This is a genomic window from Micromonospora sp. C28SCA-DRY-2 (genome assembly GCF_030519475.1).
GTDB lineage: Bacteria > Actinomycetota > Actinomycetes > Mycobacteriales > Micromonosporaceae > Micromonospora.
This window is the reverse complement of sequence record NZ_JAUMKD010000006.1, coordinates 1-57,080: the sequence shown is the minus strand read 5'-3', so window position 1 is coordinate 57,080 and position 57,080 is coordinate 1. Positions and strand designations below refer to the sequence as shown.

51 protein-coding genes and 1 pseudogene (1 of these 52 running past the window's edge) are annotated in these 57,080 nt (G+C 74.7%); 25 read left to right on the top strand and 27 right to left on the bottom strand.

What is annotated here, in order from left to right; translation table 11 throughout:
- The 4 genes from Q3W71_RS23150 to Q3W71_RS23135 all read left to right on the top strand — a co-directional run.
- Positions 1–71, top strand: partial view of a GAF domain-containing sensor histidine kinase gene (locus Q3W71_RS23150; protein WP_302921524.1) — the 3' portion only. It extends 1,624 nt beyond the left edge of the window; 71 of the gene's 1,695 nt are visible here — the last part of the coding sequence; its start codon lies beyond the left edge, outside the window; it ends in the stop codon at positions 69–71.
- Between the two features lie 7 nt (positions 72–78).
- Positions 79–747, top strand: a complete 669-nt coding sequence (locus tag Q3W71_RS23145; protein WP_007072219.1) for a response regulator transcription factor — start codon at positions 79–81, stop codon at positions 745–747.
- 184 nt (positions 748–931) lie between these two features.
- Complete coding sequence (locus tag Q3W71_RS23140; RefSeq protein ID WP_302921521.1) at positions 932–1,741, top strand: SAM-dependent methyltransferase; 810 nt, start codon at positions 932–934, stop codon at positions 1,739–1,741.
- A 1-nt stretch (position 1,742) separates the two neighbouring features.
- Positions 1,743–3,497: a bifunctional diguanylate cyclase/phosphodiesterase gene (locus tag Q3W71_RS23135; RefSeq protein WP_302921781.1), complete on the top strand. Its 1,755-nt coding sequence runs from the start codon at positions 1,743–1,745 to the stop codon at positions 3,495–3,497.
- A 239-nt stretch (positions 3,498–3,736) separates the two neighbouring features.
- Here Q3W71_RS23135 and Q3W71_RS23130 read toward each other — a convergent pair whose 3' ends face one another.
- The 10 genes from Q3W71_RS23130 to Q3W71_RS23085 all read right to left on the bottom strand — a co-directional run bounded on the left by Q3W71_RS23130 (position 3,737) and on the right by Q3W71_RS23085 (position 14,288).
- A complete protein-coding gene (locus Q3W71_RS23130) occupies positions 3,737–4,861 on the bottom strand; it encodes a glycosyltransferase family 4 protein (RefSeq protein ID WP_302921520.1) in 1,125 nt (374 codons plus the stop codon).
- On the bottom strand, positions 4,858–6,117 hold the full coding sequence (locus Q3W71_RS23125) for a M48 family metallopeptidase (RefSeq protein ID WP_302921519.1): 1,260 nt from the start codon (positions 6,115–6,117) through the stop codon (positions 4,858–4,860). The genes Q3W71_RS23130 and Q3W71_RS23125 overlap by 4 nt, the downstream gene beginning before the upstream one ends.
- A 250-nt stretch (positions 6,118–6,367) precedes the next feature.
- On the bottom strand, positions 6,368–8,539 hold the full coding sequence (locus Q3W71_RS23120; RefSeq protein WP_302921518.1) for an MMPL family transporter: 2,172 nt from the start codon (positions 8,537–8,539) through the stop codon (positions 6,368–6,370).
- Positions 8,540–8,666: 127 nt separating this feature from the next.
- On the bottom strand, positions 8,667–9,506 hold the full coding sequence (locus tag Q3W71_RS23115) for an ABC transporter permease (protein ID WP_302921517.1): 840 nt from the start codon (positions 9,504–9,506) through the stop codon (positions 8,667–8,669).
- Positions 9,503–10,462 (bottom strand): ATP-binding cassette domain-containing protein, encoded by a 960-nt coding sequence (locus Q3W71_RS23110; RefSeq protein ID WP_302921515.1) that lies wholly within the window; start codon positions 10,460–10,462, stop codon positions 9,503–9,505. Before Q3W71_RS23110 ends, Q3W71_RS23115 begins: the two co-directional genes overlap by 4 nt.
- A gap of 29 nt (positions 10,463–10,491) precedes the next feature.
- Positions 10,492–11,331 carry a DUF4097 family beta strand repeat-containing protein gene (locus tag Q3W71_RS23105; RefSeq protein ID WP_302921514.1) on the bottom strand — a complete coding sequence of 280 codons (840 nt, stop codon included), beginning with the start codon at positions 11,329–11,331 and terminating at the stop codon, positions 10,492–10,494.
- Positions 11,332–11,406: 75 nt separating this feature from the next.
- Positions 11,407–11,940, bottom strand: a complete 534-nt coding sequence (locus tag Q3W71_RS23100; RefSeq protein WP_302921513.1) for a ribbon-helix-helix protein, CopG family — start codon at positions 11,938–11,940, stop codon at positions 11,407–11,409.
- A gap of 29 nt (positions 11,941–11,969) precedes the next feature.
- Positions 11,970–12,161: a hypothetical protein gene (locus Q3W71_RS23095; RefSeq protein ID WP_302921512.1), complete on the bottom strand. Its 192-nt coding sequence runs from the start codon at positions 12,159–12,161 to the stop codon at positions 11,970–11,972.
- Positions 12,162–12,490: 329 nt separating this feature from the next.
- A complete protein-coding gene (locus tag Q3W71_RS23090; RefSeq protein WP_302921511.1) occupies positions 12,491–12,703 on the bottom strand; it encodes a hypothetical protein in 213 nt (70 codons plus the stop codon).
- Positions 12,704–12,848: 145 nt separating this feature from the next.
- On the bottom strand, positions 12,849–14,288 hold the full coding sequence (locus Q3W71_RS23085; RefSeq protein ID WP_302921510.1) for an NYN domain-containing protein: 1,440 nt from the start codon (positions 14,286–14,288) through the stop codon (positions 12,849–12,851).
- Positions 14,289–14,415: 127 nt separating this feature from the next.
- Between Q3W71_RS23085 and Q3W71_RS23080 the strand changes: the two genes are divergently transcribed.
- The 5 genes from Q3W71_RS23080 to Q3W71_RS23060 all read left to right on the top strand — a co-directional run bounded on the left by Q3W71_RS23080 (position 14,416) and on the right by Q3W71_RS23060 (position 20,111).
- Positions 14,416–16,170: a DEDD exonuclease domain-containing protein gene (locus Q3W71_RS23080; RefSeq protein ID WP_302921509.1), complete on the top strand. Its 1,755-nt coding sequence runs from the start codon at positions 14,416–14,418 to the stop codon at positions 16,168–16,170.
- Between the two features lie 130 nt (positions 16,171–16,300).
- Entirely contained in the window at positions 16,301–18,094 is a 1,794-nt protein-coding gene (locus tag Q3W71_RS23075; RefSeq protein WP_302921780.1) for a bifunctional (p)ppGpp synthetase/guanosine-3',5'-bis(diphosphate) 3'-pyrophosphohydrolase, read from the top strand.
- Positions 18,095–18,147: 53 nt separating this feature from the next.
- Positions 18,148–18,690, top strand: a complete 543-nt coding sequence (locus Q3W71_RS23070; protein WP_302921507.1) for an NUDIX hydrolase — start codon at positions 18,148–18,150, stop codon at positions 18,688–18,690.
- A gap of 154 nt (positions 18,691–18,844) precedes the next feature.
- Complete coding sequence (locus Q3W71_RS23065) at positions 18,845–19,711, top strand: sugar phosphate nucleotidyltransferase (protein WP_302921506.1); 867 nt, start codon at positions 18,845–18,847, stop codon at positions 19,709–19,711.
- Between the two features lie 112 nt (positions 19,712–19,823).
- The gene (locus Q3W71_RS23060) at positions 19,824–20,111 is read left to right on the top strand and encodes an Lrp/AsnC family transcriptional regulator (protein ID WP_088992685.1); all 288 of its coding nucleotides are present in this window, start codon (positions 19,824–19,826) and stop codon (positions 20,109–20,111) included.
- A 60-nt stretch (positions 20,112–20,171) separates the two neighbouring features.
- On the opposite strand, the gene Q3W71_RS23055 is transcribed toward Q3W71_RS23060, so the two are convergent.
- The 5 genes from Q3W71_RS23055 to Q3W71_RS23035 form a co-directional block, all read right to left on the bottom strand.
- Positions 20,172–20,843: a DUF4142 domain-containing protein gene (locus Q3W71_RS23055; RefSeq protein WP_302921505.1), complete on the bottom strand. Its 672-nt coding sequence runs from the start codon at positions 20,841–20,843 to the stop codon at positions 20,172–20,174.
- A 198-nt stretch (positions 20,844–21,041) separates the two neighbouring features.
- A complete protein-coding gene (locus tag Q3W71_RS23050; protein ID WP_302921504.1) occupies positions 21,042–22,676 on the bottom strand; it encodes a cytochrome b N-terminal domain-containing protein in 1,635 nt (544 codons plus the stop codon).
- A complete protein-coding gene (locus tag Q3W71_RS23045) occupies positions 22,673–23,761 on the bottom strand; it encodes a ubiquinol-cytochrome c reductase iron-sulfur subunit (RefSeq protein ID WP_302921503.1) in 1,089 nt (362 codons plus the stop codon). The genes Q3W71_RS23050 and Q3W71_RS23045 overlap by 4 nt, the downstream gene beginning before the upstream one ends.
- A 67-nt stretch (positions 23,762–23,828) precedes the next feature.
- Complete coding sequence (locus tag Q3W71_RS23040; protein ID WP_302921502.1) at positions 23,829–24,665, bottom strand: cytochrome c; 837 nt, start codon at positions 24,663–24,665, stop codon at positions 23,829–23,831.
- A gap of 74 nt (positions 24,666–24,739) precedes the next feature.
- Positions 24,740–25,339: a heme-copper oxidase subunit III gene (locus Q3W71_RS23035; RefSeq protein ID WP_088992680.1), complete on the bottom strand. Its 600-nt coding sequence runs from the start codon at positions 25,337–25,339 to the stop codon at positions 24,740–24,742.
- A 108-nt stretch (positions 25,340–25,447) separates the two neighbouring features.
- Here Q3W71_RS23035 and Q3W71_RS23030 point away from each other — a divergent pair, with 108 nt between their 5' ends.
- From Q3W71_RS23030 to Q3W71_RS23015, 4 genes are all read left to right on the top strand, one after another.
- Positions 25,448–26,392, top strand: a complete 945-nt coding sequence (locus Q3W71_RS23030; protein ID WP_302921501.1) for a cytochrome c oxidase assembly protein — start codon at positions 25,448–25,450, stop codon at positions 26,390–26,392.
- A gap of 106 nt (positions 26,393–26,498) precedes the next feature.
- Positions 26,499–26,894: a hypothetical protein gene (locus Q3W71_RS23025; RefSeq protein ID WP_302921500.1), complete on the top strand. Its 396-nt coding sequence runs from the start codon at positions 26,499–26,501 to the stop codon at positions 26,892–26,894.
- A gap of 90 nt (positions 26,895–26,984) precedes the next feature.
- Entirely contained in the window at positions 26,985–28,031 is a 1,047-nt protein-coding gene (gene trpD / locus Q3W71_RS23020) for an anthranilate phosphoribosyltransferase (protein WP_302921499.1), read from the top strand.
- Positions 28,032–28,273: 242 nt separating this feature from the next.
- On the top strand, positions 28,274–28,480 hold the full coding sequence (locus Q3W71_RS23015; protein WP_302921498.1) for a hypothetical protein: 207 nt from the start codon (positions 28,274–28,276) through the stop codon (positions 28,478–28,480).
- A 215-nt stretch (positions 28,481–28,695) separates the two neighbouring features.
- Here Q3W71_RS23015 and Q3W71_RS23010 read toward each other — a convergent pair whose 3' ends face one another.
- Positions 28,696–29,121, bottom strand: a complete 426-nt coding sequence (locus tag Q3W71_RS23010; protein WP_302921497.1) for a cytochrome c oxidase subunit 4 — start codon at positions 29,119–29,121, stop codon at positions 28,696–28,698.
- 10 nt (positions 29,122–29,131) lie between these two features.
- Positions 29,132–30,103, bottom strand: a complete 972-nt coding sequence (coxB, locus tag Q3W71_RS23005) for a cytochrome c oxidase subunit II (protein ID WP_302921496.1) — start codon at positions 30,101–30,103, stop codon at positions 29,132–29,134.
- 195 nt (positions 30,104–30,298) lie between these two features.
- On the opposite strand from coxB, the gene Q3W71_RS23000 reads away from it, so the two are divergent.
- Both Q3W71_RS23000 and Q3W71_RS22995 read left to right on the top strand, forming a co-directional pair.
- Positions 30,299–31,450, top strand: coding sequence for a cysteine desulfurase family protein (locus Q3W71_RS23000; protein ID WP_302921495.1), 1,152 nt, complete (start codon positions 30,299–30,301; stop codon positions 31,448–31,450).
- Positions 31,447–31,680, top strand: a complete 234-nt coding sequence (locus tag Q3W71_RS22995) for a sulfurtransferase TusA family protein (RefSeq protein ID WP_302921494.1) — start codon at positions 31,447–31,449, stop codon at positions 31,678–31,680. Before Q3W71_RS23000 ends, Q3W71_RS22995 begins: the two co-directional genes overlap by 4 nt.
- A gap of 75 nt (positions 31,681–31,755) precedes the next feature.
- Here Q3W71_RS22995 and Q3W71_RS22990 read toward each other — a convergent pair whose 3' ends face one another.
- From Q3W71_RS22990 to Q3W71_RS22980, 3 genes are all read right to left on the bottom strand, one after another.
- Complete coding sequence (locus Q3W71_RS22990; RefSeq protein ID WP_302921493.1) at positions 31,756–32,733, bottom strand: carbohydrate kinase family protein; 978 nt, start codon at positions 32,731–32,733, stop codon at positions 31,756–31,758.
- Between the two features lie 320 nt (positions 32,734–33,053).
- A complete protein-coding gene (gene erpA / locus Q3W71_RS22985; protein ID WP_088992670.1) occupies positions 33,054–33,422 on the bottom strand; it encodes an iron-sulfur cluster insertion protein ErpA in 369 nt (122 codons plus the stop codon).
- Between the two features lie 208 nt (positions 33,423–33,630).
- Entirely contained in the window at positions 33,631–34,770 is a 1,140-nt protein-coding gene (locus Q3W71_RS22980; RefSeq protein ID WP_302921491.1) for a glycerate kinase, read from the bottom strand.
- Between the two features lie 68 nt (positions 34,771–34,838).
- Between Q3W71_RS22980 and nadA the strand changes: the two genes are divergently transcribed.
- The 3 genes from nadA to Q3W71_RS22965 all read left to right on the top strand — a co-directional run bounded on the left by nadA (position 34,839) and on the right by Q3W71_RS22965 (position 38,275).
- The gene (gene nadA, locus Q3W71_RS22975; protein ID WP_302921490.1) at positions 34,839–36,050 is read left to right on the top strand and encodes a quinolinate synthase NadA; all 1,212 of its coding nucleotides are present in this window, start codon (positions 34,839–34,841) and stop codon (positions 36,048–36,050) included.
- Positions 36,051–36,246: 196 nt separating this feature from the next.
- On the top strand, positions 36,247–37,602 hold the full coding sequence (gene murA, locus Q3W71_RS22970) for a UDP-N-acetylglucosamine 1-carboxyvinyltransferase (RefSeq protein WP_088992669.1): 1,356 nt from the start codon (positions 36,247–36,249) through the stop codon (positions 37,600–37,602).
- 73 nt (positions 37,603–37,675) lie between these two features.
- On the top strand, positions 37,676–38,275 hold the full coding sequence (locus tag Q3W71_RS22965; protein WP_302921489.1) for a DUF3043 domain-containing protein: 600 nt from the start codon (positions 37,676–37,678) through the stop codon (positions 38,273–38,275).
- A gap of 294 nt (positions 38,276–38,569) precedes the next feature.
- On the opposite strand, the gene Q3W71_RS22960 is transcribed toward Q3W71_RS22965, so the two are convergent.
- Complete coding sequence (locus Q3W71_RS22960) at positions 38,570–38,878, bottom strand: AzlD domain-containing protein (protein WP_302921488.1); 309 nt, start codon at positions 38,876–38,878, stop codon at positions 38,570–38,572.
- On the bottom strand, positions 38,872–39,783 hold the full coding sequence (locus Q3W71_RS22955) for an AzlC family ABC transporter permease (protein ID WP_302921486.1): 912 nt from the start codon (positions 39,781–39,783) through the stop codon (positions 38,872–38,874). Before Q3W71_RS22955 ends, Q3W71_RS22960 begins: the two co-directional genes overlap by 7 nt.
- A gap of 65 nt (positions 39,784–39,848) precedes the next feature.
- On the opposite strand from Q3W71_RS22955, the gene Q3W71_RS22950 reads away from it, so the two are divergent.
- Entirely contained in the window at positions 39,849–40,409 is a 561-nt protein-coding gene (locus Q3W71_RS22950; RefSeq protein WP_302921485.1) for a helix-turn-helix domain-containing protein, read from the top strand.
- Here the strand turns inward: Q3W71_RS22950 and Q3W71_RS22945 are convergent.
- The 3 genes from Q3W71_RS22945 to Q3W71_RS22935 are packed head-to-tail and all read right to left on the bottom strand — an operon-like array spanning position 40,355 to position 43,048.
- Positions 40,355–41,365 (bottom strand): ATP-binding cassette domain-containing protein, encoded by a 1,011-nt coding sequence (locus tag Q3W71_RS22945; protein ID WP_302921484.1) that lies wholly within the window; start codon positions 41,363–41,365, stop codon positions 40,355–40,357. The two genes, Q3W71_RS22950 and Q3W71_RS22945, sit on opposite strands and share 55 nt — an antisense overlap.
- A complete protein-coding gene (locus Q3W71_RS22940) occupies positions 41,362–42,204 on the bottom strand; it encodes an ABC transporter permease (RefSeq protein WP_302921483.1) in 843 nt (280 codons plus the stop codon). Before Q3W71_RS22940 ends, Q3W71_RS22945 begins: the two co-directional genes overlap by 4 nt.
- The gene (locus Q3W71_RS22935; protein WP_302921482.1) at positions 42,197–43,048 is read right to left on the bottom strand and encodes an ABC-2 family transporter protein; all 852 of its coding nucleotides are present in this window, start codon (positions 43,046–43,048) and stop codon (positions 42,197–42,199) included. The genes Q3W71_RS22940 and Q3W71_RS22935 overlap by 8 nt, the downstream gene beginning before the upstream one ends.
- Positions 43,049–43,229: 181 nt before the next feature.
- Between Q3W71_RS22935 and Q3W71_RS22930 the strand changes: the two genes are divergently transcribed.
- Entirely contained in the window at positions 43,230–48,587 is a 5,358-nt protein-coding gene (locus Q3W71_RS22930; protein ID WP_302921480.1) for a WG repeat-containing protein, read from the top strand.
- A 97-nt stretch (positions 48,588–48,684) separates the two neighbouring features.
- Positions 48,685–49,683, top strand: coding sequence for an aldo/keto reductase family protein (locus tag Q3W71_RS22925; protein WP_302921479.1), 999 nt, complete (start codon positions 48,685–48,687; stop codon positions 49,681–49,683).
- 140 nt (positions 49,684–49,823) lie between these two features.
- Here the strand turns inward: Q3W71_RS22925 and Q3W71_RS22920 are convergent, their stop codons facing one another.
- The gene (locus Q3W71_RS22920) at positions 49,824–50,615 is read right to left on the bottom strand and encodes a site-2 protease family protein (protein ID WP_302921478.1); all 792 of its coding nucleotides are present in this window, start codon (positions 50,613–50,615) and stop codon (positions 49,824–49,826) included.
- Positions 50,615–50,815: a hypothetical protein gene (locus tag Q3W71_RS22915; RefSeq protein ID WP_088992660.1), complete on the bottom strand. Its 201-nt coding sequence runs from the start codon at positions 50,813–50,815 to the stop codon at positions 50,615–50,617. The genes Q3W71_RS22920 and Q3W71_RS22915 overlap by 1 nt, the downstream gene beginning before the upstream one ends.
- A 145-nt stretch (positions 50,816–50,960) precedes the next feature.
- Between Q3W71_RS22915 and Q3W71_RS22910 the strand changes: the two are divergent.
- The 4 genes and pseudogenes from Q3W71_RS22910 to Q3W71_RS22895 all read left to right on the top strand — a co-directional run.
- Positions 50,961–51,770, top strand: a pseudogene (locus Q3W71_RS22910) (serine/threonine-protein kinase); the annotation flags it as partial.
- Between the two features lie 1,363 nt (positions 51,771–53,133).
- Complete coding sequence (locus Q3W71_RS22905; protein ID WP_302921477.1) at positions 53,134–55,020, top strand: bifunctional adenosylcobinamide kinase/adenosylcobinamide-phosphate guanylyltransferase; 1,887 nt, start codon at positions 53,134–53,136, stop codon at positions 55,018–55,020.
- Positions 55,010–55,783, top strand: a complete 774-nt coding sequence (locus Q3W71_RS22900) for an adenosylcobinamide-GDP ribazoletransferase (RefSeq protein WP_302921476.1) — start codon at positions 55,010–55,012, stop codon at positions 55,781–55,783. The genes Q3W71_RS22905 and Q3W71_RS22900 overlap by 11 nt, the downstream gene beginning before the upstream one ends.
- A 67-nt stretch (positions 55,784–55,850) precedes the next feature.
- Positions 55,851–57,080: DUF2314 domain-containing protein (locus Q3W71_RS22895; protein ID WP_302921474.1), on the top strand; the 1,230-nt coding region annotated here is incomplete at its 3' end.

The following is a 57,080-nucleotide window of genomic DNA, read 5'->3' as shown; positions in this document are numbered from 1 at the left end:
CGGTGGTGGTCGGTTCCTCGCCCCGGCGCGATAACGTGCGCGGTAGCGCAGCGGCAGCAGAAGGGGAGTAACCCGAGGATGACCACAAGTCCGACACCGGCCACCCGTACCAAGGTCCTCCTTGTCGACGATCACGATCTGATCCGGAAGGGCCTCCGGCACGCGTTCGAGCGTGACCGGCAGTTCGAGGTCGTCGGGGAGGCCGCCACCGCGGCGGAGGGGGTACGACAGGCCGGTGCGCTGCAGCCGGACGTGGTGATCATGGACTTGCGCCTGCCCGACGGAAGCGGTCTGGAGGCCACCCGGGCGCTGCGCAAGTCCAGCGCCTCGATGGGCATCGTGGTGCTCACCATGTACGCCGGTGACGACCAGCTCTTCGGCGCGCTGGAGGCCGGCGCGAGCGCCTTCGTGCCGAAGACCGCCCCGGCCGACGAGGTGGTCGCGGCCGCCCGCCACGCCGCCTCCTCCCCCAGCGCCTTCACCGCCGCCGACCTCGCCGAGGCGATGAAGCGCCGGCTCGCCCCGTCCGGCCCGCAGCTCTCCCCGCGCGAGGGTCAGGTGCTGCGGCTGCTCGCCGACGGGATGAGCGTGGCCGGCATCGCCAAGCAGCTCTTCGTCAGCGAGTCCACCGCCAAGACGCACATCTCCAAGCTCTACGAGAAGCTGGGCGCCGCCAACCGGGCGCAGGCGTTGATGACCGCGCTGCGGCTGGGCCTGCTCGAGGCGCCGGACGCCCCGAAGTTCTGACCCCGCGGGGTCCATCGACGGACGACGACACCGGTCCGCGACCGCCGACGGCGGTCGCGGACCGTCGTGCATCGACCGGCGTGCGTGACGTACGGGTCGGCGCGCTATGGTCTCCCGGGCGCGCGGCGGGCAGAATACCCGCGCGGGCGACGGCGCCCGCGACGGCGACGCGAGGGGTGAGGGCATGCAGCGGCCGGACTGGGCACCCGAGACGATCGACATCGAACGCCCGAGCGTGGCCCGCATGTACGACTACTACCTCGGCGGCTCGCACAACTTCGCGGTGGACCGGGCGGCGGCCCAGGCGATGGTCGCCGCCGTGCCGGAGGCGCCGCTGATGGCCCAGGCCAACCGGGCGTTCCTGCGCCGGGCGGTGCAGTTCCTCACCGAGTCCGGCGTCCGCCAGTTCCTCGACATCGGCTCGGGCATCCCGACCGTCGGCAACGTGCACGAGATCGCCCAGCGCATCGCCCCCGAGTCGCGGGTCGTCTACGTCGACGTCGACCCGGTGGCGGTGGCGCACAGCCGGGAGATCCTCGACGGCAACGACCGGACCGCCGTGGTGCAGGAGGACCTGCGCCACCCCGAGCGGATCCTCGCCCACCCGGACGTCCGCGGGCTGCTCGACCTCAGCGAGCCGGTCGCCGTGCTGATCGTGGCGGTGCTGCACTTCGTCTCCGACGACGACCGTCCCGCCGAGCTGCTGCGTACCCTCCGCTCCGCGTTGGCGCCCGGGAGCTGGCTGGTGCTCTCCCAGGCCAGCGCGGACGGCCGGGAGGGCGACGAGCGGGCCGAGGCGGAGCGGGTCTACCGCAACACCGACAATCCGCTGTGGATCCGCAGCCGGGCCGAACTGACCGCGCTCTTCGACGGCTTCCAGCTGGTCGAGCCGGGGGTGGTCTGGGTGCCGCAGTGGCTCCCGGACTCGGCCGAGAGCGCCGAGGACGCCGAGCGGGCCGCCTTCATCGGCGGCGTGGGACGGCTCGGTGGGTGAGATGCCCGAGGCCAACGGCGCCCGGTCCCGGCCGGGGACCTTCGCCCGGGCCTGGGCCAAGGCGGTCTCCGGCACCAGCTACCTGCCGATGACCCAGGGCCAGCTGGAGGCGCTGCTGCAACGGCTCACCGAGCAGCTGGCCACCGCGCTCTGCTCCGAGCCGTTCGACCTGCGGGTCGGGCACCGGGTCGGCGCGGAGCTGGTGGCTTCGCACATCGCCTCCGCGGAGGGACTGGGCCGCACCGTCGAGGTGGTCCAGCTCCGGCTGGTCCGCGACCTCGGCCTGGTCGCCGACGACGTGGAGGACCGGATGGCCCGGCTGCTGGCCGCGGTGGCCACCGGCTACGCCCGGGCGCTGCGCGACCGCACGCTGGACGAGCAGGAGTCGATCCGCCGGGCCGCGATGACCGCCCGGGCCGAGGCGGAGCGGGCGCTGCGCGCCAGCGAGGCGCGCTTCCGCCACCAGGCCACCCACGATCCGCTGACCGAGCTGCCCAACCGCACCCTGTTCACCGAGCGGCTGACCGCCGCGATCACCGCGCCGGGTCGCGGCGCGGAGCGGATCGGCCTGTGCTTCCTCGACCTCGACCGGTTCAAGGTGGTCAACGACTCGCACGGGCACCAGGTCGGCGACGCGCTGCTGGTCACGGTGGCCGAGCGGCTGCGCCGGGCGGTCGACGGGCACCTGCTGGCGCGGCTCGGCGGCGACGAGTTCGTGGTGCTGGTCGAGCGCTGCGCCGGCACCGACGACGTGGTGGCGGTGGCCGAGGCGGCGCTGGCCGCGGTGCGCCGGCCGGCCGTCGTGGACGGCCACGAGCTGGCCGTCTCGGCGAGCATCGGCATCGTCGAGCGCCCGGTCGCCGGCGCCACCCCCGGCGACCTGATGCGCGCCGCCGACAGCACGCTGTCCTGGGCGAAGGCGTCCGGCGGGGCGCGCTGGGCGCTCTACGACGCCGACCGCGACCGCCGGGAGCTGGCCCGGCAGGCGCTGTCGGCGGCGATCCCGGCCGCCCTGCAACGCGGCGAGTTCTACCTGGACTACCAGCCGCTGACCTCGCTGCGGGACGGCCGCCTGCTCGGCGTGGAGGCGCTGGTGCGGTGGCGGCACCCGGAGCTGGGCGTGCTCCGGCCGGACAGCTTCATCGGGCTGGCGGAGGAGACCGGGCTGATCGTCCCGCTCGGCGGGTGGGTGCTGGCCGAGGCGTGCCGGGAGGCGGAGAGCTGGTCGGCGGCGGGCGGCCGGGCGCCGTACGTCAGCGTCAACCTGGCGGTGCGGCAGGTGCACCGGCCCGGCCTGGTGCAGGAGGTGCGCCGCCTGCTGAACAGCACCGGCCTGCCGCCGGAGCGGCTCCAGCTGGAGATCACCGAGAGCACGATGATGAGCACCGCGGAGGAGCCGGTGCGGGCCCTGCGGGTGCTGGCCGACCTCGGCGTACGGATCGCCATCGACGACTTCGGCACCGGGTACTGCAACCTGGCGTACCTGCGCGACCTGCCGGTGACCGAGCTGAAGGTGGCCGGCGAGTTCGTGGCCGGGCTGCGCGCGCCGGCGGTGGAACCGGCCAGTTGCACCGACGAGCGGATCCTCGCCTCGCTGGTGTCGCTGGCGCACGCCCTGGACCTGACGGTCACCGCCGAGGGGGTGGAGACGGCCGGGCAGGCCGAGCGGCTGCGGGCGATCGGCTGCGACGCCGGCCAGGGCTGGCACTTCGGTCGCCCCGCCCCCGCCGAGCGGATCCTGGAACGGATCGGCTGACCGTCTCGCCCCACGCCCGGTACGCGTCCCGCCGGTCAGCCCTCCCCCGACAGACACCGCTCCGAGCCCTGTGGAGCTGCCCCGCCGACGGGACCACAGCGCGGGAAGGACCGGGCGCCGCAGCGCGCCCGGGCGGTCTCGTATCCGGGGCAGCTCGACAGCGCCCGCGGAAGGCACGCCGCCCGCCCGGCATCGACCCGCCGCCCGGAAACGGGGGCAGCTCGACAGCCCTGCCGTGGTCAGCCGGCGAGCAGGGCGGCCATCCGCTGCGCCTGGGTCTCCCAGCGCCACTCCCGCTCCACCCAGGCCCGGCCGGCCGCGCCGAGCTGCCGGGCCAGGTCGCGGTCGGCGAGCAGCCGGACCACCCGGTCGGCGAGCTGCGCAACGTCGCGCCCGCGTACCACGTAGCCGGTCTCCCCCTCGCGGACCGCGTCGGGAGCGCCGCCGGAGTCGCCCGCGACCACCGGCAGTCCGGTCGCCGAGGCCTCCAGGTAGACGATGCCGAGGCCCTCCACGTCCAGGCCCCGGTTGCGGGTGCGGCACGGCATGGCGTAGACGTCGCCGGCCGCGTAGTGCGCCGGCAGCTCGGCCGTCGGCACCGACCCGGTGAAGACCACGTCGCGCTCCACGCCGGTCTGCCGGGCCAGCTTCTGCAGGGTGGCCCGGTACGGCCCGCCGCCGACCACCAGCAGCGCCGCGTCGGGCACCCGCCGGCGGATCTCCGGCATGGCGCGGATCAGCATGTCCTGGCCCTTGCGTGGCACCAGCCGGGACACGCACACCACCACCGGCCGGTCGGCCAGCCCGAGCCGGACCCGGACCGGTTCGCCGTCGACGGACGGGTGGTAGGTGTCCACGTCCACCCCGGGCGCCAGCCGGCGCAGCTCGGTCAGCCCGTGCAGCGCCCGGGCCAGCCGCACCCGGGTGTACTCGCCGAGGTAGGTGGTCACGTCGACGCCCCGGCCGATGCGGCGCAGCGCGGCCCGCGCGCCGGGCAGCGCCGCCCAGCCGACCTCGTGGCCGTGGGTCAGGGCGACCGCCCGGCGGATGCCGGCCCGCCGGCGCAGGCCCGCGGCGAGCAACCCGAGCGGGGCCGCCGCGCCGAACCACACCGTGTCGCAGTCGTACGCGCGGGCCAGCCGAGCGGCCCGGCGCGCCACCAGCGGGGTGGGCAGCAGCACCCGGGTGCGTTCCCGGATCACCTCGAAGGGCTGGTCGGCGTCGAACTTCGCGGCGTCCCGCCAGCTCGACGCGTAGACCACCACCGAGCCGGCGGGCTGGCGTACCGCCAGGTTGTGCACGAAGGACTGGATCCCGCCGGGGCGCGGCGGGAAGTCGTTCGTGATCAGCAGCGTCCGGCTCATCGGCCGGCCTCCCTGGCGTGGGCGCGGGCGGCGGCGATCCGCTCGACCGTGGACGGGTGGGTGGCGGAGTAGAGGTACTCCAGCCGGGGCGGGTCGGGGTCGGAGAGGTTGATCCCGGCCAGTCGCCGCTGCATGGCCTCGAACGCCGCCGGGTCGCCGGTCAGCGCCAGCGCGTGCGCGTCGGCGCGCGCCTCGACCCGCCGCGACATCAGCGCCTGCACCGGGGCGGAGACCAGCCCGGCCACCGTGACCAGCGCGATCAGCAGCGGGAACGCGCGTGGTTGGGCCACCGAGTCGACGCCGGCCAGCCGCAGCAGCGGCGCCCACGAGCCGATCAGGTAGAGCGCGACCACCGCGGCGGCGGCGCCGAGCGCCCCGGTCAGCGTGCCGACCGCCACGTCCCGGTCCTTGGCGTGGCCCAGCTCGTGCGCCACCACGGCGGTCACCTCGTCCGGGCCGGCCTCGCGCAGCAGGGTGTCGTAGACGACCACCCGCCGGGTCGGGCCCAACCCCGAGACGTACGCGTTGACCGCCCGGGTGCGCCGGGACGCGTCGGCGACCAGCACGTCGCGGACCGGCACGCCGTCGCGGGCCGCCATGCTCATCAGTTCGGTGCGCAGCGGGCCCTGCTCCATCGGGGTGAACTTGTTGAACACCGGCTCCACCAGCACCGGCAGGACGAAGCTGAGCAGCACCACCAGGGTGGCCGCGCCGGCCGCGCCGAACGCCCACCACCAGCGCGGGGCGAGCCGGATGACGGCGTAGAAGCCGAGCAGCGCCACCGCCCCGATGACCGCGCTGACGGCGTACGACTTGAGCAGGTCGACGGCCCAGCCGCCCCAGCCGTTGGTGGCCAGCCCGTAGCGGGTGAGCACGGCGTGCCGCCAGGCGGCGAACGGCAGGGTGACCAGGTCGGCGACGAGCACCACGGCCAGCCCGCCCAGGACGGCCTGGGCGATCCAGTGGTCGCCGAAGGGGCGCCCGGCCAGCTCGACCAGGCGGCTGCCCAGCGGGGTCACCCCGAGCGCCAGCGCCACCAGCAGGCCGACGGCCAGCGCCGCCCAGCCGCCGGGGCGCAGCGCCGAGCGGAACTCCCGCGCCCGGGCCACCTGGTCGGCGGGCAGGTCGCGCAGCGCGGCCACCTGGTCGGCCCGCGGCGCGGGCGGCCGGTGCCACGGGATCAGCACCGCGGCGGTGACCACCAGGGCGACGGTCAGGCCGACCAGGGTCAGCACCGCCCAGCCGCGCGGGGTCACCGCGGCCCGCCCGACGCCACGTCGCGACCGTCGAGGAGCCGCACCGCCGGCGTCCGGCGGGGGCCGGGGACACCGCCGATCGCGGCGGGGCTGTCGCCACCGCGCCGTACCCGCGTCATGCCGCCGCTCCCTCCCGCCGTGAGCGCCCATCCTATTGCCCGGGTCGAGCCCCGCCGCGCCGCGCCCGCCGCCACCCGGTGCGGCGGACCCCGGTCCGCCCGTGCGGGCGGACCGGGGTCCGGTCGGATGGTTAGCGGGTCTCCGTCAGCACGGGACCGCGTTCCGCGGGCGGCGCCGTGCCGTTGCGGGCGGCGTCGCCGTGCCCCGGCCACCAGGCGCGGTGGCCCAGCAGCGCGGTGATCGCCGGTACCAGCAGCATCGCCATGACGAAGGCGGAGATCGAGATGCCGATCGCCACGGCGAAGCCCATCTCGGTGAGGAACGCCACCCCGGCCAGCATCATCGAGGCGAAGGTGCCGGCGAGGATCAGACCCGCCGCGGCGACCGACGGGCCGCCGTGCTCGACCGCCAGGTCGGCGGCCGTACGCGGGTCGTTGCCCAGCCGTGCCTCCTCGCGGAGCCGGGCGATCATGAGGATGTTGTAGTCGGTGCCGATCGCCACCACGAACAGGTACAGGATCGTCGGCAGCATGAACGACAGGCCCGGCCGGTCGCCGACCCCCTGGAACGCGAAGACCGTGGCGCCCAGCGTGCTGAGGAAGCCGAGGAACACGGCCGCCATCAGGTAGATCGGGGCGACCAGGCTGCGCAGCAGCAGGGCCAGGATGATCGCGATGAGCACACCGGCGACCGGGAAGATCACCTTCAGGTCCCGGGTGTTGGCGTCCCGGACGTCGGCGAACAGCGAACTGATCCCGCCCACGTACGCGGTGGTGCCGTCGGGGGCCCGCGCGTGCACCACGTCCCGCAGCTCACCGCCGGCCAGGTCCAGCGACTGCGGCGCGTACGGGCTGCGGTCCATCAGCAGGTCGATCCGCGCGACGGTGCCGTCCTGGCTGAGGACGGCGAGGCTGCCGTCCTGGCCGGCCGGCATGATGCCGCCGATGCCCGGCGCGTCCTTCAGCGACGCGGCGTACGTGGCGAGCGTGGCCGGGTCGAGCCGCTGGCCGTCGTCGGAGCGGACGTAGACGGACGTCGGGTTGAGCGCGCCCACCGGGAATCCGGACTGGAGGTCGTCCAGGCCGCGCGCCGACTCGGTGTCGGACGGCAGCTGGCCGGTCTGGTCGTAGTCCCACTTCATCCCGAGCACGCCGGCCGCCAGCGCCAGCATCAGCCCGCCGGACAGCAGCGCCACCACGGCCGGTCGCCGCCCGGTGAACCGGCCGAGCCGCTGGAACGCGGTGCCGCGCGGGGTGCGCTGCCACGACTTCGACGGCCAGAAGATCTTCGTGCCGAGCAGCGACACCACCGCCGGGACCAGGGTCAGCGCGGCGAACGCCATGATCACGACGGCGATGGCCAGCGCCGGGCCGAGGCTGGTGAACGCGCCGAACACCGCCAGCAGCAGGGCGCTGAACGCGATCACGATGGCCGCCGCGGCGGAGGCGATCACCTCGCCCACCCGGGCCACGGCCGCCACCAGCGCCTGCTTGGCGTCGTCGCCGGCGCGCAGCCGTTCCCGGTAGCGGAACAGCAGGAACAGGATGTAGTCGGTGCCCACGCCGTACAGGACGATGGTGAGGATGATCTCCAGGGACTGGTCGACCCGGAGGTCGGCCGCCCGGGCCACCCACGAGATCAGGCCGGGGGCGATCGCGCTGACGATGCCCACCGTCACGATCGGCAGCAGCGCGGCCAGCGGGCTGCGGTAGATGACCAGCAGCAGCACGATGATCAGGATGATCGTGGCCAGGCCCACCACCACCAGCGCGGTGTCGAAGGCGTCGGCGTTGTCGGCGTACATGGCGACGTCACCGGTGACCGCGTAGCCCAGGCCGGTGCCGTCCAGGGTGGACTTCGCCGCGTCGCGGATCTTCGGGATGGTGTCGAGCAGCCCCGGGTCGTCGGGTGCGCCCTTCAGGCCGACGGTCACCAGGGCGACGGTCCGGTTCGGCGAGGGGGTGGGCGGCCCGGCGGTGCCGGTCACGTACTGCGCGTCGACCGTGCCGACCGCCTCGGCCAGCCTGCCCACGGTGGCGAGGTCGGCGTCGGCCAGCGGTTGCCCGTCGGCCCGCTTGACCACGATCGTCGCGGTCGCGTCGTTGGCGGTGGGGAAGGACCGCTGGGCCACCTCCATGGCCTGGACCGACTCGTAGTCACGGGGCAGGAAGTCGGCCTGGTCCTGGCTGGTCACGTCGCCGAGCGCGGGCGCGGTCGCCATGATGGCCACGGTGGCCACCAACCAGCCGAGGATCACCTTCCACGGGTTGTGGACGACGAAGCGTCCCAACCGGTCAAACATCGTCTCTCCCTAAGTTCGCGCGGACGCGCAGCTTGTCGTGCGGGTGGTACGGGCGGTCCGCCGGACGCGCCGAGGGCAGGTCGGTCCCGGGGGCGGTCGCCGGATCGTGCGACATCACCGTCTCCTTTCAGTTCGCGGACTCGCGGTTGAACAGTCGCTTCGACCAGAGATATCCGCCCAGCGCAATGACGGCGCTCCAGGCGAGCGCGATCCACCCGTTGTTGCCGATCGGCTCCTCCATCAGCAGACCACGCAGGGTCTCGATGATCGGCGTGAACGGCTGGTACTCGGCGAACCAGCGCAGACCGGCCGGCATGGAGTCGGTGGGGACGAACCCGCTGCCGAGGAAGGGCAGCAGGACGAGCGGCATGGGCAGGTTGCTCGCGGTCTCGACGCTCTTGCTCACCTGGCCGAGCGCGACGGACAACCAGACCAGGGCGAAGGTCACCACCAACAGGAAACCGGCCGTGGCCAGCCACCCGCCCAGCCCGGCGGTGGGCCGGAAGCCGACCAGCAGCGCCACGCCGATCACGACCGCCAGGCTGATCATCGCCTGGATCATGCTGCCGAGAACGTGCCCGGTCAGCACCGAGACGCGGGCGATGTGCATGGTGCGGAACCGGGTGATGATCCCTTCGGTCATGTCCATGGCGATCGAGATCGCGGTCCCCTGGACGGTGGACGCCACGGTCATCAGGATGATCGCGGGCGCCACGTAGTTGGCGTACGCGGCACGCCCGCCGGCCGCGCCGGCCGATGCCGCCCCGCCGAGCCCGGCGCCCAGCGTGCCGCCGAGCACGTAGACGAAGAGCAGCAGGAAGACCACGGGCATCCCGATGAGCATCACGGTCATCGACGGGTACCGCAGCATGCGCTTGAGGTTGCGGCGCAGCATGGTGGCCGAGTCGCGGAGCGGGTGGAACCGGAGGTTCGCCGGCGGCGGGCCGGTGAGGGTGTGGGCGCTCATCGGGTGGTCACCTTCCCGGTGGTGGGGTCGCCGGTGAGGGCGAGGAAGACGTCGTCCAGGTCGGGGGTGTGCACGGAGAGCTCGTCGACCTCGACGGCCTGGTCGTCGAGCCGGCCGATCAGGGTCTTCAGCGAGCGCAGGCTGCCGTCGCTGGGCACCCGCAGGGCGAGCGCGTCGTTGTCGCGCGAGGCGTCACCCAGCACGCGCAGGGCCGCGTCGAGGTCCCGCGGGTCGGCGAACCGCAGGCGGACGTGTCCGCCCGGGATGCGCCGCTTCAGCTCCTCCGCGGTTCCCTCGGCGACCACCCGGCCCCGGTCGAGGACCGCGATCCGGTCGGCCAGCTCGTCGGCCTCCTCCAGGTACTGCGTGGTCAGGAAGATGGTGACGCCGCCGGCCACCAGGTCCCGGACGATCTGCCACATGTCCCGGCGACTGCGCGGGTCCAGTCCGGTGGTCGGCTCGTCGAGGAAGATCACCTGTGGGCTGCCGACCAGGGTCATCGCCAGGTCGAGCCGGCGCCGCATGCCCCCGGAGTAGGTCGCCGCCGGCTTCCCGGCCGCCTCGGTCAGGCCGAACTGCTCGAGCAGTTGGGCGGCGCGCCGCCGGCCCTCGCCCCGGCCGAGGTGGTGCAGATCCGCCATCAGGCGCAGGTTCTCCTCGCCGGTGAGCAGGTTGTCCACCGCGGAGAACTGACCGGTGACGCCGATCGCGGCGCGTACCGCGTCCGGTTCGCGGGCCAGGTCGTGCCCGGCGACCCGGGCGTCGCCGGCGTCGGCCCGGAGCAGCGTGGACAGGATCTTGACGGTGGTGGTCTTCCCGGCGCCGTTCGCGCCGAGCAGCGAGAAGACCGTCCCCCTTGGCACGGTCAGCTGGAGGCCGTCGAGCACGACGTGGTCGCCGAACGATTTCCGTAGCCCGGTCGCGGCGATCGCCGGCTGGGAGAGTGTGCTGGTCATGGTTGCCTTTCTCCGGGTCCCGAGGTGGATCAGGAGCGGTGGATGGTGATGTCGCCGTAGGAGGTGCGGCCGCGTACCTCGACGGTCTGGTCGGCCTGGTCGGGCCCGCTGGTGTTCGCCAGCCGGTTGTGCACGCGTCCGAACCCGGTGTCCACGTCGAGCCAGGCGGCGGTGCCCTCGGCGATGCCGACGTCCAGGTCGCCGGCGGCGGTCGCGAGCACGACCGAACCCCGGACCACCTCGCCGAGGCGGATCCCGCCGTTGGAGGTCTTCACGTCGACGCCGGCGCCGGCCCGCTCGATGTCGATGGCGCCGTTGGCGTTGCGCACCCGCACGTCGCCGGTGACCGCGTCGATCGTGGTGTCGCCGTTGGAGTTCTTGACCTCCGCGGTGCCCTCGATCTCGCCGACCTGGATCTTGCCGGAGCCGGTGGAGATCTCGGCGTTGCCCGCGATGCCGTCGACGTTGACGTGACCGAACCCGGTGTGCAGGCGCAGTGGACCGGTTCGTTCCAGCCAGAGGTTGCCGGTGGTCTTGAGCCGGCACTCGCCGAGCCGGCCGGCACAGCGGATGTCGCCCATCAGCAGGTGCGCGGAGAGTTGGGAACCGCTGGGCAGCTCGACGGTCACGTCGACCGCCCTGGTCTTCTTGGTGAAGTCGAAGACGCGCCGGGGGCCGGTGACCCGGAGCACGCCGTTGGTGTAGTCGACCCGGACCTGCTGGGCGGCCTTCACGTCGGACTCGTCGGTTTCGTCGCTCGGGCGCACCTCGACCACGGTGTCGGTCCGGTCGCTGGCGGCGATCCGCACGTCGGCAACGCCGAGTTCGAGCGTGACGGAGATCGGCTCGGGCGTCTCGAAGTTGGGCATGGTTGTCTCCGCATCATGCGTGGGTGAGTCGTCCCGCAGGTCGGGGACGTGGTGTGCGGGCGGCGTGCGGTGCGGTCAGCGCACCCAGCCGGTGAAGCGCTGCGGGGTCCGTTTCCCGCCCCCGGGCGCCTCGGGACGCTGATCGCGCTCGGTCCGCTGCACGGCGGCGGCGGCCGCCCGGACCAGCCAGGCGTTGACCGAGCGCCCCTCCCTGGCCGCGGCCTCCTCGACCGCGGCCTTGAGCTGCTCGGGCATGCGTACGTTGATCCGGGCGGCGGGGCCCTCCTCGGCGATCAGCAGGTCGCTCTCCGGCGTGCCGTCGACGGTCGCCGCGGCGCCCCGGGCCGCCGGCCCGAGCGACTCGGCGGGTGGCGGGGTCACCACGAAGTCCGGATCGCGTCCGCGCAGGCGCAGCTCCACCGAGCCCGGAGCCAGGTCCCGGGTGATCTCGTCGGCGGCGGCCGACAGTGCCTCCAGCAGCGTCATCCGGATCGCCGACTCGAGCGACCCGGTCAGGCGCTCGACCAGCGCACGGGCCTCCTCACCGCCGGCTTCGGCAAGCGTGGCGAACTCACGCCCGAGGTTGCTCACATACGACGTCAAGTCCATGGTGCCATCTTGGCACACTCATGGCACCACTACAAGGACCATGGCTCAGCAGTGGTGCCATCGTTGGCACCGTCTGGCACGTCGACGCCGAGAAAGGGCAGGTGAGAAGGCCGTCCGGGATCGGCCAGAACCGTCGGGCCCGGTGGGGTGGGGTCCGCCCCGTCCGGGCCGGCGATGAAGCCGTCCAGGGTGACCGCGATGTAGTACACGAGCTTCCGCACGCCAACTCCTTGCCACATGTTCGGGCGGTCACCGGTCGGTGATCGCCCGACGGATCCCAGCGTCGGGCACCAGCGGGGCGGGATCAACGGCGACTCCGGTAACGGCCGATAACCCGCTGGTTATCGGCAGCGGCCACCGGGCCGCGGAACTCGACCGGGTCGCCGGCCGGTTCGCGCGTCGACTACTTCGGCTGCGCGATCTGGATGAGGTTGCCCGAGTCAGTGGGCGCGCATCAGGAACGCGCCACTCGTCGCGGTCGGTGACCGGGCCACGGCGCGGCGCATGCATTCCGGAGGCGCGCCGGGCCCCCGCGAACTGTCCGGCCCGGTCACGCCACCCGGCGGCGCCGGGTCGGCCGGCGGGCCGAGCGGGGCGCGGCCAGCACCTCCACCTCGAAGCCCGCCCGGGCGAACACCTCGACCGCCCGGGCCTCGGCGCCACCCAGCCCGGCGGCCGGGGACGAATCGTCGAGCAGGGCGGTGACCAGGCAGTCGGAGCAGCCGCTCCCCCGGATCCCGCACCCCGCGCAGTCGATGAGCATCTCGCCTCCTGGTGCGCTGCGGCGACCGGGCACGGCGTCACCGTCGCCACCCGAGCACCGTCGGTCACCACGACGTTATGCGCGGGGTACGACAGAAACGGACAACGGCGTCGCGGACGGCCGGAATGCGATCAAGCGCCCCGGATCAGGACCGGGCGAGCCGGCGCAGCAGCGAGTCGGCCCCGAGCGGGTACGCGCCGTGCCGGCGTACCCCGTCGGCCACCTCGCGGTCGGAGGAGACCACCACCACCGGGCGGCCCGGCGGCTCGGCCCGCACCAGGCGGCGGATCAGCTCGTCGGCGGTCTCCCCCTTGCGGGAGAAGAGCACCCGCACGCCGCGCGGCGCCGGCGGCAGGCCGTGCACCCGTTCCGCCCCGTCGAAGACCACGGTGACCTCGTCGCCGGTCTGCGCGGCGATCCCGCCCAGCCCGCTGATCAACCGCTTGCGCTGCTGCTCCAGCGACATCTCGCCGAAGCCCCGCTTCGTCACGTTGTAGCCGTCGACCACCAGGTGCGCCCGGGGCAGGGCGAGGAGCTGGTCCAGCCGGGCCGGATCGTCGGTGTCCCGGGCCCGGGCGGCCGCCCCAGCCGCCGGGCCGGCCGGCTGCTCGGCGAAGGCGTCGGCGACGAAGTCGGCGGGGAGCTTGTCCACCGGGTCCAGCGCCAGTTCCCGGCGCAGCCCGACGGCCGCCTGGCCGATCGTCTCCAGCAGCAGCCACAGCCGGGCGTCGTCGACCGAGCGGGCCTCCTTGGCGCTGGCCCGGGCCACCCCGGCCGCCGCCTCCGCCTCGGCCAGCCGGGCCCGCGCCCGACGCAGCTCCGCGTCGGCGTCGGCCGCCGCCCGGGCCGCCCGGCCGCGCTCGGTGGCCAGCATCTCGCCGGCCTTGCGCTCCCGGGCCTGGGTCTCCCGCAGCGACCGGCTCAGCTGCCGGTTCTCCTCGCGGAGCTGGCCGAGTTCCTCGCGGACCCGGGCCAGCTCGTCGCGGAGCTTCTCCGCCTCGACCCGGGCCACCGCCCGGTCGTGCTCGGCCCGGGTGGCCCGCTGCTCGGCCTCGCGGACCAGCTCGGCGACCACCGCGCTGTCGGCCTCGGCGCGGACCGCCGCGCCGCTGGCCTCGATCAGGTCCCGCCAGCCGCGGGGGCGGGCCAGGTAGGCCAGCGCGGCCACCTCGACCGGGTCGGCGGCCGCCGGGGCGGTCCCCTCGACCACTGCCGCGCCCAGGTCGCCGGCGTCGGCGAGGACCCGGGCGGTGACCCGCTGCCGGAACAGCGGGTCGGCGGCGAGCTGCGCGGCGATGGCCGGGGCGCCCAGGCGGGCCCGCCGGTTGGGCGCGAACTTCGCCACCCGGCGCAGCGGCACCGGCACCTCGTCGCCGGGCAGGCCGGGCAGCACCGCGGCGGTGAGCGCGACGATCCGCTGGCGGACCGGCTCGGGCAGGGTCGGCTCGGGCTCGGGCTCGGGCTCGGGCGACGGCGTGTCGGGCTCCGCCGGGTCGTCCGGGTCGGTCCCCGCACCGGCACCGTGGGCAGCGACGACGGGCTCCTCCTGGGGGAGGTTGTCGTCGTACGGCTCGGTGAGGGGCATGTGGCAAGTCTCCCACCGCGACCGGGCCCACCGCCGGGTGAGTGAGCCGATCTCTCATCCTAAACCCCGGGTGGCCCATGGGGCTGCCGGGACGGGAGTGTCGGACCGGGGCGCTACGGTGCCGCCGATGGCACAGCAGGAGTACGTCCAGGAGGCGCTGGCCGGGCTCGACCCGGCCGCCGGCACTGTCGATCCGGCGTTGCCGCTCTACGCGACGACGTTCGTGGTGGTCGACCTGGAGACCACCGGTGGCGCGCCGGACGGCGGCGGGATCACCGAGATCGGCGCGGTCAAGGTGCGCGGCGGCGAACAGTTGGGCGTGCTGGCCACCCTGGTCAACCCGGGCGAGCCGATCCCGCCGTTCATCACCGTGCTGACCGGCATCACCCAGGCGATGCTGCTGCCGGCCCCGCCGATCGAGCAGGTGCTGCCGAGCTTCCTGGAGTTCATCTCCGACGCCGTCCTGGTGGCCCACAACGCCCCCTACGACGTCGGGTTCCTCAAGGCCGCCTGCGCGAAGCACGGCTACCGCTGGCCGAACCCCCGGGTGCTGGACACCGCCGCGCTGGCCCGGCGGGTGCTGACCCGCGACGAGGTGCCCAACCGCAAGCTCGGCACCCTCGCCGCCTACTTCCGCACCGCCACCCAACCCACGCACCGGGCGCTCGACGACGCCAAGGCCACCGTCGACGTGCTGCACGGGCTGATCGCCCGGCTCGGCGGGCACCGGGTCGAGACCATCGGCGACGCCATCGAGTTCTCCCGCGCGGTCACCCCGACCCAGCGGCGCAAGCGGCACCTGGCCGAGGGGCTGCCCAAGGCGCCCGGCGTCTACATCTTCCGGGCCGCCGACGACCGGCCGCTCTACGTCGGCACCTCCGGCGACATCGCCACCCGGGTGCGCAGCTACTTCACCGCCGCCGAGAAGCGGGCCCGGATCTCCGAGATGCTCGCCGCAGCCGAACGGGTGGAGGCGGTCGAGTGCGCCCACTCGCTGGAGGCCGAGGTCCGCGAGCTGCGGCTGATCGGCGCGCACGCGCCGCCGTACAACCGCCGGTCGAAGTTCCCGGAGCGGGCGGTCTGGCTCAAGCTGACCGACGGGCCGTACCCCCGGCTGTCCGTGGTGCGCGGCATCTCCCCCACCGACGACGCCTACCTCGGCCCGTTCAACTCCCGCCGCTCCGCGGAGCTGGCCGCCGCGGGCTTCCACGACGCCGTGCCGCTGCGCCAGTGCACCCACCGGCTCTCGCTGCGCACCGTCACGCCGGCCTGCGCGCTGGCCGAGCTGGGTCGTTGCCCGGCGCCCTGCGAGCACCGGATCACCCCGGAGGAGTACGACGCCCGCGCGGTGGCGCCGTTCCGCACCGCGACCGCCAGCGACCCGCAGCCGGTGGTGGACGCGCTGCTAGCCCGCATCGAGGTGCTCGCCGGGGCCCAGCGCTACGAGGAGGCGGCCGTGGTACGCGCCCGCCTCGCCGCGGTGCTGCGGGCGACGGTGCGGATGCAGCGGCTGGTGGCGCTGACCCGGATCGCCGAGCTGGCCGCCGCCCGGCCCGCCGCCCGGGGCGGCTGGGAGCTGGCCCTGGTCCGGCACGGGCGGCTGGCCGGCGCCGGGGTCTCCCCGCCCGGTGTCCATCCACGACCGACGCTGGCCGCGATCCGGGCCACCGCCGAGACGGTGTCCCCCGGTCACGGCCCGGTCCCGAACGCCTCGGCCGAGGAGACCGAGCGGATCCTGTCCTGGTTGGAGCGACCGGAGACCCGGCTGGTCGAGATGTCCTCCGGATGGGCCTCCCCGGTGGCCGGCGCGGCCCGCTTCCGCGACCTGCTGAGCAAGGCCGAGAGCGCGGCGTCGCACCAACTCTCGACCGAACGCTCATGAGCAAGTGACCGATCGGACTACGTCGACTCACTTAGGCTGTTAGAGAAGTGCAGTCCTGCCCGTTTCGTGGGCCTGCTCCCGGTTGCCGCAACCGCGGCGGCCGTGGAGCCGGGGTGAGGAGGTGTCCCTCGTGGACGTCGACGCCGGACACGGCGCCGCCCTGGGGGGCGCGCTTCCGACCCAGCCGGGCGAGCTGCCCCTGGCCCGACGGCTGCGGTCGCTGCTGACCTGGCCCACCACCGAGTCCGATCCGGTCGGCCGCCTGATCCGCGCCCACCGGGCCATCCACGCCGGCACCGACCCCGCCGTGCTGCGCCGGGCCTACACCATCGCCGAGAACATGCACCGCGGCCAGTTCCGCAAGAGCGGCGAGCCCTACATCACCCACCCGCTCGCGGTCGCGCAGATCTGCGCCGAGCTCGGCATGGACACCATCACCCTGGTCGCGGCCCTGCTGCACGACACCGTGGAGGACACCCGCTACACCCTCCAGGCGCTCGCCGAGGACTTCGGCCGGGAGGTGGCCCACCTGGTCGACGGGGTGACCAAGTTCGACAAGGCGTTCTACGGCAAGGCGGCCGAGGCCGAGACAATCCGCAAGATGATCATCGCGGCTGGCAAGGACGTCCGGGTGCTGATCATCAAGCTGGCCGACCGCCTGCACAACATGCGCACCCTGGGCGTACGCTCGGCCGCCTCCCGGGAGCGGATCGCCCGGGCCACCCAGGAGGTGCTCGTTCCGCTCTGCGACCGGCTCGGCATCCAGACCTTGAAACGCGAGCTGGACGACGTGGTGCTGCTGCACCTCAAGCCGGAGGAGCACGACCGGATCTCCCGGCACGTGCGGGAGCGCCCCGGCTGGGACGCCTACCTCGAGCAGGTGGTCGCCCGGGCCCGGGTGGCGCTGCGCCGCAACCGGGTCGACGCGGAGGTGACCCCGCGCCCGAGGCACCTCTACTCGATCTGGAAGGACACCGTGGCCGGCGGCCACGACACCCCGTACGACCTGCCCCGGATCGCGGTGGTGGTGGACGGTCCGGCCACCGACTGCTACGCCGCGCTGGGCGCCATCCACGGCGTCTGGCGGCCCGTCCCGGGCCGGTTCAAGGACTTCATCGCCTCGCCGAAGAACAACCTCTACCGCTCGCTGCACACCAGCGTCTGCGGCCCGGAGAACCGCACGGTGGAGGTGCTGATCCGCACCGAGGAGATGCACCGCAAGGCCGAGTACGGCATCGCCGCCGACTTCCGCTTCCCCCGCTCCGGCGGCGGCGCGGCGGCGGCCAAGGCCGAGCAGCTCGACTGGCTGCGCCGGGTGCTCGACTGGGAGCAGGACGCCGCCGACCCGGCGCAGTTCCTCCAGTCGCTGCGCTGCGACCTGGCCGAGACCCAGATCCAGGTGGTCGCCGACGGGCGGCAGGTCGTGCTGCCGGCCGGCGCCACCCCGGTCGACCTGGCCTACGAGCTGGGGGCCGAGCGCGGCGACCACTGCCTGGCGGCGCGGATCAACGGCCGGCTGGCCCCGCTCTCCTCGCAGCTGGCCGAGGGGGACGTGGTGGAGATCTTCACCGAGACCGACGCGGAGGGCGGGGCCGGCAGCGACGCCGCACCGCGCGGCCCGCGCCGGGAGTGGCTCGGGTTCGTGAAGTCGCCGCACGCGCAGATGCAGATCAACCGGTGGTTCGCCGAGCACTCCGAACCGGGCATCACGATCAGCGACAAGGTCCGGCTCGGCCGGGCCACCATCGGGCTCGCGCTGCGCCAGCACAACCGGGGGCTGGCCAGCGACCTGCCGCTGCTGCGGCTCTCCGAGGAACTCGGCTACCCCGACCTGGAGACCATGCTGGTCGCGGTCTTCGACCGGGTGATCGAGCCGGACGCCGTGGTACGCCAGCTCATCGACCTGGTGGACCACCGGCAGTGACCGGGCGGGGCCCGGGGAGCGCGAGCCGTCCTCGTGGCCACTAGCCTGGACCCATGATCCCCCGCTCGCGCGCCACCGGACGAGCCGTCGCCTACCAGGTCTTCTACCGGTTGCCGCTGCCGCTGCGGCGCCGCCTGGTCCGGCTGGCCGTGCCGAAGTACATCGTCGGCGCGGTGACCCTGGTCCGCGACGCCGAGGCCGAGGGGGTGGGCCGGTTGCTGCTGCTGCGCCAGCCGCCCGGCAACGGCTGGACCCTCCCGGCCGGGCTGCTGCAACGCGGCGAGGCGCCGGTGGTCGGCGCCGCCCGGGAGCTGTTCGAGGAGTCCGGGATCCGGCTCTCGCCCCGGCAGCTCCAGCCGGCCGTGCCGAACGCCGTGGTGCACGCCAAGGGCTGGGTGGACGTGGTGTTCACCGCCGAGGTGCCGGCGTCGACCACGGAGCTGAAGGTCGACGGCGCGGAGGTCTTCGAGGCGGCCTGGCACCCGCTGGACGACCTGCCCCGGCTGACCTGGCCGACGGCGCGCCTGCTCGCCTACTACGACATCGGCCCGCTGGCCGGCCAGTTCCCACCACCGGTCCCGGACACCACACCGTGAACCACCGCGCGCGGCGGAACCCCGGCGTGAGCGGGTCGGTCGGGCCCCACGCCGGGGCGCCACGCCTCCGGCGCGCAACGACGCGGAGTGCCGGCGTGAGCACGCTCGCCGCCGCGACCGCACGCGCCGGCACGGAACCACGCGGAGCGCCGGCGTGACCGGGCCGGCCCGGCCCGACGTCTGCGCCGTGGTGCTCGCCGCCGGCGAGGGCACCCGGCTGCGGCCGCTGACCGAGCGGGTGCCCAAGGCGCTCTGCCCGGTGGGCAACGTACCGCTGCTCGACCGCGCGCTGGCCCGGCTGGCCGGGCTCGGCCTGACCGGGCCGGACCGGGTAGCGGTCAACGCCTGCTACCTCGGCGACCAGGTGGTCGCGCACGTGGGCGACCGGGCCCACGTCTCGGTCGAGCCGGGCGATCCGTTGGGCACCGCCGGCGGCGTCGGCAACCTGCGGGACTGGATCGCCGGGCGCGGGGTGCTGGTCGGCAACGCCGACGCCTACCTGCACGACCCGGCCGCCGCGCCGGGGCCGGACGTCGCCGCGCTGCTGCACGGCTGGGACGGCGAGAGCGTACGCCTGCTCGGTCAGCCCGCCGCGGACCCGGCGGCCCCCGGCACCTTCGACGGCCACGCGTTCACCGGTTTCTCGCTGCTGCCGTGGCGGCTGGTGCGGGACCTGCCGGCGGAGTTCGGCGACCTGGTCCGGGCGGTGTGGCGGCCGGCGGAGGCGGCCGGGGCGCTGACCGTGGTGCCGTACGCCGGCACCTTCTACGACACCGGCACCCCGGCGGACTACCTCGCGGCCAACCTGCACGCCGCCGGAGCCGGCAGCCTGGTCGACCCGACGGCCACGGTGACCGGCCGGTGCCACCGGTCGGTGATCGGCGCCGGGGCGAGCGTGCTCGGCGACGTCGAGCGCGTCGTGGTCTGGCCCGACGCCCGGGTGGCGGCCGGCGAACGACTCCGCGACGCCATCCGCGCCACCCCCGAGCTCACCGTCCCGGCAACACCCCCGAGCCGGTGACCTGCCGGCCAGGGGCGGGTCGGATCGCCGGGGCCAGACCGGCGGACCGTCATCCGATCACGAGCCACCGCACTAGCATGAGCGACGACGTCGACGAACGGAGAAATGTCCCGTGATCACCGCGATCGTGCTGATCGACTGCGCCACCGACTCGATCCCCGAGGTGGCCGAGGCCCTGGCCGACCTGCCCGGCGTCAGCGAGGTCTACTCGGTGGCCGGCCACGTCGACCTGATCGCCATGGTCCGGGTGCGCGAGTTCGACCAGATCGAGCAGGTCATCGCCGGGCGCATCTCCAAGGTGCCGGGCGTGCTCAACACCGAGTCGCACATCGCCTTCCGGGCGTACTCCCAGCACGATCTGGAGGAGGCGTTCGCGATCGGCCTGGCCAACGCCGACTGAGCCCGGACAGGCGGCGACCGGCCCACCCCCGGGAGGGGATGGGCCGGCCGTCGTCCGACGTCAGCTCTCGCTCGGAACCGGCGTCTCGGTGGTGCCACCCGGGGCCGGCGACTCGGTGGTGCCGCCCGGAGCCGGGGTCTCGGTGGTGCCGCCCGGAGCCGGCGTGCCGCCCGGGCTCGGCGTGCCGGTGGCGGTGGCCTGCGGCACCGGGATGCCCAGCTGCTCGGCCAGCTGCACCAGCTCGTCGTAGTGCGCCTGGAGCGCCGGCAGCGCCGTCTGCGCCAGCTGGACCACCGACTGCTCGGTGCCCTGCGAGATCTCCGTCTGGGTGGCCTGGATGGCCTGGACGTGGCCGGCCAGCTGGCTGGTCACCCAGAGCCGGTCGAACTCCTCGCCGCTGGCGTTGTTCAGCTGGTCGATGACGGCCTGCTGGTCGGTCGTGGGCTCGGCGGGCAGTTGCACACCGAGCTGGGACGCGGTCTGCTGCACCGTCTGGTCCAGCTGGGTGTGATCCGTCTTGAACATCTCGCCCAGGTCCTTCACCCGCTGGTTCTGGCCCTTCTGCTGGGCCAGGTCACCGGTGGTGATCTCGAACAGGTTGACCTGGTGGATCGCCTGCAGATACTGGGTGTCCTGCGTCGACGGCTGCGCCGCCGCCTGGGCCGCCGCGGCGGGTGCCAGCCCCACCAGCACCAGCGCGGCCAGCAGGCCGAGGCGTTTGATACCCAACATGCTTCCCCCCCTTGAGACGTTGGACCGCACGGATACCCGACTGACCGGGGTTATTCCTGCGATCCGCCCGCCGGGACCGGCGCCGTCGTACCCGCTCAGGACGTCACGGTCCGACCGCTCCCCCGGCAGGCGGGGCGGAAACGGACGTGGCGCCCACCGGAGGACTCCGGGGGCGCCACGTCGGGGTGTCTCAGGCGGTCAGCCGCGACGCTCGCCGCTGCCGATCTCCTCCCGCTCCGGTCGGGCCTCGACCGGCGGGTGACCCGGCGACACCGGCGCCTCGGCCGGCTTCTCGATCGGGTAGAAGAAGCCCCGGATGGCCGGGCCGAGCGCGCCGAGCCGGTTCATCTTCTTCGGCACCACCCAGCCGGCGTACTCCAACTCGCCGTGCGCCTCGCCGTCGTGCCCCTGGGCCGCGCTGAGCGGCTGGTGCACCTCGACGAACCGGCCGTCCGGCAGTCGCCGGATGATGCCGGTCTCGACACCGTGGGCGAGCACCTCGCGGTCGTGCTGCTGCAGACCGAGGCAGAGCCGGTAGGTGACGTAGTAGGCCAGCGGCGGCAGCACCAGCAGACCGATCCGGCCCGCCCAGGTCATCGCGTTCAGGCTGATCTGGAACTTGTCAGCGATCACGTCGTTGGCGCCGGAGAGCGTCAGCACGACGTAGAAGGCCACCGCCATCGCGCCCACCGCGGTCCGGGCCGGCACGTCACGGGGCCGCTGGAGCAGGTTGTGGCTCCGGTAGTCCTTGAGGTGCCGCGCCTCCAGGAACGGGTAGAGCGTGGAGAGGGCCACCAGGATGCCGGGCAGCACCACCGTCGGCCAGAACAGCGGCGGGATCACGTACCCGTCGCCGATCGGGATGGGGATCTCCCACGCCGGCATCAGTCGGGTCGAGCCGTCGAGGAACATCACGTACCAGTCGGGCTGGCTGGCCGCCGAGACCACCCACGCCTCGTACGGGCCGAACAGCCAGATCGGGTTGATCTGGAACAGGCCGCCCATCAGCGCGATCACGCCGAAGACGACCATGAAGAAGCCGCCCTGCTTGAGCGCGTAGCGCGGGAACATCCGCTCGCCGACCACGTTGCCGTTGGTCCGGCCGGGGCCGGGCCACTGGGTGTGCTTCTGCTTGAACACCAGACCCAGGTGGACGCTGATCAGCGCGACCAGCAGACCCGGGATGAGCAGCACGTGGGCGATGAAGAACCGGCTGATGATGATCGTGCCGGGGAACTCCCCGCCGAAGATCGACGAGGTGACCCAGGAGCCGATCACCGGGATGGAGAGCATGATCGCCGAGGCGATCCGCAGACCGGTGCCGGAGAGGCCGTCGTCCGGCAGCGAGTAGCCGGTGAAGCCGGCCAGGAAGCCGACCCAGAACAGCAGCGAGCCGATGATCCAGTTCGTCTCCCGCGGCTTGCGGAACGCGCCGGTGAAGAAGACCCGGAGCATGTGCACCACGATCGCGGCCATGAACAGCAGCGCCGCCCAGTGGTGCATCTGCCGCATGATCAGGCCGCCCCGGACGTCGAACGAGATGTCCAGGCTGGAGGCGTACGCGGCCGACATCGGCGTGCCCCGCAGCGGGGCGTAGCTGCCGTTGTAGACCACCTCGGTCATCGCCGGCTCGAAGAAGAAGGTCAGGAAGACCCCGGTGAGCAGCAGGACGATGAACGAGAAGAGCGCGATCTCGCCGAGCAGGAAGGACCAGTGGTCCGGGAAGACCTTGTTCAGCAACCGGCGCAGCGGGGTGGCCGCCTGGAACCGGTCGTCCAGTCCCGCGGCGGTCTTGCCCGGCACCGCCGCCATGTCAAACTTTCGGCGCTTCACGGCCGCTCCCAGAAGTCGGGCCCGACGGTCTCGGTGTAGTCGGACTTCGCCACGAAGTAGCCCTCGGCGTCCACCTCGATCGGCAACTGCGGCAGCCGCCGGCTGGCCGGACCGAAGATGGGCCGGGCGTTGTCGGTGATGAGGAACTGCGACTGGTGGCACGGGCAGAGCAGACGGTTGGTCTGCTGCTCGTACAGGCTCGCCGGGCAACCGGCGTGCGTGCAGATCTTGGAGAACGCGGCGTAGTTGCCCCACATGTAGTCGCCGTGGCCCTCGCGCTCGTTGTTGCGGCGCGACTCCTGGGCGTCCGAGTCCCGCAGGTGGATCAGCAGGGTCGGCGAGTCGGCGTGCCGGTTGCTCACGCCGTGCTCGATGCCGGGGAACACGGTGAGCTGGCCGCCGGCGCTGATGTCCGCCGGGCGGACCGGCCGGCCGTCCTCGCGGACCAGCCGGATCTTCTGGCCGCCCTCGGCCGGGGCGAACCCGGTGGTGAACATCTGGTTGTTCTTGTGCGGGTCGGAGATCAGACCGCCGACCAGCGGCGCCGCGACGACCGCGCCGACCGGCGCGAGGCCGGCCAGCAGCGAGATGCCGAGCAGCGGCCGGCGCTTCACGCCCAGCTCGTCGGCCATGTAGAGCATGGTCTGGCCGGTGATGGTGCGGTCGTCCGCGGACACCGCGCCCTCGTGCCGGTCCTGGATCGAGACCTCCTTGGGCAGCAGCTTCTTGCCCCAGGTCAGGATGCCGAAGCCGATGCCGAGCAGGGCCACGCCCAGGGTGACGCCGAGCAGCGGGGTGTACCACTTGTCCCCGCCGCGGCCCGGCGCGTACTCCCACGGCCACCAGATGTAGATGATCAGGAACGCGGTCGCGGCCAGACCGGTGAGCAGGAACATCGCCGCGACGGTACGGGTCAGCCGGCGCTCGGCCTTGCTGCCCGGGACGACCTGCGGCTCGTAGTGGACGATCTCGATGTCGTCCCGCCGCGCGCCCTCCCGCACGATGTCGAAACGGGTCAGCCCGGGGGTGTTCACGTCGAGCGGTTCCCGGCCCTGCTGGGCCTGGTGCTCGGTGTGCGTGCTCATGCCGTCACCTCGCTACGTGCGGTGCCGAGCCGCGGCACCACAGCACTGAAACCAACGATCCGCCCGGTCACGACTTGCCCGCAATCCACAGGCTCGTGAAGACCAGCGCGACGATGCCCACCAGGAAGATCGCCAGGCCCTCGGTGGAGGGGCCGTACCGGCCGAGGTTGAAGCCGCCCGGGTCCTGGTCGTGCTTCAGCGTCTGCTGGATGTAGGCGATGATGTCCGCCTTCTGCTCCGGGGTGATCTGGTTGTCCCCGAAGACCGGCATGTTCTGCGGGCCGCTCAGCATGGCGGCGTAGATCTGCCGGTCGGTGGCCGGCCGCAGGCTCGGCGCGTACTTGCCGGAGGAGAGGGCGCCGCCGCCACCGCCGAAGGCGTGGCACTGCGAGCAGTTGATCCGGAACAGCTCGCCACCGGCGGCGATGTTCCCGTCCTCGTGCAGGTTGGCGCCCTCGGGCACGACCGGCCCGCCGCCGAGCTCCTGGATGTACTGGGCCAGCTGGCGGGTCTGCTCGTCGGTGAAGAGCTCCGGCTTGCGCTGCGCCTGGGCCTCCTGCCGGGCCATCGGCATGCGGCCCGTGCCGACCTGGAACTCCACCGAGGCCGCGCCGACGCCGATCAGGCTCGGCCCGCGTCCCTCGACACCCTGCGCGTTGCGACCGTGGCAGGTCACACAGCTCACGTCGAACAGCGCCTTGCCCTCCGCGGCGGCGCCGGTCAGCGGCGGATTGTCCTGCGCCTGCACGCCGGGGGCGAAGACGGTGTAGGCGCCGCCGGCCAGCATCAGCGCGGCCAGCAGCCGGACCGCGGCACCCAGCCGGCGGCGGCCCCTGCTGCGCGCTACGGGCCGCCCGCGCAGCCGCGCGAGCAGACCGCGTCGGCGGTCGTTGTCAGAAGTCATGACCTGTGTCCTTAACCGGTTGGACCTTGTGTCTCAGGGGACGGAGCAGCGACGCGATTCGTGACGCGCCAAGATCACTGAAGCCAGTAGATCATGGCGTAGAGGCCGATCCACACCACGTCGACGAAGTGCCAGTAGTACGACACGACGATCGCGGACGTGGCCTGCGCCGGGGTGAACCGGCCCATGGTGGTGCGGATCATGAAGATGATGAAGGCGACCAGACCGCCGGTCACGTGCAGACCGTGGAAGCCGGTGGTCAGGTAGAACATCGACCCGTAACCGTCTTCGTTGATCTTGATGCCCTCGTGCACCAGCTCGCGGTACTCGTTGAGCTGGCCGAGCACGAAGATCAGGCCCATCACGAAGGTGATCGTGAACCAGCGCCGCAGGGCGTGGACGTCACCCTTCTCGGCGGCGAACACACCGAGCTGGCAGGTCACCGAGGACAACACCAGGATCACCGTGAAGGTGGTCGCGTACGGGATGTTGAGGTGCTCGGTGTGCTCCGCCCACTGCTCCGGCGCCGCCGCGCGGATGGAGAAGTACATCGCGAACAGCGCCGCGAAGAACATGAGTTCGCTGGAGAGCCACACGATCGTCCCGACGCTGACCATGTTGGGTCGGGTCAGGGAGTGGATCCGGCTCTTGTCAATGGCTGGGGCCGCAGTCACGCGGTCATTATTGCCCTTGACCGGGGCCGGCGATCAGCGGGGGGCCAAACCGGTGGCCTCCGTGGCCCGATAGGGGTCGTCCGCTTCGCCTGACCTAGGCTGAAAAGCGTGCTGCACGTCGATCGGATCTCCGCCGCCACCTCGGTCGCCGCCTCGGCGGGAGGTGAGCCGACCCCACCGCCGTTCACCGTGACCTCGGTCTTCACCGAGACCCGGCTGGACAGCTGGCTCGCCGTCGGCCTGGTGCTGGCCGCCGGCATCTACCTCTACGGGGTGCACCGGCTGCGGCTGCGCGGCGACCGCTGGCCGGTCTCCCGGACGGTCTTCTTCCTCGGCCCCGGCCTGGGCGGCATCGCGTTGGTCACGGTCAGCGGCCTGCACGCGTACGACACCGCGCTGCTGTCGGTGCACATGGTGCAGCACATGGTGCTGTCGATGATCTCGCCGATCTTCCTCGCCCTGGGCGCCCCGATGACGCTCGCGCTGCGCACCCTGCCGCAGCGGCCGCGCAAGCGCCTGCTGGCGATCGTGCACAGCCGGATCGCGCGGGTCTACAGCTTCCCGCTGGTGGCGTTCGCGATCTTCGTGGTGAACCCGTTCGCGCTCTACTTCACCGACCTCTACCGGTTCACCCTGGAGCACGCCTGGGCGCACGAGCTGGTGCACGCGCACTTCATCCTGACCGGCTGCGTGTTCTTCTGGCCGCTGCTCGGTCTCGACCCGCTCCCCGGCCGCTGGCCGTACCCGGCGCGGGCGCTGCTGATGCTGCTCTCGGTGCCGTTCCACACCGTGCTCGGGCTCACCATCATGCAGAGCAGCACGCTCTTCGGCGGCGACTGGTACCCGTCGCTCGGGCTCGGCTGGGCCGACCCGTGGGACGACCAGGTGCTCGCCGGCGGCATCCTGTGGGCCGGCGGCGAGTTCGTCAGTGTGACCATGCTCGCCGTGCTGGTCGTGCAGTGGATGAAGCAGGCCGAGCGGGAAGCCCGCCGGATCGACCGCGAGCTGGACCGCCAGGAGGCCCGCCAGCGCGCCGCGGAGTCCGCGGCCTGAGCTGCGCCGACGGTACGCCCCGGGGGCACCCCCGGGCGGGACGTCACGCACCTCACACCGACCGGTACGATCAGCGGGCAGCTACGAGGTGGGAGCCAGTCCAACCATGAGCGATCGTTCGTGCACCATCCTGCTCTACAGCGACGACCCGCAGGTCCGTGACCAGATGCGGCTCGCCGTGGGCACCCGGCCGGCGCCCGGCCTCCAGGTCGAGTTCGTCGAGGCCAGCAACTACGCCGAGTGCGTCCGACTGGTCGACGACTACGAGATCCACCTGCTCCTGCTCGACGGCGAGGCCAGCCCGGGTGGCGGCCTCGGCATCGCCCGGCAGATCAAGGACGACCGCGAGGACGCTCCCCCGACCTGCGTGGTCATCGCCCGCGCCGCCGACCGATGGCTCGCCGCGTACGCCGAGGTCGACGCCACCCTGGTGCATCCGCTCGACCCGGTGACCACCGGCACCACGGTGGCCGAGCTGCTGCGGACGCACGCCCCCGCCTGACGTCCCCGCACCCGGCCCCGCCACGGCGTCGGGCCGACCGGCGCCGGATCCGTCCACCCGCACCCGCTCGCTTCGCTCGGGAGGCCCACCATGGGCGATCGGACCTGGCCGCACCTGCTCAACGCGCTGCTGCGTGGCGAGGAGCTGTCCACCGCCGACACCGCCTGGGCGATGGGCGAGATCATGTCCGGCGCCGCCTCCGCGGCCCAGATCGCCGGCTTCGCGGTCGGCCTGCGGGCCAAGGGCGAGACCTCGGCCGAGCTGGCCGGGCTGGTCGAGGCGATGCTCGGCCGGGCGGTCCAGGTCGAGCTGCCCGACGAGCTGCGGGCCACCGCGCTCGACGTGGTGGGCACCGGCGGTGACCTCGCCCACACGGTCAACATCTCCACGATGACCGCGCTGGTGGTGGCCGGCGCGGGCGTACGGGTGGTCAAGCACGGCAACCGGGCCGCCTCCTCGTCCTGCGGCACCGCCGACCTGCTGGAGTTCCTCGGCGTCCCGCTCGACCTCGGCCCCGAGGGCGTGGCCCGGTGCGTCACCGAGGCCGGCATCGGGTTCTGCTTCGCCGCCCGGTTCCACCCCGGCATGCGGCACGCCGGCCCGGTCCGGCGCGAGCTGGGCGTGCCCACCGCCTTCAACTTTCTCGGCCCGCTCACCAACCCGGCCCGGCCCCGGGGCGGCGCGGTGGGCTGCTTCGACCTGCGGATGGCCCCGGTGATGGCCGGCGTCTTCGCCGCCCGGGGCGACTCGGTGCTGGTCATGCGCGGCGAGGACGGCCTGGACGAGTTCACCACCGCCGCGCCGACCCGGGTCTGGGTGGCCCAGGGCGGCACCGTACGAGAGGCCGTGCTCGACGCGGTCGACCTCGGGGTACCCCGGTCCACCCTCGCCGACCTGCGGGGCGGGGACGCCGCCTACAACGCCGAGGTGGCCCGGCGCCTGCTCGCCGGCGAGACCGGCCCGGTCCGCGACGCCGTACTGGTCAACTCGGCGGCCGCGCTGGCCACCCAGGGGCCGCTCGACGGCGACCTGATCGAGGCGCTGCGCGCCGGGATGGCGCGGGCGGCCGAGTCCATCGACTCCGGCGCGGCCGCCGCCGTCCTCGACCGCTGGATCGCCACCGCCCGCTCCCTCTGACCATCCCGCCCGCTCGGTGCCGGCGTACCGGCCCCGCCGGTCGCGGCATGTCGCGGTGACCCCGCGCCGGGTCGGCACGACATGCCACACCCCGAGCCCTCGACGCCCAGGCCAGACCGCTCGGCCGGCGGGTGACGGGGGACATGTCGGACCCGCGTGCCAAACTACAGCCGAGTAGTTTTCCGTTCCCGGCGCGCGCCGCGGTGCCCGTCGGGAGCCCGGAGGGAGAGGAGGCGTCCCCCATGCCGGATCGCGAACTCCACTGCGACACCTGCGCGGGCGTCCAGCTGTTCGAGGCGCCGCCCTGCGTCGACGACCACGGTGCCGACTGCCCCGAGCTGATCTGCACCCGCTGCGGCTCCGCCGTGCTGATCGCCACCTTCGCGTTCCGCGCCGCCCGCCTGGCCGACCGGCACCGTCCGCGCCCGCTCCACCGCCGCGCCGCCTGACGACACGGCGCCCGGCCGCCGCTCCTTGATCCACTCGGTTTCGGCGATATCGCGGTATCCGGGTCGCCACGACCCCCCGATATCGGCGATGTGGAGTGGATCAAGCGGGCCATGACCCGGGCCGACGAGTCGGCCGGCGAGATCACCCCGGACGGCGCGAAGCCCGCCACCCCGGAGGGTGGCGGGCTTCGTCAGGATCGTCCGGCGGAGCCGGGTCAGTGCTCGGCGGTGCGCCGGGTACCGGTGTAGTACTCGAAGAGCAGGCCGCAGGCGGCGAAGACGACCGCCACCAGACCCACGCCCAGCAGCCAGAACTGCCAGAACACCAGGCCGAGGCCGGCGATCGAGGCGGACAGCGCGATGCCGAACGGCCAGTAGCTGCCCGGGCTGAAGAAGCCGACCTCGCCCGCGCCGTCGGCGATCTCGGCGTCCGGCCGGTCCTCCGGGCGCAGGTCGATGCGGCGGGAGACGAACCAGAAGAAGCCGCCGCACATCGCGCAGAGCAGGAACGACAGCAGCAGGGCAGTGGTGCCCACCCACTCGACGCCGCCGGACTCACCGGCCGTCCAGGCGCCGTACAGGACGGTCGCGAAGAGCAGGAACCCGGCGATGATCAGGAAGATACGCCACTCGGTCTTCATGCCCGCTCCCTCAGCTTCCCGCGGTTGCCGGAGCGTTGTCCGGGTTGAAGTTGGCCTCGGTGCGCCGCGTCTCGAACGGCCGGGTGGTCGTGGCGTACGGCTCCTCGCCGATGGCCGTCAGCGCCTCCTGCGTCGACTTGCCGTCCTGCTTGGCCGCGAGGAACTGCTCGTACTTCTCCGGCGACACGACCCGCAGCTCGAAGTTCATGAACGCGTGGTAGCTGCCGCAGAGCTCGGCGCAGCGACCCACGTAGGCGCCCTCGGTGTCCAGGCTGGAGACCTCGAACACGTTGCGGATCTTGCCCGGCATGACGTCCCGCTTGAAGAGCATCTCCGGCACCCAGAACGAGTGGATGACGTCGCGGCTGGTCTCCTCGAACCGGATGGACCGGTCGGTCGGCAGCACCAGGATCGGGATGACCTCGCTGGTGCCCAGCGTCGAGGCGACGGTGTTGGCCTCCGGGCCCTGGCCGTCGCGGTAGTTGAACTGCCAGTTCCACTTGAAGGCGACCACCTCGACGGTGACGTCGGGGTTCTTGGTCGTCTTCACCACGTCGGTCTGCACGATCGCCGTGTAGTAGAAGAGCACGGAGACGATCAGGATCGGCGCGATGGTGTAGAGGAACTCCATCGGCATGTTGTAGCGGGTCTGCACCGGCAGCTCGTTGCCCCGCTTGCGGTAGCGGACGACGCACCAGAAGATCAGGCCCCACACGAAGACGCCGACCGCGAGCGCCGCGATGCACGAGGCGATCCACAGGTCGTACATCCGGTGGGACTCCGGCGAGATGCCACCCTGCGGCCAGCCGAAGCCGTCGAACGCCGCGCCGACGTCGCAGCCCGTGAGCAGGACCAGCAGCGCCGCCCCGCCGAGACCGAGCCCGGCGACCCGACCAGCACCACGCCGCCGGCGCCCACCGGCTCCTGGGGAAGCGCTGTGCCGTACGGCCGTCGGCCGTACCTCCGAACTCCTTGCGACCACCTGGTCCTGCCTCCCTAGCGCGCCGCGGTGTCTGTTCTCCTCTGCCGCCCCATCGGGCGGAGCGACAGCACCGGCGGCAAAGGCGTCACCGACGGTCGCAGATTACTCGACCATGACGGGCTGGACCGTGTTGGGGTCACTCTCCGCCCCCATCGGGGGGATCTTGGGCGTAGCGGCGCGATAGCGTGGACAGCCGTGAGCGCATCCCCGGTCTACCTGGACGCGGCGACCGCCGCACCGCTGCACCCGGTCGCCCGGCAGGCGCTGCTGGCCGCGCTCGACGACGGCTGGGCCGACCCGGGCAAGCTCTACGCGCAGGCCCGCCGGGCCCGCCAGCTCCTCGACGCGGCGCGGGCCGCGACCGCCGAGACCCTGGGCGTACGCCCCGACGAGCTCTCCTTCACCGGCAGCGGTACGACCGCCGCGCACGCGGCAGTCCTCGGCGGCCTGGCCGGGCGGCGCCGGGTCGGCCCGATCCTGGTGCACTCGGAGATCGAGCACTCCGCCGTGCTGCACGCGGCCGAGCGGCACACCGCCGCCGGCGGCACCGCGCTCGGGGTGCCGGTGGACCGACTCGGCCGGCTGGACGTCGCCGCCTGGGAGACGGCGGTCCACGCCCCCGGGGTCGCGCTGGCCGCGCTGATCGCCGCCAGCCACGAGGTGGGCACCGTCCAGCCGGTCGAAGAGGCGGCCGTCGCCTGCGCGGCGGCCGGGGTGCCGCTCTACGTCGACGCGGCGCAGGCGGTGGGCCGGGTGCCGGTGCCGGCCGGCTGGTCGGTGCTGACCGCCAGCGCGCACAAGTGGGGTGGCCCGGCCGGGGTGGGGCTGCTGGTGGTGCGCAAGGGCACCCGCTGGGAGTCCCCCTGGCCGGCCGACGAGCGGGAGTCCGGCCGTACGCCGGGCGCGCTGAACCTGCCGGCGGTGGTGGCGGCGGCGGCCAGCCTGCGCGCGGCGGCGGCCGACGCGGCGGCCGAGGCGGCCCGGCTGGCGCCGCTGGTGGACCGGATCCGGGCCCGGGTGGCGGCGGAGGTGCCGGACGTGGAGGTGGTGGGTGATCCCGGTCACCGGCTCCCCCACCTGGTCACCTTCTCCTGCCTGTACGTCGACGGCGAGGCGCTGCTGCACGCGCTGGACCGGCGCGGCTTCGCCGTCTCGTCCGGCTCGTCGTGCACCTCGTCGACGCTGCGCCCGTCGCACGTGCTGGAGGCGATGGGCGTGCTCTCGCACGGCAACGTGCGGATCTCGCTGCACCGGGAGACGACCGAGGCGGACGTGGAGCGGTTCCTCGCCGAGCTGCCCGGGATCGTCGCCGACCTGCGAACCGAGGCGGGGGTGGTGGGGCTGTGACCGCGCCGCGGGAGGTACTGGACTGTCGCGGGCAGCGCTGCCCGCTGCCGGTGATCGCGGTCGCCCGGCGGCTGCCCGAGCTGCCGGTGGGCACCGTGGTGCGGGTGCTGGCCGACGACCCGGCGGCGGCGGTGGACATCCCCGCCTGGTGCCGGATGCGGGGACAGGAGTTCCTCGGCAAGGTCACCGGCGAGGACGGCCCCGCCTACGACGTCCGCCGCCAGCACTGACCCCGGGAAGCAGCACGCGGTCGCGGCGGGCGTCGGACGCCCGCCACGACCGCGTGGTCGACGACAGCGGCCCGGTCAGGGCAGCAGGTGCGGCCGCACCTCGTCGGCGGCGACGTCGCCGTACGACTCGGCGAGGCGCTTGACGAACAGGTCGCGCCGGACCTGGTACTCCTGGGTGCCGACGGTCTCCAGCACCAGGGTGGCCAGCAGGGAGCCCACCTGGGCGGCCCGCTCCAGGCCGAGCCCCCAGGAGAGCGCGGTGAAGAAGCCGGCGCGGAAGCCGTCGCCGACGCCGGTCGGGTCGACCGCCTGGGTCTCCCGGGCGATCGGCACGTGGATCGGGTCGATGCCGCGGCCGGCGATCTCCACGCCGTGCTTGCCCAGCGTGGTGACCCGGATCTTGACCAGGTCGAGCAGCTGCTCGTCGCTCAGGCCGGCCTTGCTCTGCAGCAGCGACTTCTCGTAGTCGTTGGTCATCAGGTAGTCGGCGCCGTCGATCAGCGCGATGACGTCCTCACCCGGCATCCGGGCCAGCTGCTGGGACGGGTCGGCGGCGAACGCGAAACCGCGCTCCCGGCACTCGGCCGAGTGCCGCAGCATCGCCTCCGGGTCGTTGGCGCTGACCAGCACCAGGTCGAGCCCGCCGAGCCGGTCGGCGACCGGGGCCAGTTCGATGTTGCGCGCCTCGCTCATCGCCCCGGCGTAGAAGGAGGCGATCTGGCACATGTCGGTGTCGGTGGTGCAGACGAAGCGGGCGGTGTGCGCCACCTCGCTGATGTGCACCGACTCGCAGTCGACGTTGTGCCGCTCGAGCCACGAGCGGTAGTCGGCGAAGTCCGCCCCGACCGCGCCGAGCAGCACCGGGCGCAGGCCGAGCTGACCCATGCCGAAGGCGATGTTGGCGGCCACCCCGCCCCGGCGCAGCACCAGGTCGTCCACCAGGAAGGAGAGGGACACCTTGTGCAGCTGGTCGGCGATGAGCTGGTCGGCGAAGCGGCCGGGGAAGCTCATCAGGTGGTCGGTGGCGATCGAGCCGGTCACCGCGATCTTCATGTCAACCCTCAGGGTCGGGAGCAGGGCGCGGGTCAGCCTACCGGCCGCCGCAAGACCGGGCGACCGCACGGTTGCACATCGCCGACGGCCAGGTGAACGGCCACGCCGCCGCCAGCAGGCGTACCGGCGCGGGCGGGTGGCCGGGCGGCGGGGCGCACGGTTGAACGGTCACCGCCCGCCCGACGGCCGCCGGGCCGGACACGGCGGCGGCCCGGGACGGCGCGACCCGGACGCGGCTGCGCGGCCGGGGAAAACGGGCCGCGGACGGCGGCGGGGCCGTCCCTGCCGGGACGGCCCCGCCGTCGGTGATCGGTGTCGACTCAGCTGAACGAGTCGCCGCAGGCGCAGGAGCTGCCCGCGTTGGGGTTGTCGATGGTGAAGCCCTGGGCGTCGATCCGGTCGGCGAAGTCGATGGTGGCGCCGGCCAGGTAGGGGGCGCTCATCCGGTCGACGACGACCTCGACACCGTCGTAGTCGGTGACGATGTCACCGTCGAGGGAGCGCTCGTCGAAGAAGAGCTGGTACCGCAGGCCGGAGCAGCCGCCCGGCTGCACCGCGACCCGGAGCCGCAGGTCGTCGCGGCCCTCCTGTTCGATCAGGGCCTTGACCTTCTGCGCCGCGACGTCGGTGAGGACGACGGAAGTAGGGGCCTTGGCCTCGGTCGACTCGGTCTGCGCTGGCGTGGTCACGTGGAATTCTCCCTGCGCGCGTTCGGTGTGGTCGTCCCGACCAACGTCACCCGCCGGTCAGCGATTCCCACTGTGGTCCAGTTTTCGATTGTAGGCCGCTGCGGGCCGGGGCACCCCGCGGCGTGACCTCGGGGCTTCCCCGCGCGGCGCCGGTCACACCCCGGTCACCGACTCCGGTGGCATCCGGTCACCGGCTCCCGCCACCCGGTCACCGGCTCCACTGCCGGGCCAGCCGGGCGCCGAGCTCGCGCAGCCCCTCCGCGGGCCGGCTCAGCGCCGCGGCCAGGCCGCCGCGCTCCTCGCCGCCGAAGTGCTCCACCAGGCTGTACGCGTCGGTCACCCCGGCCGCGGCGGCCTCCCGCCGGCCGGTGCTGACCTGACCGGCGAGCACCACGCACGGCAGGCCGCGGTCCCGGGCCGCGCCGGCCACCCCGGCGACCACCTTGCCGCGCAGCGACTGGTGGTCGAACGAGCCCTCCCCGGTGATCACCAGGTCCACCCCGTCCAGCGCGACGTCCAGGCCGGTGGCCCGGGTGACCAGGCCGATGCCCGACTCGCACCGGCCGCCCAGAGCGAGGATCGCCGCGCCGAGCCCGCCGGCCGCCCCGCCGCCGGGCAGCGTGCCGAGCCGCGGCGGGCAGCCGGGCAGGTCCCGCTCCAGCACGGCGGCGAAGCGCTCCAGCGCGGCGTCGAGCAGCAGCACGTCGGCCCGGTCGGCGCCCTTCTGCGGGCCGAACACGTTGCTGGCCCCGTGCAGCCCGAGCAGCGGATTGTCCACGTCGGTGGCGGCGACCAGCCGGGCGTCGCGCAGCCGGGGCGCGCCGTCGAGGCGGGCCGTGGCGGCCAGCGCGGCACCCCCGTACGGCAGGGCGAGGCCGGCCTCGTCCAGCGGCGTGACGCCGAGCGCGGTGAGCATCCCCGCGCCGGCGTCGTTGGTGCCGGAACCGCCCAGCCCGATGATCACCGTGCGCGCGCCGGCCTCCACCGCGGCGGCCACCAGCAGCCCGAGCCCGTACGAGGTGGTCGCCTTCGGGTCCCGCTCGTCGGCGGCGAGCAGGTGCAGGCCGCACGCCTGGGCGCTCTCCAGCCAGGCGGTCGACCCGCCGTCGGTGAGCAGGATCTCACCGGCCGCCGGCCGGCCCAGCGGGTCGACGGTCGGCACCGGCACCCGCCGCCCGTCCAGCGCGTCGGCGAGCACGTCGAGGAAGCCGGGACCGCCGTCGGCCAGCGGCCTGATCAGCAGCTCGTCGTCCCCGGCCACCTCGCGCCAGCCGGCGGCCACCGCGGCCGCGACCTCGGGGGCCGGCAGCGTGCCGGCGAACTTGTCCGGACAGAGCAGCACGCGCATGCCGAGCAGTGTGGCAGCCCACACCGGCGCAGGCCGCGCCGAGGCCACGCTGTGGGACCATGGGGGGCGTGACTTCGACCTGGGTAGAACCCTCCAACACCGCCACGGCGCTGCTGCTGCTCGGCCGGGGCAGCGACCCCGCCACCGAGCGTGGCGTCGAGTGTCCGGGCGACCTGCCGGCGCCCAGCGACCCGGACCTGGTGGCCCGGGCGGCGGCGGCGAAGGCGAAGCTGGGCAGCAAGGTGTTCGTGCTGGGCCACCACTACCAGCGCGACGAGGTGATCCAGTTCGCCGACGTGACCGGCGACTCGTTCAAGCTGGCCCGCGAGGCGGCCGCCCGGCCGGAGGCGGAGTACATCGTCTTCTGCGGCGTGCACTTCATGGCCGAGAGCGCCGACATCCTCACCTCGGACGCGCAGAAGGTGGTCCTGCCGGACCTGGCCGCCGGCTGCTCGATGGCCGACATGGCGGTGCTGTCGCAGGTCGAGACGGCCTGGGACGTGCTGACCGACCTGGGCATCGCGGAGCAGACCGTCCCGGTCACGTACATGAACTCCTCGGCGGACATCAAGGGCTTCGTCGGCCGCAACGGCGGCGTGGTCTGCACCTCGTCCAACGCCAGGCGCGCCCTGGACTGGGCCTTCCAGCAGGGCTCGAAGGTGCTCTTCCTGCCCGACCAGCACCTGGGCCGCAACACGGCGGTGCTGGAGATGGGCTTCTCGCTGGACGACTGCGTGCTCTACGACCCGCACAAGCCGAACGGCGGCCTCACCCCGGAGCAGCTGCGGGACGCCAAGATGATCCTGTGGCGCGGGCACTGCTCGGTGCACGGCCGGTTCACCCTCGACAGCGTCAACGACGTCCGGGAGCGGGTGCCCGGGGTCAACGTGCTGGTGCACCCCGAGTGCCGGCACGAGGTGGTCACCGCGGCCGACCACGTCGGCTCGACGGAGTACATCATCAAGACCATCGAGGCGGCCCCGGCCGGCTCGGCCTGGGCGGTCGGCACCGAGCTGAACCTGGTGCGCCGGCTGGCGCTGGCCCACCCGGACAAGCAGATCATGTTCCTCGACCGGGCGGTCTGCTACTGCTCGACGATGAACCGGATCGACCTGCCGCACCTGGTCTGGGCACTGGAGGAGCTGGTCGCCGGGCGGGTGGTCAACCAGATCACCGTCGACCCGGACACCGCGCACCACGCGCGGGTGGCGCTGGACCAGATGCTCGCCCTGCCCGGTGCGGACACCCCGCCGCCGGCACCCGCTGATCACCCTCGGTAGCGACCCTTTTACGGAATTGGGCCGGATCACCGATAAATGCCCCCAGGGGCGAAGTGACCGGGTCCATTTCCATCACTGAGGGCTATGCTGCCGGGGCGACAACGCACGCGGCTCGTTTCGACCCGTCCGCGTTCCGGGTAGCGATGACATCGTGAGCCCCACCATCAACAGCACCGACCGACCGCTGGAGGTTGCGTTGACCGACGACGTCCTGGTCGTACACGGAGGCACTCCGCTGGAAGGGCGGATCCGCGTGCGCGGCGCGAAGAACCTGGTTTCCAAGGCGATGGTCGCCGCACTACTGGGCGACAGCCCGAGCCGCCTGTTCGACGTGCCGAAGATCCGTGACGTCGAGGTCGTCCGCGGCCTGCTCGGCCTGCACGGCGTCAAGGTGACCGACGGCGACGAGGACGGCGAGCTGGTCTTCGACCCGGCGAACGTGGAGAGCGCCAGCACCGACCAGATCAACGTGCACGCGGGCTCCAGCCGGATCCCGATCCTGTTCTGCGGGCCGCTGCTGCACCGCCTCGGCCACGCCTTCATCCCGGACCTGGGCGGCTGCCACATCGGCCCCCGGCCGATCGACTTCCACCTCCAGGCGCTGCGCGAGTTCGGCGCCACGGTCGACAAGACCCCGGAAGGGCTGCACCTGTCCGCGCCGAACGGACTGCACGGCACGAAGTTCGCACTGCCCTACCCGAGCGTCGGCGCCACCGAGCAGGTGCTGCTCACCGCCGTGATGGCCGAGGGCGTCACCGAGCTGCGCAACGCCGCGGTGGAGCCGGAGATCATCGACCTGATCTGCGTCCTGCAGAAGATGGGCGCGATCATCAAGGTGCACACCGACCGGGTGATCGAGATCCAGGGCGTGCCGAAGCTGCACGGCTACACCCACCGGCCGATCCCCGACCGGATCGAGGCGGCCAGCTGGGCCGCGGCCGCGCTGGCCACCCGTGGCCACGTGGAGGTGCTCGGCGCGCAGCAGGCCGACATGATGACCTTCCTGAACATCTTCCGCTCGGTCGGCGGCGAGTACGAGGTGACCGACAGCCGGCCGCCGCGGCTGGGCGACCCGGGCCAGGAGGGCGGCATCCGGTTCTGGCACCCGGGTGGCGAGCTGAAGTCGGTGGCCCTGGAGACCGACGTGCACCCCGGTTTCATGACCGACTGGCAGCAGCCGCTGGTCGTGGCCCTGACCCAGGCGCGCGGGCTGTCCATCGTCCACGAGACGGTCTACGAGCAGCGGCTCGGCTACACCGAGGCGCTGAACTCGATGGGCGCCAACATCCAGGTCTACCGGGACTGCCTGGGCGGCACCCCGTGCCGCTTCGGCCGGCGCAACTTCAAGCACTCCGCGGTGATCGCCGGGCCGAGCAAGCTGCACGCCGCCGATCTGGTCATCCCCGACCTGCGGGCCGGTTTCAGCCACCTGATCGCGGCGCTGGCCGCCGAGGGCACCTCCCGGGTGTACGGCGTCGACCTGATCAACCGGGGCTACGAGGACTTCGAGGCGAAGCTGGCCGACCTGGGCGCGCACGTCGAGCGTCCGTAACCTCCCTCACTGACGACCGCGCCCGGTGCACCGCGATGTGCACCGGGCGCCGTCGGTTGGCTACCCTTTCCGCGTGCCGTCGCTGTTTCGCCGCAAGTCCACCGACCTCGTCGACGAGGCGGTCACCCCGGTGACCCCCGAGGACGAGGCCACGTCCAGCCGTCCCCGGGGTTACACCCCGGCCAAGGGGCGCGAGACGCCGAAGCGGCCGAGCGCCGGCCGCCGGCCGGGCGTGGCCACCAAGCCGATGACCAAGGAAGAGCAGCGGGAGCACCGGCGCAAGCTGCGTGCCGAGGCGGCGGCGGAGTTCCGGCGCGAGGGCGGCCCGCGTGACCGCGGCCCCGAGCGGCAGCTGGCCCGCAACGTGGTCGACTCCCGGCGTACGGTCGGCACCTGGTTCTTCGGCGGCGCGCTGATCGTGCTGATCGGCTCGAACGCGGCCATGCCGCCGGTGATCCGGCTGGTGTCCAACATCCTGTGGGGCGCGCTGGCCCTCGGCGTGGTGATCGACTCCTTCCTCATCTGCCGCAAGATCAGGAAGCTGGTCCGCGAGCGCTTCCCGAACACCGGGCAGCGGATGGGCTCGCTCTACCTCTACGCGGTCATGCGGTCGATCACGTTCCGCCGGATGCGTGCCCCGGAGCCCCGGGTCAACCTCGGCGACCCGGTCTGACCCCGACGGATCCGGCCCCTGCTGCACCGCGGTGAGGGGCCGTTCTCGTTCCCGCCGCCAGCCGCCGCGCTGGGGACCCCGGCAGGGGCCTGCGGTTTGCGGCGCGACACGGCCTGCACCGGCACGGCACGGCCAACCCGCCCCCTCCTCCGCCTGGACCGGGTGCATCTGTCGTCGCTGGGGCGACAACAGACGCACCCAAACCTCGGCCGCGCACCCGAAGCGTCGACGGGACCACGAACCACGACGTTGGGCGGGCGGGCGGACTGCCGGTGACGCGGCGGCGCCGGAGCGCTACGGGACGCCGAGCAGGCGGAGCAGGGCGGTCGTCCCGGCGGCGGCGAGCACGACCAGCACGAAGGGCGCCCGCCGCCAGGCCAGCAGCACGCCGACCAGCACCCCCGTCGGCCGGGCCCAGCCGGCGAACGCGCCGGCCTCGGTCAGCGTGGCGGTGGCCGCGAGCGCGGCGAGCAGCGCGGCGGCGCCCACCGGCAGCAGCCGGCGGGACCACTCCGGCAGGTCGAGCCGGTCGCGCAGCAGCACCCCGGCGACCCGGAAGCCGTACGTCCCGGCGGCCAGCGCCAGGATCACCGCGATCAGCACGACTCCCCTCCCCTGGGTCGGGCCGGGTCGGGTGTCCCGACCCCGCGCCCGGCGTCCGGGATCGGGGCGGGCGTCACCCCGACCTCCCGGACGCCGGTGACGGGACCGGTGACGGAGGCCGGGCTGGAGGTGCCCCCGGCCTCCCGTCCACCGGTCCCGGCTCCACCCCGGCCGACCCGGCGGGTGTCCCGGGTCGGGGCGGGCGTCACCCCTACCTCCCGGTCGCCGGCGCCGGCCCGGACGGCCCGTACGGCCAGCACGGCCGGACCGGCCAGGGCGAGCAGCACCGGCAGGCCGGCCGGCAGCAGCGGGGTGGTGAGCACGGCCAGCACCGCACCGGCCAGCGCCACCCGCCGGATCTCCCGGTCGCGCAGGCTGGGCAGCAGCAGCGCGAGCAGGCCGGCCGGGAAGGCGGCGTCCAGGCCCAGCGCGGCCGGGTCGCCGGCCACCCCGCCGGCCAGCACGCCGAGTACGGTGCCGACGTTCCAGGTGACGAAGAACAACGCCGCGGCCAGCCAGAACGCCCGGTGCCGGGCCGGACCGGCGGGCTGGGCCAGGGCGAACGCGGTGGCCTCGTCGGTCATCAGGTGGCTGCCGAGCAGCCGTTGCCACAGCCGACGGCCGAGGCTGTCACCGAGGGTCAGGCCGAACGGCAGGTGCCGGGCGTTGAGCAGCAGCCCGGCGAGGACGGCGGCCAGCGGGCTGCCCGCCGCGACCAGCCCGACCGCCATGAACTGCGCCCCGCCGGCGAACACCAGCACGGACATCGCGACGGCGGCCCAGCCGGGCAGCCCGGCGGCGACCGCCACCGCGCCGAACGAGGCGCCCACCGCCACCATCGCCGCCCCGATGGCGGCGACGTCGCGGAGTACCCCGCCGCCGGCTGTTCGTTGTACCGTACGCATGGTCCACCATGATGAACGGAATGCGCGTGGTCGTCAAACCGAACGAACAGACCGACGGAGCGAACATGGCCGCCCTACCGGCACCCCCGCTGGCCACCATCGCCGCCGCGATCCGGCGTGAGCGGGAGCGGGTCGGCATCTCGCTGACCGAGCTGGCCCGGCGGGCCGGGATCGCCAAGTCCACCCTCTCCCAGCTGGAGTCGGGCGTCGGCAACCCGAGCGTGGAGACGCTCTGGGCGCTCGGCGTGGCACTGGACGTGCCGTTCAGCCGGCTGGTCGAGCCGCCGAGCCCGGCCGTCCGGGTGGTCCGGGCCGGCGAGGGCCCCCGGATCCGCTCCGAGCACGCCGACTTCACCGGGACGCTGCTCAGCGCCGGGTCGACGCACGCGAGGCGGGACATCTACGTCCTCGACCTGGAGCCCGGCGCGGTCCGCAAGGCCGAGGCGCACACCCCGCGCAGCATCGAGCACGTGGTGGTCGCCGCCGGGCGGATGCGGGTCGGCCCCGAATCCGACCCGGTGGAGCTGGGCCCGGGCGACTACGCCACCTTCCCCGGCGACGCCCCGCACCGCTACGAGGCGCTGGCCCCGGGCACCTTCGCCGTGCTGGTGATGGAGCACCCCTGACGCTTCCGCCGGTAGAGGCGGGCCACCACGTCCTCGATGTCCGGCTCCAGCACCGAGACGTCGCGCAGCGCGCCCAGCCCGGCGAGCCCGGCCACCACCTCGGCCACCCGCGCCGACTCCAGCGCGAACACCAGCCGGTGCCCGTCGTTCTCCACCCGGTGCAGCGACGCGCCGGGCAGCACCGGCGGCTCGGGTACGGGGGCGTCGAGGTCGGCCACCACCAGCCGGCGGGAGCCGTACCGCTCGTGCAGCGCGGCGATCGACCCGTCGTGCACCACCCGACCGTGGTCGATCACCACCAGCCGCCGGCAGAGCCGTTCGATGTCGGCCAGGTCGTGCGTGGTCAGCACCAGCGTGGTGTCCCCGGCCTGGCCCAGCTCGGCCAGGAAGCCGCGCACCGCCTGCCGGCTGACCACGTCCAGACCGATGGTGGGTTCGTCGAGGAAGAGCACCTCGGGGCCGTGCAGCAGCGCGGCGGTCAGCTCGCCGCGCATCCGCTGGCCGAGGGAGAGCTGGCGGACCGGGACGTCCAGGAACGCGTCCAGGTCGAGCAGGTGCCGGCAGCGGCGCAGCCGGGCGGCGTGCTCGCCGGGCGGCACCCGGTAGACGTGCCGGAGCAGGTCGAAGGAGTCCCGCAGCGGCAGGTCCCACCACAGTTGGGAACGCTGGCCGAAGACCACGCCGACGCGCAGCGCGAGCCGGGTGCGCTGGGCGACCGGGCGCAGCCCGCAGACGCGTACCTCGCCGGCCGAGGGCGTCAGCACCCCGGTGAGCATCTTGAGCGTGGTGGACTTGCCGGCCCCGTTCGGTCCGATGTAGCCGAGCAGCTCCCCGCGCTCGATCCGCAGGTCGATCCCGTCGACGGCGGTGACCAGCCGTTTCTCGCGGCGCAGCCGCCCGGCCCTGACCCGGACGGTGAACTCCTTGCGCAGTGCCCTGGCCTCGATGACGCTCATGACCCCGTACTCCGGTAGTGGCGGACGCCGACGCGCCAGGCGGCGGCGGCGATCGCGGCGGCGACCAGCGCGACGCCCGGCGCGGCCCAGCCGACCCAGCCCGGCAGGCCGAGCGGGTCGCCCCGGCCGAGCAGCGCCAGTGCCGGGTGGTAGCCGACGAAGGCGAAACCCAGGCCGTACGCGAAGAGCGCGCGGAACCATCCGTCGTAGACGGTGATCGGGTAGGTGGTGAAGTCCCGCCCACCGTAGGTGACCGAGTTGGCCAGTTCACCCGAGTCGACCCAGAAGAAGGAGACGGTGGCGGTGGCCACGAAGACCGAGCCGAAGAAGACCACCGCGGCCAGCGGGGCGAGGACGACCAGCAGCACCCGGGCGGCGGTCCACTGGATCCCGGCGGAGCCGACCGCCACCACCAGCACCGCGAGCCCGAAGACCGCCCGGGACACCTTGCGCAGCGGCAGGTCCATCAGCAGCAGTTGCGGCAGCGTGCCCAGCGGGCGGAGCAGCACGGCGTCGAAGAGCCCGGTACGCACGTAGCGGGGCAGCCGTTCGATGTTGCCGACCAGCAGGTCCGCGAGGGCGAACGCGCCGGTGGAGATGCCGACGATGACCATCGTCTCGCGCAGCGTGAAGCCGCCCAGCTCCCGGGTCACGCCGAACACGACCAGCACGGTGACCACGTCGAAGACGGTGAACCCGACGTTGCCCACCAGGTCCACCAGGAACGACGTCCGGTACGCGGTCTGCGCCCGCGCCTGCGCCCCGAGCAGCGCCCGGTACGCGGCCAGCGCGCCGGCGCCGGCGCGCACCGGTCCGCTCGGGGCCGCGTGGTCAGCCACCCTGCACGACCAGCCGGCGTTCGGCCCGGCGCTGCACCAGCCGGCAGGCGGCGAGGATCAGCACCGCCCAGCACAGCTGCACGCCGACCAGGGCGAGCTGGGTGCCGGCCGGGTCCCGCTCGACCAGCACGTCCAGCGGGGTCTGCAACAGGCTCGGGAACGGGGTGCCGAGCCAGAGCAGCAGCTGGAGCCACTCCGGCAGGAAGCGCAGCGGGAAGTAGAGCCCGGTGAGCACTCCCGAGACGAGGGTCCAGATGATGACCGGGCCGCGCGCGTCGTGCAGCCAGAACGCGGTGGCGTTGACCAGGTAGCGGCAGCCGAAGCAGAGCACCACGGCGACGAGCGCGGAGAGCGCGAACAACGGCCAGGTGGCCCACCGCTGCGGGACGTGCACCGGGAAGAAGAGCGGGCCGACCAGCACCGGCGGGATCAGCCGGGCCAGCACGGCGTAGCCGGCCCGGCCCAGGTCGGCGGCGAGGTAGCTGGTCACCGGGTGTACCGGGCGGAGCAGGTCGGCGGCGACCTCACCGGTGCGGATCCGGTCGGCCAGGTCGGTCCATCCCCAGAGGAGGATGACGGCGAGCAGGCCCTGCCCCACCCAGACGAAGGTGGCGAGCTGGGCCCGGTCGTACCCGGCCACGGTGCCGGCCGCGCCGACCGCGGCGAGCAGGACGTAGCAGCGGAGGAAACCGAACACGCAGTTGGTGACGACGCCGGCCACCGCCGCCTGGCGGTAGGTGGAGTATCGTCGGAAGCTCGATCCGGCTATTGCCCTAAATGTCCGAAACCATAGGATAACGTTTGAGGCGGCAGGCGGTGCCACAGTGGCGGTGAGCGAGCCCACGCCGCTACCCTCCTTTCCGCAGCCAACGCCGTGCCGGAACGGGCGACTTTACCGGTCGACGGGGTGCCCAGCGCGACAATTTCCAACGAGGTGACATCGCCGTGAGCGAGCGGACGCGAGCCGGCCACCGGGACGCGGCCGTGAGCGAGCGGGCGGCCGGCGGCGACCCCGGCATGACCTCGTGTCCCCGTACCGGCGACGGGCCGCCCGGATGAGCCGCGGCTACGCGGACCGGTGGCACGACCCGGCGGAACCGGCCTGGGTCGTCGAGCCGACCACGGAGTGGCACCCCCAGTTCCCCGGCCAGCGCTACCCGGGCGACATCGGCATCCAGCACACACCGCCGCCGGCGCCCCGCGGTCGGGCGGCCGTGGTCGGCCGCGCCGAGGTGCCCCCGCTCGCGCCGACCCGCCCCGACGGGACGTACCTGGGCCGGTCCTGGGAGGACGAACCGGACGGCTGGGACCGGCACCGCGGCCGCGACGGCTGGCGGTACGACGACGACCCGTACCGCCCGGGGCGCGGCGAGCCCGGGTGGCCCGACGACCGGCAGCGGCCGGCCCCCAACCGGCGGGACGAGCACGCGCGCGCCCCGTACGGCGTCGACGCGGGCCGCACCGCACCCCGTGACCACGACCGGTACGACGACCGCACGCCCCGGCACGAGCCGCCCGGCCGGGGGCGGTCCGGCATCGCGCCCGTCTCCCCCGCCAGTCGGTCCGAACCCGGCTGGCTGGCCGAGCCGGACGAGGACCTGCCGGCGCGCCGGCCGGCCGCGCAGGACCGGTCGGCCAACGGCTACGACCAGCGCCCGGCCGAGGGCACCCGCCGGCCCCGCTACCAGTGGGACCGCGCCGCCGACCAGCGCGAGCGGCCCCCGGCCGAGCAGCGTGACCGGTTCACCGGCGAACGCCGGCCCGCCGACCAGCACGAGCGGTTCCCCGCCGAGCGCACCGACCGGTTCCCCGCCGAGCACGAGCGGTTCGCCGCCGAGCGCCGGGACCGCGGACCGGTCGACCGCGCCGCGCCGGCCGGCCGCTGGGAGGGCCCGGAGCGGGGCGCCGACGAGCGGCCGTACGACGACGTCGAGCGCCGGAGGCCGGAGCCGGACGAGCACCGGCGGCCGCGCGAGGCGGCGGCCCGGGCCGAGACGTACCCGGAGCGGCGCCCGCGCGAGGAGGCCCGGCCGGAGTTCCACCGCGAGCCACCGGGCCAGCCGCCGTCCCGGCCGGAGGGCGGCCTGCCCTGGCCGGCTCCCGGGCCGGTACGCCCCGGCTACGACCGCAGCCCCGGCCACCACACCGACCCTCGACCCGAGCACCGCCGGCCGGCGGAACCGACCGGCCCGGCCCGCGGCGACCGCTACGACGCCGCGCCGCCGGTCGACGAGCGGCGCGCCATGCCCGCCGCCGGCGCGCCCGCTCGTGACCTGCCGGTCTCCGGCCGGCCGGTCTCCCCCGCCCCGGCGGACCGCGACCTGCCCACCCGGCGCCGACCGGACCCGCGCACGCCCTACACCGACCGGCCGATCTCGCCCGCCCCGCCGGAGCGCGCGCGACCCGGCCACGCCGGACCCGACCCCCGCACCCCCCACACCGACCGACCCGTCTCCCCCGCCGCACACGGCGACCGACCCGTCTCGCCCGCCCCGCCGGAGCGCGCCCGACCCGGCCACGCCGGACCCGACCCCCGCGCGCCCCACACCGACCGACCGGTCTCCCCCGCCGCACACGGCGACCGGCCGGTGTCGCCGCCGCCGTTCGCCGGGCGACCGGCCGCCGGGTCACGTCCGGCTGCCCCGCCGCCGGCGTTCGGCCCGCCGGCCACCGATCGACCGGTGTCGCCGGCTCCGGGCGCCGGACGGGGCCCGACCCCGCCCCCGGCGTCCGGCCGCCCGGTGCCACCGCCGTACCCGGCCGGACCGGCGCAGCCCGCCCGCGGGGACCGGCCGGTCGGCCCACCACCCGCGTTCGACCCGGCGGCTGCCGGCAGCCACGCACGTCCCGCCGCACCGCCGGCGTGGGCCCCGGCGTCGGCGACGCCGGGTAGCGGCCGGCCCGAGACGCCCGCCGCCGAGCACCGGCCGCCGGCTACCCGTCCGCCGTCCACACCAGACGACCGGCCCGTCTCCGGGCCGCCGGCCGCCCGGCTGCGGATGGAGTTCCGGCCGACCCCGGAGGCGCCGACGAGCGCCCCACCGGCGTCGCCGACCGCCCCGGCCAGTCGGAGCGATGTGACGCCCGTCGACCGTCCCGTCTCGGGTGCCGGCACCGCACCGGCCGGGAGCGGGCAGCCCGTGCCTGCGCCGCTGGCCATCACCCCCGACCGGCCGAAGGTCTACGTCCCGCCGCCGCCCAGCGACCCGCCGGCTCCGGCCGTGCCGCCGGAGCCGGCGGACGGCAACGCTCCGAGCGGACCGGCCGCCTGGTTCGGCACCGCCGAGCCGGCGGCGACCGCCGACACCACCGCGACCGCGCACCCGGCCCCGCCGACCGTCCCGACAGACCCCGCACCGGCCGCACCGATGCCCGAGCCGGTCCAGGGCGAGCCGGCCGCACCGGTCAGGGACGAGCCGGCGGCGCCGGTCGGGGACGAGGTGCCGGACCCGGCCGCCCCCGCCGACCCTCAGCCGGCCGAGCCGGCCCTCCCGCCGCACACCGACCACGCCGTCGCGCCGGTCTCCGCGCCACCCGCCGAGGCGGCGGCGTCCGCGCCGCCCGTCGAGCGAGCTGCCTCCGCGCCACCCGTCGAGGCGGCGGCCGGGCCGCCCGTCGAGGCCGTTGCCTCCGCACCGCCCGAGCGGGCTGCCTCCGCACCGGGGGTCGGCTCCGACGGGGCCGCGCCCGTGTCGGCAGCAGCGCCGGAAGCCCAGGCGACGGGTGACCTGTCCACGCCGCCCGTCAAGGGCCGGGAACCGGACGTACCGGCCGACGGCGGCCCGGTCGCCGGGCCGCCGGCCGAGCGCCCGGCCGCCCCCGTGTCCGCACCGCCCGCCGACGGCGGCGCGGTGGCATCCGTGACGACGCCGACGGTCCAGCCCGGCCCGGCCGCACCCGCGCCGGGCGACGGCGAGCAGCTCGGCCACGCCCCGACGGCACCCGACGTGGGGCCGACGGCGGACCTGGCGGCCGCGGCCACCCACAACGGCGCGGTGTGGCCGGTGTCCGCGCCGCCGGTGAGCGACGACCCGGTCGTCCCGACGACAGCGACTGCCCCGGGCGCGACCGCCGCCGACGCCGCGCCACCGGCCGTTGCCGACGCCGCCGCCGTCCCGACCGTTCGCGCCATGCCAGCGGTGTCCGTGGCGCAGCTCGATCCACCCGGATCGGCGGCACCTGATCCGGCCTCCTCCGGTCAGCCGGCCTCGCACCCCTCGCCGCGGTCCGCCGAGCCGACCACGGCGCCGGTCCCCGTGCAAAATGCCCCGGTCGCCGCGCCTCCGGGCGACGGAACCGCATCCGTGGCCGCCCCGCCCGCCCAGGGTGCCGCCACGCCGCCCGCCGCACCCCTGTCCCGGCGGCCGGACGCACCGGTCTCCGCACCACCGGCCCGGCCCGAATCCGCCCCGCCCGCCGCACCGGTCACCCCATCGGCCACCGCACCCACGTCCGGCCCGCCGGCTGCTCCCGTCTCGGTCCCGCCGACCGCATCCGCGCCGGCGCAGGCCAGGTCACCCGTATCTGCGCCACCCGCCGCCACCCCGGCCGACGATCCGGTGCCCACCGCGGCCGGCGGCGCCACGTCCGGCCCGGCCGCTGGCTCCGTCCCGGCCCCGCCGGCCGCACCCGCGCCGGCGCGGTCCACGGCGCCCGTGTCCGCGCCACCTGGTTCGCCCGTCTCCGGCCCACCGGCCGCGCCCGCCTCGGCCCCGCCGGCCGTACCCGGGTCCGCGCCACCCGCGACAGCCGTCTCCGCCCCGGCCGACGCGTCGGCGTCCCCGCCGGCCGCCGCGCCCGGGTCCGGCCCACCGGCCGCCCCTGTCTCGGCCCCACCCGGGGCACCGGTCTCCGCGCCACCAACCGCGCCCGTCCCGGCACCGCCGGCCGCTCCCGTCCCGGCACCGCCGGCCACTCCCGTCTCGGCACCGCCGGTCACTCCCGTCCCGGCACCGCCGGCCACTCCCGTCTCGGCACCGCCGGCCGCTCCCGTCTCGGCACCGCCGGCCACTCCCGTCTCGGCTGCGCCGGCCGTCGGGACCGGGCCGGGCGGACCGGAACCGGCCGCCGAGCGGACGGCCGGGTCGCAGGGCGACCCGGAGCAGGTGCTCGCCAGCTACCGCTGGCGGCTCGACCCGGTCAGCCTCCGGGAGGTGGTGGACGACCCGGAGGAGCTGCGGGCCGTCCGGCGGGGCCTGACCGAGAAGCTGGGCACCACTGTGGACAACCGGTCCCGGGCCCGGCTGCTCAGCCTGCGCGCGGTGGTGTCGCGGGTCCTCGGCGAGCTGGACGACGCGCTCGCCGACGGGCGGCTCGCCCTGACCTACGCGGAGGCCACCGGCGAGCTGCGGCGGATCGCGCTGGCCCAGGCCCGGCTGGCGCACGTGCTGCGCTGGCGGGGCGACCACGCCGAGGCCGACCGGCTCTTCGCGGAGGCGAACTCGCCCGAACTGCCCGACCGGCTGCGCGCGGCCCTGCACGAGCACGCCGGGCGGTCGGCGTACGACCAGGGGCGGTTGATGGAGGCGAGCCAGCACTTCGAGCGGGCGCTGGACCTGCGCGGCGCCGCCGACGCCGACCTGCTGGCCCGGATCCGGACGGCGCTGGACGCGGTCGCCGACCGGGCCACGAAGCACGGCTTCGGGCCGTACCCCCGGACCCGGGACGACCTGCTGGACCGGGTGCGGCCCCCGGTACCGGCCCGCGACGACACGCTCTGGGGCTACGCCGACCCGGATGGCGAGCTGGTGATCCCGGCCCGGTACGCGGAGGCGCAGCCGTTCCGCGAGGGGCTCGCCTGGGTACGCCGGCCGGAGACCGACCGCTGGTCGCTGATCGCGCTCACCGGCACGACGGTGATCGAGCCGTCGTACCTTGCGGTGCGCTCCTTCTCCGACGGCCTGGCCTGGGTGCTCCGCGACCGGGGCGCCGGCTGGCTGGCCATCCGCCCCAACGGTGACGTGGCGATCCCGCCGGGCTTCGCCGACGTACGCCCGTTCCGGCGCGGGGTGGCCGCGGTGCGCCGGGAGGGCTGGGGCGCGGTGGACCGCAACGGCCAGATCGTGCTGCCGACCCGGTACCACGGGTTCGCCACGACGCTCTCCGACGGCCGCCAGGTCGACGACTTCACCGACGAGGGGCTGGCCGTGGTGGACCTGGCTGGCCGGCGCGGCGTGGTCGACCGGACCGGGCGGGTGATCGTGCCACCGGCCCACCCGGCGCTGGTCATCCACCCGGTCGCGTTCCTGGTGGGCACCGCCGCCGGGCGGTGGGGCGCGCTGGACCGGAGCGGTGAGCTGCTGATCGACCCGGTGCACCGGGACCGCGACGAGGTGGTCGCGGAGATCGAGCGGCTGCTCACCGACACCAACCCGGTGATCTGACCCGGCGACCCGGCGGTGGACGCCACCGCCGCCCGAACTGAGGTCGGCCGGTCAGCCGCTCGCCGGCCGGCCGCCGGCCGGGACTAGGGTCGGAGACATGGAATTCCGACACCTGGGCCGTTCCGGCCTGATGGTCAGCGAGATCTCGTACGGCAACTGGATCACCCACGGCTCGCAGGTCGAGGAGGACGCGGCGTTCGCCTGCGTCCGCGCCGCCCTGGACGCCGGCATCACCACCTTCGACACCGCCGACGTCTACGCCGGCACCCGGGCCGAGGACGTGCTCGGCCGGGCGCTGGAGAACGAGCGGCGCGAGGGCCTGGAGATCTTCACCAAGGTGTACTGGCCCACCGGGCCCGGCCGCAACGACCGCGGCCTGTCCCGCAAGCACATCATGGAGTCGATCAACGGCTCGCTGCGCCGGCTGCGCACCGACTACGTGGACCTCTACCAGGCCCACCGGTACGACTACAGCACGCCGCTGGAGGAGACGATGGAGGCGTTCGCCGACGTCGTGCACTCCGGCAAGGCGCTCTACATCGGCGTCTCCGAGTGGAAGGCGTCGCAGATCCGCGAGGCCCACCGGCTCGCCCGGGAACTGCGCATCCCGCTGGTCTCCAACCAGCCGCAGTACTCGATGCTCTGGCGGGTCATCGAGTCCGAGGTCGTGCCCACCAGCGAGGAGCTGGGCGTCGGGCAGATCGTCTGGTCGCCGATCGCGCAGGGCGTGCTCTCCGGCAAGTACCTGCCGGGCCAGCCGCCGCCGGCCGGCTCCCGGGCCACCGACGAGAAGTCCGGCGCGGGCTTCATCGCCAAGTTCCTGACCGACGACGTGCTCACCCGGGTGCAGCGGCTCAAGCCGCTGGCCGAGCAGGCCGGGCTGAGCATGGCCCAGCTCGCCATCGCCTGGGTGCTGCAGAACCCGAACGTCTCCTCGGCGATCGTCGGCGCGTCCCGCCCCGAGCAGGTACACGACAACGTCAAGGCGGCCGGCGTGAAGCTCGACGCCGACCTGCTCAAGGCCATCGACGAGATCATCGACCCGATCGTCGAGCGCGACCCGGCCCGGACCGAGAGCCCGGCGCAGCGGCCGTGACACGTTCCGGCCCGGCCGGCTCCCGTCAGCGGGTGCCGGCCGGGCCGGACCGCCGTCGCACGGGCCGCCGTCGCACGGACCGCCGTCGCACGGGCCGACCGAGCCGCCGCCGACCGGGCCGTCGGGGCCCGGGGCCGCGGTCAGCCCTGCCAGAAGCGGACCAGGTCCAGCCCGGTGGCGTAGAGCCAGGGCGGCAGGCCGAGCAGGTCGCCGACGGCGAAGACCAGGTCGAAGAACCAGCCGCTGATCCGCGGGTTCCACAGCAGCGCGAACAGCAGGATGAAGCCGTACGGGGCGAACAGGTCGTACATCCGGCGCCACTGCGGGTTCAGCCAGGGCTGGATCATGTTGCCGCCGTCCAGGCCCGGCACCGGCAGCAGGTTGAGCACGCTCGCGGTGAGCTGGAGGAAGGCGAGCAGCGCCACGGCGGCCCAGAACTCCACCGGCCCGCCGGCGCCCGCGCCCAGCCGCAGCACCGCCACCAGCACCAGGGTGAACAGCACGTTGGTGGCCGGGCCGGCGAGGCTGACCAGGGTGTGCCGCAGCCGCCCGGGGATCTCGTGCCGGTCGACCCAGACGGCCCCGCCGGGCAGCCCGATCCCGCCGAGCAGCACCACCAGCACCGGCAGCGCGATGGACAGCAGCGGGTGGCTGTACTTCAGCGGGTTCAACGTCAGGTAGCCGCGGTGCGCCACGCCCCGGTCGCCGGCCCGGTAGGCCACCACCGCGTGCGCGTACTCGTGCAGGCAGAGCGAGACCAGCCAGCCGGAGACGACGAAGAGGAAGACGTCGAACCGGACGTTGCCGAACCGCTGCCAGGTCAGCACGCCGCTGGTGACGAAGAGCGCCACCAGGGCGAGGAAGACCGGGCTGGGCCGGAACGCCGCCCGGGGCATGCCGAGCACCAGCGACCCCGGGCGGTCGGAACCCATCACTCCGCCGCGGGCAGCAGGCTCATCCGGTACTCCACCCGGTCGTCCTCGACGAGCGCGACCGAGGTGACGCCGGACGCCGCGAGCTCGCGCCAGGTCTGGCCGATCCAGGATTCGGCATCCGCCTGGCTGCCGAACGACTCCGCCGGCCCCTCGACCGACTCGCCGTTCGTGCCCTCGTACCGCCAGCTCCACGCCATGCCGCGTCTCCCCTCGCCGCTGATGTCCCGTGGGACGAACCCTCGCCAGCGTAGTCGGCCGGGCCGACGCCGGTCGCTCGCTCGTCCCGTGGACCGGGGGCGGGGCTTGATCCAGGCCGACGGAGCCGGCCGGTACCGTGGCCCGGTGCTGACTCAAGGCGTGGTGCTCAGCGAGCGGTACCGGCTGGGCGAACGGGTGGCCACCGGCGGCATGGGAGCGGTCTGGCGGTGCACGGATCTCCTCCTCGAACGCGAGGTGGCGGTGAAGGTGCTGCTGCCGGCGCTGACCGCGGACCCCGAGTTCACCACCCGGTTCCGGGCCGAGGCGCGGATGCTGGCGGCGCTGCGGCACCCCGGCGTGGTGGCGGTGCACGACGTCGGGCGCGCGACCCTCGCCGACGGCAGCGAGGTCGACTACCTGGTGATGGAGTACGTCGCCGGGGAGCCCCTGGGCGGCTGGATCCGGCGGGCCGGCCGGCTCGACGCCGCCTCCACCATGTCGGTGGTGGCGCAGGCCGCCGAGGCGCTGCACGCCGCGCACCTGGCCGGCATCGTGCACCGGGACGTGAAGCCGGGCAACCTGCTGGTGAAGCCCGACGGCCGGGTGGTGCTGGTCGACTTCGGCATCGCCCGCTCGGGCAGCACGGCCGGGATCACCGCCGCCCACACGATGCTCGGCACCGCCACGTACATGTCGCCGGAGCAGGCCACCGGCCAGCCGGTCTCGCCGGTGACCGACGTCTACGCGCTCGGCGCGGTGGCGTACTTCTGCCTCGCCGGGCGTCCGCCGTTCGAGGGCGAGAACCCGTTGCAGGTGGCCCTGCGGCACCAGCAGGACGAGCCCGCGCCGCTGCCGCCGGGCACCCCGCCGGCGGTGGTCGCGCTGGTCGAGCGGGCGATGGCGAAGCGCCCGGCCGACCGGTACCCGAGCGCGGCGGCGCTCGCCGAGGCCGCCGCCGAGACCCGGGACGCCACGCTGGCGTCGATCCCGGTCTCGGCCCGCCCGCCGTGGGCGGTGGCCGGCCCCTCGCCCGCCGTCACCCCGCCGCTGGAGCCGGTCTCCGGCGCCGGGCCGATCGCCCCGGGCGCCGCCGCACCGACGCCACCGCCGGCCGTGGACCGCTCCGGCTCGTTCGGGGGTACGTCCGGCACCGGCGAGCCAGCGGTGGCACCCGCGCCGCCGGGGCAACTGCCGCCCGCCGGGCCACCGGGCTCGCCGACGGGTGGCGCCGCCGCGCCGATCTCGCCGCCCGGGCCGGTGCCACCGCCGCCCGCCGGACCGACCACCGCGCCGGTGTGGCCGTTCGGACCGGCCGCGGCGCCGGTCTCGCCCTCCGGACCGGCCGCCGCCCCGGTCTCGCCGTCCGGGTCCCACCCCGTCCCGGTGTCGCCGCCCAGCGGCCCGCCGTCCGGCTTCACACCCGGCCGGGCCGCGGCCGGCCGACCGACCCCCCTGCCGCACCAGCCGGGGACCGACGCCTGGGGGCTTCCGCCCACCCGGGAGGACCCGGTCGAGTCGCGGCCGGGCCGGCGCCGGATCGCGCTGGTCGGCGCGGCGGCCACCGTGCTGCTGCTCCTGGTCGGCGTGGTGGCGGCGACGACGCTCTTCGCCGGGGATCCCGGCGACGGGGACCGGCCGGACGCGCTCACCGGCGGTTCGGCCGGCCCGGTCACCGGCGAGCCCGCCCCCGCCCCCACCGACGGCAGCGGCCGGCTGGGTACCGAGCCGACGCCGGACGGCAGCGCGTCCGCCATCCCGCCACCGTCCAGCGCACCCGGGCGGTCCACCCCGCCGCCGTCGGGCGGGCCGGCGCCGACCGGCGGTACGACCGCCCAGCCGGGCCCCACGCCGAGCACCAGCAAGCCGGAGAAGCCGAACCCGTACACGCCGGTCCAGGCGTGCGGCAGCGGCTACCAGGTGATCGACTCGGCGTCGCTGACCGTCTCGGGCGTGCGCAAGGGGCGGGTGTACCTGCTCTACCACGCCGGCACCGGCTACAACTGCGTGGTCACCATGAAGGACACCGCGGTCGGCACGAAGACCGCGGCCTCGGCCTACCTGGAGGTGCGGGGCCGCGCCCGTAGCACCGACAGCGGCTCGTTCGCGTACTACGCCGGGCCGGTGAAGGCCAAGGCGGCCGGGGTGTGCGTGAAGTGGGGCGGGTCCACCGGCGGCGCCAGCTACGGCAGCAGCTTCGAGCACTGCGGCTGACCGCCGGCCGGCCGCGGCCCGGCCGGGTGGAACGGCCCGCCGGGAGCGGGCGGCCGGCACGCGGGCCGGCCGGCGGGCGGGCGCCGGGCGGCCTTAAGGTACGGGCATGTCCGTTGACGGGTGGAACACGGTCCTGGTGCTCGGGGGCATCCGGTCCGGCAAGTCGGAGTTCGCCGAGTCCCTGGTCGCCGACGCGCCCACGGTCCGCTACCTGGCCACCGCCGCGGACGCCGCCGCGGACGACGCCGAGTGGGCCGCCCGGCTGGCGGCGCACCGCGCCCGCCGCCCGGAGACCTGGAGCACCGAGGAGACCGCGGCCGACCCGCGCCGGCTGGCCGACGTGATCGCCGCCGCCGAGCCGAACGAGACGCTGCTCGTCGACGACCTCGGCGGCTGGGTGACCGTGCTGCTGGACCCGGCCCACCAGCCGGCCGACGACACCGCCACCATCGCCGAACTGGCCGCCGCGGTGCGCTCCTGCGCGGCGCGGCTGGTGCTGGTCAGCCCCGAGGTCGGGCTCTCGCTGGTGCCGACCACCCCGCTCGGCCGGGCGTTCACCGACGCGCTCGGCGCGGCCAACCGGGCGGTCGCCGACGCCTGTGACGCGGTCGTGCTGGTGGTCGCCGGCCAGCCGGCCTGGCTCAAACCGGCGCAGGCCGCGCGGGCGGCGACCGTACCGGCCCAAGGCGGCCCCGCCCCGGCGCCGGCCGCCCCGGCGGTCAACGGCGCCGTCGTCGCGCCCGAGCCGGCCGCGCTGCCGGAGGTGCTGACCCCGACGCCGCCGCCACCGGCCGCCCCGCCCGCCGAGCCGGCCACGGCGTGGGCGGCGCCCACCATGGCGCTGCCGATGGTGGCCACCGGCCTGGTCATCCAGCCCGGCATGGAGCTGCCCATGCCCGACGAGTACGCCGGCCCGCAGGCGATCGAGCGGCTGGCCACGCTGGACGTGCCCGGCGCCGGGCTCGGCGTGCTGGAGCGGGTGGTCGGGTTCGCCGCCGCCACCCAGGGCACCCCGACCCCGGCCCCGTGGGGCTCGGTGCGGGTGCTGCTGCTGCACGGCGACCACGCCGGCGGGGCGGCCGCCGGCACGGTGGCCGGGGAGTCCGCCCGGCGGGCCCGGCAGGCGCGCGCCGGCGAGGGCCCGCTGGCCCGGCTGGCGGCCGAGTGCGGCGCGAGCCTGCAGGTGGTGGCGGCGCCGGCGGCGGCGCCGATGGAGGTCGAGCCGGCGCTCAGCGGCGAACAGGTCGAGGCGGCCCTGCGCGAGGGCTGGCGCCTCGCCGAGCAGGCCGCCGACGCGGGCGTACGGCTGCTGGTGCTGGCGGCCTGCGGCGCCGGCACCGAGGCCGCGGCGGCGGCGGTGCTCGCCGCGACCGCCGGCGCGGAACCGCCAGCGGTGCTCGGCCGGGTGCTGACCGACGCGGGTGAGATCGACGACGCGGCCTGGATGAAGCGGTGCGCGGCGGTCCGCGACGCGCTGCACCGCACCCGCCGCTCGCCGCGGGGTGCCAAGGACGTGCTGGCCGAACTGGGCGGCGGGGACATCGCGATCGCCACCGGCGTGCTGCTCGGCGCGACGGCCCGCCGGATCCCGGTGATGCTCGACGGCCCGGTCGGGCTGGCCGCCGGCATGGTGAGCCGCGACCTGGCCGGGCAGGCGCGGCACTGGTGCCTGCTGGCCGACCACGGCGGCGACCCGGCCGCCCGGCTCGCCGCCGACGTGCTGGGCCTGACCCCGCTGCTGGACGTGCGGCTCGACCTGGGTGAGGGGGCGAACGCGCTGGCCGCGCTCCCGCTGCTGCGCTCGGTGCTGGCGCTGGCCGCCGCGCTGCCCACCCGCCCCTCGCTCGCCGGCGGCGGCCCCGAGGAGCCGGAGCCGGTCGAGGAGGAGGACGACCAGCGCGAGTTCGTCGAGCCGGAGCCGGCCGGGCCGGGCCCGACCACCACCGAACCGGACGGCCAGCCGGTGGACCCGTCCGGCCGGCGTGCCGGCTGACCGGCGGCTCGCCGACGGAGCGCGGCTGGCGCTGACCACCTTCAGCACGCTGCCGGTGCGCGCCGGCCGGATCGACCGGTCGGTGGCGGGCACCGCGATGGCGCTGGCCCCGGCGGTGGGGGCGCTGCTCGGCGCGCTCCTCGCCGGGCTGCTGCTGCTCCTGGTCGCGGTCGCGCCGCCGCTGGTCGCCGCCGGGGTGACCGTGGGCGCGGGCGCGCTGCTCACCCGGGGCCTGCACCTGGACGGGCTGGCCGACACCGTGGACGCGCTGGGGTCGTACCGGCGGGGGGCGGCCGCGCTGGAGATCATGAAGAAGCCGGACGTGGGTCCGTTCGGGGTGGCCGCGCTGGTGGTCGTCCTGCTGGTGCAGGCCGCGACGCTCGCGGAGCTGGCCGGGCGGTCCTGGCCGGCGGCGCTGGCCGCGGTGGTGGCGGCGACCGCCGCGGGCCGGCTCGGGGTCACCGTGGCCTGCCGGCGGGGCGTGCCGGCGGCCCGGCCGGACGGGCTGGGCGCGCTGGTCGCCGGCACCGTCGGGCCGGTCGCGCTGGTCGCCGGGACGGCCGCCGTCGCACTGGTGGCGGTCGCCGCGGTGCCGGACCACCCGTGGCAGGGGCCGCTCGCCGTCGTCGCCGCGCTCGCCATGGCGGTGGCGCTGCTGCGGCACGTGGTACGCCGGCTCGGCGGGATCACCGGCGACGTGCTCGGCGCGACCGTGGAGCTGGTCACCACGCTGGTCTACCTGGGACTCGTGCTGTCCGGCTGAGTCCGGCGCGCCACGGCGGGTAGCGTTCTCCCACGACAGCGCGGGTGCGGCCAACCGGGGGAACGACATGCTGATCACGGACGACTTCCTGCCCGTACCGGTGCCGGAGTCGCTGAGCGCCACCTACCTGGTGCCGATGGCCGGGTTGCCGAGGGTCGGTCCGAAGACCGCGGTGGAGGCGCTGCGGGGCCGGCTGGCCGACCCGGTGTTCGGCCTGGCCCGGCAGATGCTGGACAGCCCGTTGATGAGTGTGGACACCCGGTCGGTGGGCGAGTTCCCCGAGCTGCCGCCGGATCTGCTGACCGCGTTCGGCGCCAGCGAGGCGCAGCTGGACCGGTTGGCCGCGGCCAGCCACCTGGTGGTGGTGCAGGCCGAGTACCGGCCCGGCTGGCCGCCGGCGCACGAGTGGGCGGCGCGGGCGGTGGCCGCCGCGGTCGCCGAGTCGGTGCACGGCGACGTGGTGGACGTCTTCGGGTTGCAGTTCCTCGACCCGGCGACCGCGCTGCGCTCGCTCCCCGACGAGCAGGGCCGGATCCGGCTGGTCGACTGGGTGCTGGTGCCGTACTCCTCGGACGCCGAGGGGCTCTGGTTCACCACCAAGGGGCTGCGCCGGTTCGGGCTGCTGGAGTTGCAGACCCAGGGGGTGCCGGACCACCTCACCCGGGCCTGGGGCGCGGTGATGACCGGCGCCGCGCGGCGGTTGCTGCGGGACTGGACCGACGGGCTGGCCGGCGAGGAGGTGCCCGCGTTCGTGCAGCTGCCGGTGCTGGCCACGGTGACCGGGCACGACATCGCGGTGGCGTACGGCAATCCGGAGCAGCACGGGGCGACCGCGCCGGTGCTGCTCCGGCTGGAGCTGGACCCGGCCACGGACCCGGAGGCCGACTCGTTCCTCAGCCTGCACCCGCCCGCCGGGCACCCGGGGCCGGCCGGGCGCTACTTCGCCGCCGCCTGCGCCACCCTCTTCTCCGGCATCCAGCCGGACGTGCGCTACGCCCGGTCGGGCGACGCGATGAGCCGCGCCGTCGCCACCGCCCGCGCCGGGCTGGGCGACATCCGGGCCCGGTTCGTCACCGGCCAACTGCCGCCGGAGACCCAGCTCGTGGTCAAGTACGGCCTGCCCGGCGAGGACGGCCCGGAGTTCGTCTGGGCCGGGGTGACCTCGTGGGAGTCACCGGAGCGGATCGTCGGCGCCAGCGCCAGCGACGCGCACACCGACCCGACCGTCCGGATCGGCGCCCCCGTGGTGGTGGAGGCCGCCGACGTCGTCGACTGGGCCCTGCTCGACGCCACCGGC

Coding starts and splice junctions, on each gene's coding strand:
- Q3W71_RS23145 (WP_007072219.1), top strand. CDS start 79: ATGACCACAAGTCCGACACCGGCCACCCGTACCAAGGTCCTCCTTGTC.
- Q3W71_RS23140 (WP_302921521.1), top strand. CDS start 932: ATGCAGCGGCCGGACTGGGCACCCGAGACGATCGACATCGAACGCCCG.
- Q3W71_RS23135 (WP_302921781.1), top strand. CDS start 1,743: ATGCCCGAGGCCAACGGCGCCCGGTCCCGGCCGGGGACCTTCGCCCGG.
- Q3W71_RS23130 (WP_302921520.1), bottom strand. CDS start 4,861: ATGAGCCGGACGCTGCTGATCACGAACGACTTCCCGCCGCGCCCCGGC.
- Q3W71_RS23120 (WP_302921518.1), bottom strand. CDS start 8,539: ATGTTTGACCGGTTGGGACGCTTCGTCGTCCACAACCCGTGGAAGGTG.
- Q3W71_RS23115 (WP_302921517.1), bottom strand. CDS start 9,506: ATGAGCGCCCACACCCTCACCGGCCCGCCGCCGGCGAACCTCCGGTTC.
- Q3W71_RS23110 (WP_302921515.1), bottom strand. CDS start 10,462: ATGACCAGCACACTCTCCCAGCCGGCGATCGCCGCGACCGGGCTACGG.
- Q3W71_RS23105 (WP_302921514.1), bottom strand. CDS start 11,331: ATGCCCAACTTCGAGACGCCCGAGCCGATCTCCGTCACGCTCGAACTC.
- Q3W71_RS23100 (WP_302921513.1), bottom strand. CDS start 11,940: ATGGACTTGACGTCGTATGTGAGCAACCTCGGGCGTGAGTTCGCCACG.
- Q3W71_RS23090 (WP_302921511.1), bottom strand. CDS start 12,703: ATGCTCATCGACTGCGCGGGGTGCGGGATCCGGGGGAGCGGCTGCTCC.
- Q3W71_RS23085 (WP_302921510.1), bottom strand. CDS start 14,288: ATGCCCCTCACCGAGCCGTACGACGACAACCTCCCCCAGGAGGAGCCC.
- Q3W71_RS23080 (WP_302921509.1), top strand. CDS start 14,416: ATGGCACAGCAGGAGTACGTCCAGGAGGCGCTGGCCGGGCTCGACCCG.
- Q3W71_RS23070 (WP_302921507.1), top strand. CDS start 18,148: ATGATCCCCCGCTCGCGCGCCACCGGACGAGCCGTCGCCTACCAGGTC.
- Q3W71_RS23055 (WP_302921505.1), bottom strand. CDS start 20,843: ATGTTGGGTATCAAACGCCTCGGCCTGCTGGCCGCGCTGGTGCTGGTG.
- Q3W71_RS23045 (WP_302921503.1), bottom strand. CDS start 23,761: ATGAGCACGCACACCGAGCACCAGGCCCAGCAGGGCCGGGAACCGCTC.
- Q3W71_RS23040 (WP_302921502.1), bottom strand. CDS start 24,665: ATGACTTCTGACAACGACCGCCGACGCGGTCTGCTCGCGCGGCTGCGC.
- Q3W71_RS23025 (WP_302921500.1), top strand. CDS start 26,499: ATGAGCGATCGTTCGTGCACCATCCTGCTCTACAGCGACGACCCGCAG.
- trpD (WP_302921499.1), top strand. CDS start 26,985: ATGGGCGATCGGACCTGGCCGCACCTGCTCAACGCGCTGCTGCGTGGC.
- Q3W71_RS23015 (WP_302921498.1), top strand. CDS start 28,274: ATGCCGGATCGCGAACTCCACTGCGACACCTGCGCGGGCGTCCAGCTG.
- Q3W71_RS23010 (WP_302921497.1), bottom strand. CDS start 29,121: ATGAAGACCGAGTGGCGTATCTTCCTGATCATCGCCGGGTTCCTGCTC.
- Q3W71_RS22990 (WP_302921493.1), bottom strand. CDS start 32,733: ATGAAGATCGCGGTGACCGGCTCGATCGCCACCGACCACCTGATGAGC.
- Q3W71_RS22980 (WP_302921491.1), bottom strand. CDS start 34,770: ATGCGCGTGCTGCTCTGTCCGGACAAGTTCGCCGGCACGCTGCCGGCC.
- Q3W71_RS22955 (WP_302921486.1), bottom strand. CDS start 39,783: ATGCGTACGGTACAACGAACAGCCGGCGGCGGGGTACTCCGCGACGTC.
- Q3W71_RS22950 (WP_302921485.1), top strand. CDS start 39,849: ATGGCCGCCCTACCGGCACCCCCGCTGGCCACCATCGCCGCCGCGATC.
- Q3W71_RS22945 (WP_302921484.1), bottom strand. CDS start 41,365: ATGAGCGTCATCGAGGCCAGGGCACTGCGCAAGGAGTTCACCGTCCGG.
- Q3W71_RS22925 (WP_302921479.1), top strand. CDS start 48,685: ATGGAATTCCGACACCTGGGCCGTTCCGGCCTGATGGTCAGCGAGATC.
- Q3W71_RS22920 (WP_302921478.1), bottom strand. CDS start 50,615: ATGGGTTCCGACCGCCCGGGGTCGCTGGTGCTCGGCATGCCCCGGGCG.
- Q3W71_RS22915 (WP_088992660.1), bottom strand. CDS start 50,815: ATGGCGTGGAGCTGGCGGTACGAGGGCACGAACGGCGAGTCGGTCGAG.
- Q3W71_RS22905 (WP_302921477.1), top strand. CDS start 53,134: ATGTCCGTTGACGGGTGGAACACGGTCCTGGTGCTCGGGGGCATCCGG.